51 protein-coding genes, 1 tRNA gene and 1 pseudogene (1 of these 53 only partly in view) are annotated in these 46,142 nt (G+C 67.9%); 19 read left to right on the top strand and 34 right to left on the bottom strand.

From position 1 onward, the window contains the following. Positions 1 to 29 precede the first annotated feature (29 nt). Positions 30 to 422, top strand: a complete 393-nt coding sequence (locus ACPUER_RS12820; RefSeq protein ID WP_425131281.1) for a hypothetical protein — start codon at positions 30 to 32, stop codon at positions 420 to 422. 133 nt (positions 423 to 555) lie between these two features. On the opposite strand, the gene ACPUER_RS12815 is transcribed toward ACPUER_RS12820, so the two are convergent. From ACPUER_RS12815 to ACPUER_RS12795, 5 genes are read right to left on the bottom strand one after another with little or no spacing between them, the layout of a single operon-like run. Then, positions 556 to 1,662 (bottom strand): MraY family glycosyltransferase, encoded by a 1,107-nt coding sequence (locus ACPUER_RS12815; protein ID WP_425131280.1) that lies wholly within the window; start codon positions 1,660 to 1,662, stop codon positions 556 to 558. Positions 1,663 to 1,689: 27 nt separating this feature from the next. Further along, entirely contained in the window at positions 1,690 to 2,712 is a 1,023-nt protein-coding gene (gene galE, locus ACPUER_RS12810; protein WP_175962569.1) for a UDP-glucose 4-epimerase GalE, read from the bottom strand. Positions 2,713 to 2,726: 14 nt separating this feature from the next. Beyond that, positions 2,727 to 3,863, bottom strand: a complete 1,137-nt coding sequence (locus ACPUER_RS12805) for a glycosyltransferase family 4 protein (protein WP_425131279.1) — start codon at positions 3,861 to 3,863, stop codon at positions 2,727 to 2,729. A gap of 52 nt (positions 3,864 to 3,915) precedes the next feature. Then, positions 3,916 to 4,740: a glycosyltransferase gene (locus ACPUER_RS12800; protein ID WP_425131278.1), complete on the bottom strand. Its 825-nt coding sequence runs from the start codon at positions 4,738 to 4,740 to the stop codon at positions 3,916 to 3,918. After that, a complete protein-coding gene (locus ACPUER_RS12795) occupies positions 4,737 to 5,993 on the bottom strand; it encodes an oligosaccharide flippase family protein (RefSeq protein WP_425131277.1) in 1,257 nt (418 codons plus the stop codon). The genes ACPUER_RS12800 and ACPUER_RS12795 overlap by 4 nt, the downstream gene beginning before the upstream one ends. Positions 5,994 to 6,240: 247 nt before the next feature. Between ACPUER_RS12795 and ACPUER_RS12790 the strand changes: the two genes are divergently transcribed. The 4 genes from ACPUER_RS12790 to waaA all read left to right on the top strand — a co-directional run bounded on the left by ACPUER_RS12790 (position 6,241) and on the right by waaA (position 11,099). Next, positions 6,241 to 7,635, top strand: a complete 1,395-nt coding sequence (locus ACPUER_RS12790; protein ID WP_425131276.1) for a phosphomannomutase/phosphoglucomutase — start codon at positions 6,241 to 6,243, stop codon at positions 7,633 to 7,635. A 174-nt stretch (positions 7,636 to 7,809) separates the two neighbouring features. Further along, entirely contained in the window at positions 7,810 to 8,805 is a 996-nt protein-coding gene (gene waaC, locus ACPUER_RS12785; protein ID WP_175962574.1) for a lipopolysaccharide heptosyltransferase I, read from the top strand. Between the two features lie 25 nt (positions 8,806 to 8,830). Next, positions 8,831 to 9,715: a Kdo hydroxylase family protein gene (locus ACPUER_RS12780; RefSeq protein WP_425131275.1), complete on the top strand. Its 885-nt coding sequence runs from the start codon at positions 8,831 to 8,833 to the stop codon at positions 9,713 to 9,715. 37 nt (positions 9,716 to 9,752) lie between these two features. Then, on the top strand, positions 9,753 to 11,099 hold the full coding sequence (gene waaA, locus ACPUER_RS12775; protein ID WP_425131274.1) for a lipid IV(A) 3-deoxy-D-manno-octulosonic acid transferase: 1,347 nt from the start codon (positions 9,753 to 9,755) through the stop codon (positions 11,097 to 11,099). A 64-nt stretch (positions 11,100 to 11,163) separates the two neighbouring features. On the opposite strand, the gene ureG is transcribed toward waaA, so the two are convergent. The 12 genes from ureG to urtA form a co-directional block, all read right to left on the bottom strand. Beyond that, positions 11,164 to 11,811: an urease accessory protein UreG gene (gene ureG / locus ACPUER_RS12770; RefSeq protein ID WP_034182906.1), complete on the bottom strand. Its 648-nt coding sequence runs from the start codon at positions 11,809 to 11,811 to the stop codon at positions 11,164 to 11,166. A gap of 17 nt (positions 11,812 to 11,828) precedes the next feature. After that, positions 11,829 to 12,509, bottom strand: a complete 681-nt coding sequence (locus ACPUER_RS12765) for an urease accessory UreF family protein (RefSeq protein ID WP_310137232.1) — start codon at positions 12,507 to 12,509, stop codon at positions 11,829 to 11,831. Next, a complete protein-coding gene (ureE, locus tag ACPUER_RS12760) occupies positions 12,496 to 13,113 on the bottom strand; it encodes an urease accessory protein UreE (RefSeq protein WP_425131273.1) in 618 nt (205 codons plus the stop codon). Before ureE ends, ACPUER_RS12765 begins: the two co-directional genes overlap by 14 nt. Before the next feature lie 17 nt (positions 13,114 to 13,130). Continuing rightward, complete coding sequence (ureC, locus tag ACPUER_RS12755) at positions 13,131 to 14,837, bottom strand: urease subunit alpha (protein ID WP_204425932.1); 1,707 nt, start codon at positions 14,835 to 14,837, stop codon at positions 13,131 to 13,133. 38 nt (positions 14,838 to 14,875) lie between these two features. Further along, entirely contained in the window at positions 14,876 to 15,181 is a 306-nt protein-coding gene (locus ACPUER_RS12750) for an urease subunit beta (RefSeq protein ID WP_034182910.1), read from the bottom strand. A gap of 8 nt (positions 15,182 to 15,189) precedes the next feature. Beyond that, the gene (gene ureA / locus ACPUER_RS12745; RefSeq protein ID WP_006406310.1) at positions 15,190 to 15,492 is read right to left on the bottom strand and encodes an urease subunit gamma; all 303 of its coding nucleotides are present in this window, start codon (positions 15,490 to 15,492) and stop codon (positions 15,190 to 15,192) included. Between the two features lie 236 nt (positions 15,493 to 15,728). Further along, positions 15,729 to 16,604, bottom strand: coding sequence for an urease accessory protein UreD (locus tag ACPUER_RS12740; protein WP_425131272.1), 876 nt, complete (start codon positions 16,602 to 16,604; stop codon positions 15,729 to 15,731). A gap of 142 nt (positions 16,605 to 16,746) precedes the next feature. Further along, the gene (urtE, locus tag ACPUER_RS12735) at positions 16,747 to 17,439 is read right to left on the bottom strand and encodes an urea ABC transporter ATP-binding subunit UrtE (RefSeq protein ID WP_047900002.1); all 693 of its coding nucleotides are present in this window, start codon (positions 17,437 to 17,439) and stop codon (positions 16,747 to 16,749) included. A 4-nt stretch (positions 17,440 to 17,443) separates the two neighbouring features. Beyond that, positions 17,444 to 18,301 carry an urea ABC transporter ATP-binding protein UrtD gene (urtD, locus tag ACPUER_RS12730; protein ID WP_425131271.1) on the bottom strand — a complete coding sequence of 286 codons (858 nt, stop codon included), beginning with the start codon at positions 18,299 to 18,301 and terminating at the stop codon, positions 17,444 to 17,446. Then, positions 18,298 to 19,485, bottom strand: a complete 1,188-nt coding sequence (gene urtC, locus ACPUER_RS12725) for an urea ABC transporter permease subunit UrtC (protein ID WP_175947563.1) — start codon at positions 19,483 to 19,485, stop codon at positions 18,298 to 18,300. Before urtC ends, urtD begins: the two co-directional genes overlap by 4 nt. 1 nt (position 19,486) lies before the next feature. Continuing rightward, on the bottom strand, positions 19,487 to 21,106 hold the full coding sequence (gene urtB / locus ACPUER_RS12720; RefSeq protein ID WP_425131270.1) for an urea ABC transporter permease subunit UrtB: 1,620 nt from the start codon (positions 21,104 to 21,106) through the stop codon (positions 19,487 to 19,489). Between the two features lie 142 nt (positions 21,107 to 21,248). Then, positions 21,249 to 22,556: an urea ABC transporter substrate-binding protein gene (urtA, locus tag ACPUER_RS12715; RefSeq protein ID WP_175962584.1), complete on the bottom strand. Its 1,308-nt coding sequence runs from the start codon at positions 22,554 to 22,556 to the stop codon at positions 21,249 to 21,251. 239 nt (positions 22,557 to 22,795) lie between these two features. On the opposite strand from urtA, the gene ACPUER_RS12710 reads away from it, so the two are divergent. Beyond that, positions 22,796 to 22,918 (top strand): hypothetical protein, encoded by a 123-nt coding sequence (locus ACPUER_RS12710; protein WP_425131269.1) that lies wholly within the window; start codon positions 22,796 to 22,798, stop codon positions 22,916 to 22,918. 106 nt (positions 22,919 to 23,024) lie between these two features. Here ACPUER_RS12710 and ACPUER_RS12705 read toward each other — a convergent pair whose 3' ends face one another. From ACPUER_RS12705 to hemN, 4 genes are all read right to left on the bottom strand, one after another. Further along, positions 23,025 to 23,348, bottom strand: a complete 324-nt coding sequence (locus ACPUER_RS12705; protein WP_175962585.1) for a rhodanese-like domain-containing protein — start codon at positions 23,346 to 23,348, stop codon at positions 23,025 to 23,027. 14 nt (positions 23,349 to 23,362) lie between these two features. Continuing rightward, complete coding sequence (locus ACPUER_RS12700; RefSeq protein WP_175962586.1) at positions 23,363 to 24,019, bottom strand: protein-L-isoaspartate O-methyltransferase family protein; 657 nt, start codon at positions 24,017 to 24,019, stop codon at positions 23,363 to 23,365. A gap of 104 nt (positions 24,020 to 24,123) precedes the next feature. Continuing rightward, positions 24,124 to 24,381, bottom strand: a complete 258-nt coding sequence (locus ACPUER_RS12695; protein WP_425131268.1) for a hypothetical protein — start codon at positions 24,379 to 24,381, stop codon at positions 24,124 to 24,126. Positions 24,382 to 24,465: 84 nt separating this feature from the next. Further along, positions 24,466 to 25,857 (bottom strand): oxygen-independent coproporphyrinogen III oxidase, encoded by a 1,392-nt coding sequence (hemN, locus tag ACPUER_RS12690; protein ID WP_425131267.1) that lies wholly within the window; start codon positions 25,855 to 25,857, stop codon positions 24,466 to 24,468. A 173-nt stretch (positions 25,858 to 26,030) separates the two neighbouring features. On the opposite strand from hemN, the gene ACPUER_RS12685 reads away from it, so the two are divergent. The 3 genes from ACPUER_RS12685 to ACPUER_RS12675 all read left to right on the top strand — a co-directional run bounded on the left by ACPUER_RS12685 (position 26,031) and on the right by ACPUER_RS12675 (position 27,980). Beyond that, complete coding sequence (locus ACPUER_RS12685; RefSeq protein ID WP_425131283.1) at positions 26,031 to 26,348, top strand: YkgJ family cysteine cluster protein; 318 nt, start codon at positions 26,031 to 26,033, stop codon at positions 26,346 to 26,348. Positions 26,349 to 26,492: 144 nt separating this feature from the next. Continuing rightward, the gene (locus ACPUER_RS12680) at positions 26,493 to 27,074 is read left to right on the top strand and encodes a DUF1439 domain-containing protein (protein ID WP_310137197.1); all 582 of its coding nucleotides are present in this window, start codon (positions 26,493 to 26,495) and stop codon (positions 27,072 to 27,074) included. Positions 27,075 to 27,149: 75 nt separating this feature from the next. Next, entirely contained in the window at positions 27,150 to 27,980 is an 831-nt protein-coding gene (locus tag ACPUER_RS12675) for an undecaprenyl-diphosphate phosphatase (RefSeq protein ID WP_175962590.1), read from the top strand. A 113-nt stretch (positions 27,981 to 28,093) separates the two neighbouring features. On the opposite strand, the gene trmB is transcribed toward ACPUER_RS12675, so the two are convergent. Both trmB and ACPUER_RS12665 read right to left on the bottom strand, forming a co-directional pair. Further along, complete coding sequence (gene trmB, locus ACPUER_RS12670) at positions 28,094 to 28,861, bottom strand: tRNA (guanosine(46)-N7)-methyltransferase TrmB (protein ID WP_072436148.1); 768 nt, start codon at positions 28,859 to 28,861, stop codon at positions 28,094 to 28,096. A gap of 132 nt (positions 28,862 to 28,993) precedes the next feature. Beyond that, a tRNA-Gly gene (locus ACPUER_RS12665) sits at positions 28,994 to 29,068 on the bottom strand. A 326-nt stretch (positions 29,069 to 29,394) separates the two neighbouring features. On the opposite strand from ACPUER_RS12665, the gene ACPUER_RS12660 reads away from it, so the two are divergent. Both ACPUER_RS12660 and ACPUER_RS12655 read left to right on the top strand, forming a co-directional pair. Next, positions 29,395 to 29,739, top strand: a complete 345-nt coding sequence (locus ACPUER_RS12660) for a cupin domain-containing protein (RefSeq protein ID WP_047900015.1) — start codon at positions 29,395 to 29,397, stop codon at positions 29,737 to 29,739. Between the two features lie 406 nt (positions 29,740 to 30,145). Next, on the top strand, positions 30,146 to 31,306 hold the full coding sequence (locus ACPUER_RS12655; RefSeq protein ID WP_425131266.1) for an enolase C-terminal domain-like protein: 1,161 nt from the start codon (positions 30,146 to 30,148) through the stop codon (positions 31,304 to 31,306). On the opposite strand, the gene ACPUER_RS12650 is transcribed toward ACPUER_RS12655, so the two are convergent. Continuing rightward, entirely contained in the window at positions 31,292 to 31,465 is a 174-nt protein-coding gene (locus ACPUER_RS12650) for a LysE family transporter (protein ID WP_310137180.1), read from the bottom strand. The genes ACPUER_RS12655 and ACPUER_RS12650 overlap by 15 nt on opposite strands. A 12-nt stretch (positions 31,466 to 31,477) precedes the next feature. Here ACPUER_RS12650 and ACPUER_RS12645 point away from each other — a divergent pair. Then, a pseudogene (locus ACPUER_RS12645) lies at positions 31,478 to 31,570 on the top strand (methylmalonyl-CoA decarboxylase); the annotation flags it as partial. Between the two features lie 50 nt (positions 31,571 to 31,620). Here ACPUER_RS12645 and ACPUER_RS12640 read toward each other — a convergent pair. The 3 genes from ACPUER_RS12640 to ACPUER_RS12630 all read right to left on the bottom strand — a co-directional run bounded on the left by ACPUER_RS12640 (position 31,621) and on the right by ACPUER_RS12630 (position 33,683). Continuing rightward, positions 31,621 to 32,163, bottom strand: coding sequence for a chromate transporter (locus tag ACPUER_RS12640; protein ID WP_425131265.1), 543 nt, complete (start codon positions 32,161 to 32,163; stop codon positions 31,621 to 31,623). Then, positions 32,160 to 32,771, bottom strand: a complete 612-nt coding sequence (locus ACPUER_RS12635) for a chromate transporter (protein ID WP_175962596.1) — start codon at positions 32,769 to 32,771, stop codon at positions 32,160 to 32,162. Before ACPUER_RS12635 ends, ACPUER_RS12640 begins: the two co-directional genes overlap by 4 nt. Before the next feature lie 156 nt (positions 32,772 to 32,927). Beyond that, a complete protein-coding gene (locus ACPUER_RS12630; protein ID WP_425131264.1) occupies positions 32,928 to 33,683 on the bottom strand; it encodes a DeoR/GlpR family DNA-binding transcription regulator in 756 nt (251 codons plus the stop codon). An 81-nt stretch (positions 33,684 to 33,764) separates the two neighbouring features. Here ACPUER_RS12630 and ACPUER_RS12625 point away from each other — a divergent pair, with 81 nt between their 5' ends. From ACPUER_RS12625 to ACPUER_RS12615, 3 genes are all read left to right on the top strand, one after another. After that, positions 33,765 to 34,364 (top strand): NUDIX domain-containing protein, encoded by a 600-nt coding sequence (locus ACPUER_RS12625; RefSeq protein WP_175962598.1) that lies wholly within the window; start codon positions 33,765 to 33,767, stop codon positions 34,362 to 34,364. Next, a complete protein-coding gene (locus ACPUER_RS12620; RefSeq protein WP_425131263.1) occupies positions 34,361 to 34,741 on the top strand; it encodes a DUF4406 domain-containing protein in 381 nt (126 codons plus the stop codon). The genes ACPUER_RS12625 and ACPUER_RS12620 overlap by 4 nt, the downstream gene beginning before the upstream one ends. Before the next feature lie 196 nt (positions 34,742 to 34,937). After that, complete coding sequence (locus ACPUER_RS12615) at positions 34,938 to 35,804, top strand: SIR2 family NAD-dependent protein deacylase (protein WP_425131262.1); 867 nt, start codon at positions 34,938 to 34,940, stop codon at positions 35,802 to 35,804. Between the two features lie 36 nt (positions 35,805 to 35,840). Here ACPUER_RS12615 and ACPUER_RS12610 read toward each other — a convergent pair whose 3' ends face one another. Continuing rightward, a complete protein-coding gene (locus tag ACPUER_RS12610; protein ID WP_425131282.1) occupies positions 35,841 to 37,028 on the bottom strand; it encodes a S53 family peptidase in 1,188 nt (395 codons plus the stop codon). 439 nt (positions 37,029 to 37,467) lie between these two features. On the opposite strand from ACPUER_RS12610, the gene crcB reads away from it, so the two are divergent. Both crcB and ACPUER_RS12600 read left to right on the top strand, forming a co-directional pair. Beyond that, positions 37,468 to 37,854 carry a fluoride efflux transporter CrcB gene (gene crcB / locus ACPUER_RS12605; RefSeq protein WP_034182940.1) on the top strand — a complete coding sequence of 129 codons (387 nt, stop codon included), beginning with the start codon at positions 37,468 to 37,470 and terminating at the stop codon, positions 37,852 to 37,854. A gap of 23 nt (positions 37,855 to 37,877) precedes the next feature. Further along, on the top strand, positions 37,878 to 38,228 hold the full coding sequence (locus ACPUER_RS12600) for a DUF190 domain-containing protein (protein ID WP_425131261.1): 351 nt from the start codon (positions 37,878 to 37,880) through the stop codon (positions 38,226 to 38,228). Between the two features lie 12 nt (positions 38,229 to 38,240). On the opposite strand, the gene ACPUER_RS12595 is transcribed toward ACPUER_RS12600, so the two are convergent. Together ACPUER_RS12595 and ACPUER_RS12590 are read right to left on the bottom strand one after the other, a co-directional pair. Next, the gene (locus ACPUER_RS12595) at positions 38,241 to 38,804 is read right to left on the bottom strand and encodes a YggT family protein (protein WP_072436135.1); all 564 of its coding nucleotides are present in this window, start codon (positions 38,802 to 38,804) and stop codon (positions 38,241 to 38,243) included. A gap of 76 nt (positions 38,805 to 38,880) precedes the next feature. Further along, on the bottom strand, positions 38,881 to 39,810 hold the full coding sequence (locus ACPUER_RS12590) for a Rossmann-like and DUF2520 domain-containing protein (protein ID WP_425131260.1): 930 nt from the start codon (positions 39,808 to 39,810) through the stop codon (positions 38,881 to 38,883). Between the two features lie 514 nt (positions 39,811 to 40,324). Here ACPUER_RS12590 and ACPUER_RS12585 point away from each other — a divergent pair. Next, positions 40,325 to 40,630, top strand: coding sequence for a hypothetical protein (locus tag ACPUER_RS12585; protein ID WP_027783774.1), 306 nt, complete (start codon positions 40,325 to 40,327; stop codon positions 40,628 to 40,630). Positions 40,631 to 40,748: 118 nt separating this feature from the next. On the opposite strand, the gene ACPUER_RS12580 is transcribed toward ACPUER_RS12585, so the two are convergent. Next, positions 40,749 to 41,417: a LysE family transporter gene (locus ACPUER_RS12580; RefSeq protein ID WP_310137159.1), complete on the bottom strand. Its 669-nt coding sequence runs from the start codon at positions 41,415 to 41,417 to the stop codon at positions 40,749 to 40,751. A gap of 56 nt (positions 41,418 to 41,473) precedes the next feature. Next, positions 41,474 to 43,030: a UbiD family decarboxylase gene (locus ACPUER_RS12575; RefSeq protein WP_065500534.1), complete on the bottom strand. Its 1,557-nt coding sequence runs from the start codon at positions 43,028 to 43,030 to the stop codon at positions 41,474 to 41,476. 595 nt (positions 43,031 to 43,625) lie between these two features. Between ACPUER_RS12575 and ACPUER_RS12570 the strand changes: the two genes are divergently transcribed. After that, positions 43,626 to 44,738: a transglycosylase SLT domain-containing protein gene (locus ACPUER_RS12570; RefSeq protein WP_425131259.1), complete on the top strand. Its 1,113-nt coding sequence runs from the start codon at positions 43,626 to 43,628 to the stop codon at positions 44,736 to 44,738. A gap of 110 nt (positions 44,739 to 44,848) precedes the next feature. Here ACPUER_RS12570 and ACPUER_RS12565 read toward each other — a convergent pair whose 3' ends face one another. Both ACPUER_RS12565 and nusB read right to left on the bottom strand, forming a co-directional pair. Next, positions 44,849 to 46,045: a pyridoxal phosphate-dependent aminotransferase gene (locus ACPUER_RS12565; RefSeq protein ID WP_310137153.1), complete on the bottom strand. Its 1,197-nt coding sequence runs from the start codon at positions 46,043 to 46,045 to the stop codon at positions 44,849 to 44,851. 67 nt (positions 46,046 to 46,112) lie between these two features. Continuing rightward, a protein-coding gene (gene nusB / locus ACPUER_RS12560; protein ID WP_310137150.1) for a transcription antitermination factor NusB crosses the window boundary here: on the bottom strand, positions 46,113 to 46,142 show its 3' end. The gene runs 408 nt beyond the window's last position; only the last 30 of its 438 coding nucleotides appear in the window; its start codon lies beyond the right edge, outside the window; it ends in the stop codon at positions 46,113 to 46,115.

Genomic DNA, 46,142 nt, shown 5'->3' with positions numbered 1-46,142 from the left:
CTTCATCAATCTGATTCCCATTACATCTGATGGGAATCAGATTGCCGGTGCCGCGCCCTCATGAACAGACGGTACGTGTCGAGCGCTTACCTGCGGTCTGGAATGGTGGTGTCACGATCAGCAACGGTCAAAATTTTACGTCAGGCAACGGCGCGAATGTTTTGGTCATGCAGGGCGACGGTAATCTGGTGCTGCTTCGCCAAGGCGTTCCGCAATGGAATTCCGGTACTTTCGGTCATGCGGGCGCCTATGCCACGATGCAGACGGATGGCAATCTGGTGGTCTACAGTTCGACGCACACACCGCTCTGGTATTCCAACACCAGTGGAAATCCGGGGGCAGCCACTTACGTTCAGGACGACGGCAACGTTGTAATCTATGCGCAGGTGCCGCACTGGAGCACCAATACCACGGGAAGCTAGGGTTTCCGCGTCGATTCCCGTCAGCGCCTTTACGCCCTTCGTCGGCGATAGCGGCTTGCCGCCATCGGAGGGCGTGCGCAGAACCGGGCGCACAATGCACTGGTCGACGAAAAATCGTAGCCGCCAGTTCCCGTCAATGCCCGCGCTTCTCCTTCCTCACTACCATCCACCTCGGCGCCCTGAACCGCACGATGCTGAGATAAAGCCACACATACGTCAGCGCGAACAACACAACGAACACGAACAGATGCACGGTATGCCGCCAGAACAGCGTCGCGGGAATCACCGCGACGAGGCACAGCAGCCAAAGGTACGGGGACGTCAACGAATTCCGCCGCGTCAGATCATGCGCGTGCTTGGTCCCCACCGCCCACCGCATCAACCGCTTGTACACGAGCATATGCAGGTGCACGCCGTCCGGAATCCCCGGCGACATCCCGCGAATGAATTTCTTCCGGTAGATCGAGAAGCACGTCTCGAAGATCGGGTACATAAAAAGCAGCACCGGATACCAAGCTGACACTTCGCGATTGCGCATCACCAGCATGATCGCGAGCTCCGCGAGCATGAACCCGATGAAATACGCGCCGCCGTCACCGAGAAAGATCAGCCCCGCCGGAAAATTCCACAGAAAGAACCCGAGCACGGCCCCCATCATGATGATCGACGCGGACATGACGACCGGGTCGCCGACATGGAACGCAACATACGCGAGCGACGCGAACATCATGAAGCTGACCATCGACGCGAGCCCGTTGAAGCCGTCGATGATGTTGATCGCATTGGCGAGCGCCGCGACCGCGAGCACGGTCACGAACGCGGAAATCGCAACGTAGCGGAGCAGAAAATCAAGCGGTGGCACGCTGATGCGCGTGACGTGGATGTCCAGCAGCCAGAACGCGAGCGCGGCCGCGCCCATCGTGCACAGCAGCCGCGCGCGCGGCGACACGCGCTTGGTCAGGTCCTCGACGAGCCCCGACAGGAAAGCGGGCATCCCGCATGCAACGATCCCGAGAATGCTGCCGGAGATCGTCGGGTAGTGCCGGGACAGCACCAGCGCGGCAATGACGACCCCGGCGAGGATCCCGATGCCCCCAACGCGCGGCACGGGCCGCACGTGGAATTTCTGCACGCCGGCCAGATCGCTGTCGACCGAGAATTTCTCGTGAAGGTGCGCGTAGCGCACGATGAACAGCGTGACGAGCAGGGAGACGATGAAGCCGGACGCGAAGCTGAGCATGGGATCGCTCGAAAAATGGACAGCGGATTATACAAAACCGCGCGGGTTGCCCTCCTGCCATCGCCAGTGGTCGGCACACATTTCTTCAATGCCGAGCGTCGCGCGCCAGCCGATGATGTCGGCCGCGGCCTGCGGGTTCGCGTAGCACTCGGCGATGTCGCCCGGGCGGCGCGCGACGAGCTCGTACGGCACGGGGCGGCCCGATGCCTTCTCGAACGCGCGCACGACTTCCAGCACGCTGTAGCCCTGGCCCGTGCCGAGGTTCACGACGAAGCTCGCGTCGCGCTTCGCCAGCGCGTCGAGCGCGGCGATGTGCCCCTTCGCGAGATCGACGACGTGGATGTAGTCGCGCACGCCCGTGCCGTCCGGCGTCGGGTAGTCGGAGCCGAACACGCGCAGCTTCTCCAGCTTGCCGACGGCGACCTGCGCGACATACGGCATCAGGTTGTTCGGGATGCCGGCCGGATCCTCGCCGATCAGCCCGCTCGCATGCGCGCCGACCGGGTTGAAGTAGCGCAGCGTCGCGATGCGCCACGACGGGTCGGACACCTCGAGATCGCGCAGGATCTGCTCGGCGATCAGCTTCGACTGGCCGTACGGGTTCGTCGCCGACAACGGGAACGACTCGTCGATCGGCGAGCGCTCGGGCACGCCGTACACGGTTGCCGACGAGCTGAACACGAACTGCCTGACGTTGCGCTCGCGCATGACCTTGAGCACGGCGAGCAGGCCGCCGATGTTGTTCTGGTAATACTCGAGCGGTTTCGCGACCGATTCGCCGACGGCCTTGAGCGCCGCGAAATGGATCGTGCCGGTGATCGGGTGCTCGTCGAACACCTTCGCGAGCGCGGCTTCGTCGCACACGTCGACCTGGTGGAACGCGGGCGTCCTGCCCGTGATCTGCTCGATGCGCCGCACGGACTCGGCCTTGCTGTTGACGAGGTTGTCGACGATCACGACATCGTAGCCGTTGTCGAGCAGCTCGACGGCCGTGTGCGAGCCGATGTAGCCCGCACCGCCGGTAACGAGGATGGTGCCTTTAGCGGTCATGCTGATGCGCTCCTTCAGAGGGTGATGCCTGTCAACGAATGAATGGTCTGCCGGTAACGTTCGACGACCTGCTGCTCGTCGAATTCCGCGGTGACCTTCTGCCGGCCGCGCGCGCCCATCGCGTCGCGTCCGGCCGTTCCGAGGTCGATCATGCGGAGCAGTTGCTCCGCGAGGCTCGCGCTGTCGCGCACGCGGCACAGGAAACCCGTTTCGCCGTCGGCGACGACGTCGCGGCAGCCCGGCACGTCGGTCGCGACGATCGGGCGGCCCATCGCCGAGGCTTCCATCAGCGTGCGCGGCACGCCTTCGCGGTACGACGGCAGCACGACGCAGTCGGCGGCCGCGATATGCGGGCGCACGTCGTGCGCTTCGCCGAGATACTCGACGATGCCTTCGCCGACCCACGCGTCGACATCCGCGCGGCCGATCGCGCTCGGATTGTCGACGCCGAGCGGCCCGAGCAACTGGAAGCGCGCGTTCGGGTAGCGGGCCCGCACGATGCGCGCGGCCTCGACGTATTCGCGCACGCCCTTGTCCCACAGCAGCCGGCCGATCAGGATGAAGACGGGCGCGTCGCCGGCGGGCAGCGGCACGGGCGCGAACTGTTCGAGGTCGACGCCTTCGCCGTGCAGCAGCCGCGCGCGGTCGGGATGCGCGAGCAGTTGCTCGTCGGTGAACGTTGCGAGATCGTCGCGGTTCAGGAACCAGACTTCACGCGGGAAGCGGAACGCGAAGCGGTACAGGCGTTTCGCGACGCTGGCCGCGCGGCTTTTCTGGATGAAGACATAACCGAGCCCCGTCGTCACCGCGATCGACGGCACGCGCGCGAGCCATGCGGCGATCGAGCCGTAGATGTTCGGCTTGATCGTGTAATGGAACACGAGATCGGGCTTCAGTGCGCGGTAGTGACGCACCAGCGCGGCGAGCGTGCCGAGATCCTCGCGCGGGCTCGTGCCTTTCGACGCGACCGCGAGCGCCACGTAGCGGCAGCCCATCTGCTCGAGCAGCGGCACCGTGCGGTCGTGCGGCGCGATCACGATCACCTCGGCGCCGCGCGCGACGAGCGCACGGATCAAACCGTGGCGGTACGTGTAGATCGCCCAGGCCGTGTTGCAGACGAGCGCGATGCGCAGCGGGGAGGTGGCGGACATGAAAAAAGAAAAAAATAAAGCGTCGAAAATGCCGAAGGGGCCGGATCCGCGCTCAAGCGGACGGCCGCGCGGCGAACAGCGTCTGCTTGATCCGCTGCAGCGTGCGGTACGGCGTCACGAAATGCAGCAGGTTCTTGGCGAGGCCGGCCCAGTCGTACGGGTTCAGCGCGTTGAAGTGGCGCAGCAGCAGCGACAGCGTCGACACCAGCTGGCGCCGGCGCTTGGTCGCGCTGATCCCGCCCTCGTTGAGTTCGTAATAAAGGCCGAGTTCCGGCAGGTTCGCGCAATCGTAGCGTTGCATTAACCGTAAAAAAAGATCGAGATCCTCGGCCGCGCGGTATTTCGCGCGATAGTTGCCGACTTCCAGCACGGCGTCGATGCGCAGCATCACCGACGGATGCACGAGCGGCGAGCGCAGGAAGCGCGTGCGGCGCAGCGTGCGCGGATCGGCGGGCGGCGTCAGCATGAAGCGCGGCTCGCCGGCGCGCGATACGACCTGCGTCCACATGCCGACGCAGGCCACGCGCGGCTGGGCGCCGAGATACGCACGCTCCTTCGCGAGGCGCTGCGGCGCGGCGAGATCGCCGGCGTCGATGCGCGCCGCATAACGAAAGCCGCGCGCCGCGAGCGCGTCGATGCCGGCCGCGAGCGCGCGCTCGATGCCGCCGTTGCGCGGCATGCGCAGCACCTCGATCGCGAGGCCGGGCAGGTCGGGCGCGACGATCGGCGGCGTGCTGCCGTCGTCGACGATCAGCACGTGCACGGGCGCGTCCTCGCGAAACGACGCGAGGGTCCGGACGACGTCGTCGTGCCCGTTGTAGGCCGGCATCAGCACGGCCACGTCGTCGAGCGGGGGCGGGCAATCGGATGACGTCATGTTTGCAGCTTGAAACGGATGTAATAAAAATTGACGGCGGCCGCGGCCAGGTAGCCGGCGGCCAGCCCGACGAGCGCGCCGTACAGGCCGAGCCGCGGGATCGCGAACAGGTTGACGAGTGCGGCGATCGCGAGCGCGAGCAGCCATTTCGACAGTAATACGAATTTTGCTTGATATTTGAGAACGATAAGATTGCCTATCGCCTCGATGCCGGCCGGCACGGACAGCCAGACGGCCCAGCGGAAGATGTCGACCGATGCTTCGTAGCCGCGGCCGAACACCTTGCCGACGATCAGCGGGGCGGCCGCGTCGAGCACGAGCGCGCCGGCCGTCATCAGGCAGGCCGTCATCGCGATCAGCCGGACGATGTTGCGGCGCAGCCGCGCGACGTCCTGCACGCGGTAGACGAATGCGGGCGCGATGGTCTGCGCGAGCATCAGCGCGAGCGTGATCCAGTTCTCGTTGAGCTGCTGCGCGGCCGAGTAGCGGCCGAGATCGGCGAACGACACGTGGCGCTCGAGCATCAGGCGGTCGAGCTTCAGGAACAGGTACATGCAGATGAGGCCGAGCCAGAACACGGTGCCGGCCGTCGCAAAGTGCCTGAACAGCGGTTTATCGAACGTCCAGCCGAGCGCGCCGTCGTTACGATGCCGGTAGTAGAGCAGCAGCGCGAAGCCGATCGCGGCGGCCTCGAGCGCCCACAGCCACCCGAAGCGCGCGGGGCCGGCGGCCGCGCGGACCAGCAGCCAGACGAGCAGCGCCTTCGCCAGCGCGGTGATCATGCTGGTGACGAGCTGCGGCTTGCTGTAGGTCATGCTCTGCAGCCACGCGTTGATCACGCCGACGAACGGCTCGCGGAACACCATCGTGACGGCCAGGCCGGCGAGCATCGCGCCGACCAGCGGATCGAAGGCGCCCGCGGCGATCGCGATCCAGGTCGCGACGAGCGCGGCGGCCGAGACGGCGATGCGCAGCACGAACGCGCTGCCGAGCACCGCGCCGAGCTGGGCAGGCGGGCGCTGGACGATGGTCGGAACGAGGATTTCCGCGCCGCACACCCAGGTGAGCGGCGCCAGTACCAGGAGGAGCGTATTCGCATACTGCCATTTGCCGAACACATCCGGCCCGAAATAACGGGCCAGAAGACCGCTGATCGCGATCGCGACGCCGATCTGCGTGAGCCGTTCGAGCCCCAGCCAGACGAGGTTCGCGACGGCCTTCGCGACATCCGGGTTGCCGAAGCGCTTCAGCATGCGCGGCGGCCGCATGTACGCGGGGCGGCCGGCGGGGCGCCCGGAGGCTGCGGGTTGGCGGCGGCGGGTCGGCTAGGCATTAAAATGGGCGACATGCGCGTCATCAAAACCCGCGATTATAAGTGGGATCGGGGCCGCTCCAGCCGTTCCGTTCCTTGTTTCGCCGGGCCCGCATGTATCATGCGCGGCACCGGCGAGACGCGGCCAGACAATTTTCCATGCACGCAACCGAGAGAGAAGAGAATCGATGATCTCCCAATCCATCTTCAAGGCATATGACATTCGTGGCGTGGTCGGCAAGACGCTCGACGTCGACACGGCGCGCGGGATCGGCCGGGCATTCGGCAGCGAAGTGCGCGCCCAGGGCGGCGACGCAGTCGTCGTCGCGCGCGACGGCCGCCTGTCCGGGCCCGAACTCGTCGGCGCGCTCGCCGACGGCCTGCGTGCGGCGGGCGTCGACGTCGTCGACGTCGGCATGGTGCCCACGCCGGTCGGTTATTTCGCGGCGAGCGTGCCGCTTGCGCTGAAGGGCGGCGAGCGCCGCGTCGATTCGTGCATCGTCGTCACGGGCAGCCACAACCCGCCCGACTACAACGGCTTCAAGATGGTGCTGCGCGGCGCCGCGATCTACGGCGAGCAGATCCAGGCGCTGTACCGCCGCATCGTCGACGAGCGCTTCGAGACGGGCAGCGGCAGCTACGAGCAGGTCGACGTCGCCGATCAGTACATCGCGCGCATCGTCGGCGACGTGAAGCTCGCGCGGCCGCTGAAGCTCGTCGTCGACGCCGGCAACGGCGTCGCGGGCCCGCTCGCGACGCGCCTGTTCAAGGCGCTCGGCTGCGAACTCGTCGAGCGCTTCACCGACATCGACGGCACGTTCCCGAACCACCACCCCGATCCCGCACACCCGGAAAACCTGCAGGACGTGATCCAGGCGCTGAAGGACACCGATGCCGAGCTCGGCTTTGCGTTCGACGGCGACGGCGACCGCCTCGGCGTCGTCACGAAGGACGGCCAGATCATCTATCCGGACCGCCAGCTGATGCTGTTCGCGGAAGAAGTGCTGTCGCGCAACCCGGGCGCGCAGATCATCTACGACGTGAAGTGCACGCGCCACCTCGCGCAGTGGGTGAAGTCGAAGGGCGGCGAGCCGCTGATGTGGAAGACGGGCCACTCGCTCGTGAAGGCGAAGCTGCGCGAGACGGGTGCGCCGCTCGCCGGCGAAATGAGCGGCCACGTGTTCTTCAAGGATCGCTGGTACGGCTTCGACGACGGCCTCTACACGGGCGCGCGCCTGCTCGAGATCCTCGCGAAGACGGCCGATCCGAGCGCGCTGCTCAACGGTCTGCCGGACGCGATGAGCACGCCCGAATTGCAGCTGTGGCTCGAAGAGGGCGAGAACTTCCGCCTGATCGACAAGCTGCAGAAAGAGGCGAAGTTCGACGGCGCCGAGGAAGTCGTGACGATCGACGGCCTGCGCGTCGAGTACCCGGACGGCTTCGGCCTCGCGCGTTCGTCGAACACGACGCCGGTCGTCGTGATGCGTTTCGAGTCGGAGACGCAGGAAGGGCTCAAGCGCATCCAGGAGGACTTCCGCCGCGTGCTGACGGCCGCGAAGCCGGACGTCAAGCTGCCGTTCTGAGTGTCGGCGGCCTGTGGGCCGCCAACGGTACGACGACCGATTCATCGGTCGCGCCATCCCCGAAAAGCGGCGCACGCCACAGCGTGCGGCCGCTTTTTGTCTGTCTGCTCCCCCGGGCGAGATAAAATCGCTCCTTTATGTCTGTCGCCGGCTGCCAGCCGGCGTTTTTTCAGCGTGCAAAAGATCCTGATCGTGCGCGTGTCGTCGCTGGGCGACGTCGTGCACAACATGCCGGTGATCGCCGATATCCGGCGCCGCCACCCCGATGCGCAGATCGACTGGCTCGTCGAGGAAAGCTTCGTCGACCTCGTGCGGCTCGTCGACGGCGTGCGCGAGGTGCTGCCGTTCTCGCTGCGCCGCTGGCGCAAGAAGCCGTTCTCGGGCGCCACGTGGCGCGAGATCCGCGCATTCCGCCGGCGCCTCGCGGCCGAGCAGTACGACCTCGTGATCGACTGCCAGGGCCTGATCAAGACGGCCTGGGTCGCGAGCTGGGCGCGCGGCCCGCTCGTCGGGCTCGGCAACCGCACCGACGGCGCCGGCTACGAATGGCCCGTGCGCTTCTTCTACCGCAAGCGTGTGCCGATCGCGCCGCGCACGCACGTCGTCGAGCGCTCGCGGCAACTCGTCGCGGCCGCGCTGGGCGACCCGGTGCCGACGCCGGCCGATCCGGTCGACTTCGGCCTCGACACGCGTGCGGCGGCGCTCGCGGTGGCCGCGCTCGGCCTGAACCTGCCGGTGCCGTACGTGATGTTCGTCCATGCGACGTCGCGCGCCGACAAGCAGTGGCCGGACGCCGCGTGGATCGAGCTCGGCCAGGCGCTCGTGCGGCGCGGCGCGTCGCTCGTGCTGCCGTGGGGCAACGACGCGGAGCGCGCGACGAGCGAGCGGCTCGCGAAGGAGTTCGGCGCGGCGGCGATCGTGCCGCCGAAGCTGTCGCTGCCGGCCGTGGTCGGGTTGATCGACGGCGCGGCCGCGACCGTCGGGGTTGATACAGGTCTGGTTCACATCGCGGCCGCGCTGAAGCGTCCGACAGTCGAACTGTACAATTTCGCGACGGCCTGGCGAACCGGCGGCTACTGGTCGCCGAACGTCGTCAATCTCGGCACGGCGGGGCAACCCCCGTCGATCGCGCAGGTGAAGTCGGCGCTCGCGGGCTTCGGTCTCCTGTAACGCCTGTCAATTACGCGAACCGATCATGAGCGAATCCCAGATCATCGAAGTCCCGTCCGCCGACTGGAGCGGACACAACCTGTCGGCGCCGCGCGAGCAACTGCTGGCCGCGGTCGAGGAAGGCAAGGTGCTGTATTTCCCGCACCTGCGCTTTGCGATCGAAGGCGGCGAGGAAGCGCTGCTCGATCCGGCGCTCGCCGATCCGAAACGCAAGAACATCAGCCTCGCGCCGAACGGCGGCGCGCTCGCCGGCGTGCTCGGCGACAGCGTCACGCAGTCGGCCGTGCGCGCGCTCGTCGCGCGCTTCCAGCAGCAGGCCGGCACGCTCGTCGACGGCCTGTTCCCCGAATACCGCGGCAAGCTGCGCGTCGCGCCGACGAGCCTGCGGCTGATGCGGGTCGAGACGCGCCAGACGTCGTGGCGCAAGGACGACAGCCGGCTGCACGTCGACGCGTTCCCGTCGCGGCCGAACTACGGCGAGCGCATCCTGCGCGTGTTCACGAACGTGAACCCGGCCGGCGCACCGCGCGTGTGGCGCGTGGGCGAGCCGTTCGAGGACGTCGCGAAGCGTTTCCTGCCGCGCATCAGGCCGCAGTTCCCCGGTTCCGCGTGGCTGCTGAACCTGCTGCACGTGACGAAGTCGCCGCGCAGCGCGTACGACCACCTGATGCTGAACCTGCACGACAGCATGAAGGCCGATCTCGACTACCAGAAGACGAGCCCGCAGCAGACGATGCCGTTCCCGCCGGGCAGCGTGTGGATATGTTTCTCGGATCAGACTTCGCACGCTGTGATGTCCGGCCAGTTCATGCTCGAGCAGACGTTCTTCCTGCCGGTCGACGCGATGGTCCGCCGCGAATGCGCGCCGCTCGGCATTCTCGAGCGCCTGACGGGCAGGGCGCTGGTTTGAGCGCGCACCTGCTTCGGAGCAATACGGGGGCCGCCGCATGCTGAGGGCGATCTATCGCGCGCTGTGGTGGCTCGTCGCACCCGCTGCGGTCATCCGGCTTTATGTGCGCTCGCGCAAGGAGCGCGGCTATCGCGAGCACATCGGCGAACGTTTCGGCCGCGTGGCGGGCCGCTCGCGCGACGACCGTGCGCCGCTGATCTGGGTGCATGCGGTATCGGTCGGCGAAACGCGCGCCGCGCAGCCGCTGATCGATGCGCTGATGCATGCGCGCCCCGATGCGCGGATCCTGCTCACGCACATGACGCCGAGCGGCCGCGCGACCGGCGAACAGATCTTCGGCGATCGCGTGCTGCGCTGCTACCTGCCGTACGACATGCCGGGCCTGGTGCGGCGCTTCCTGCACGCATGGCGGCCGACGCTCGGCCTCGTGATGGAAACCGAGGTGTGGCCGACGCTGATCGACGAGTGCCGCCGCGCGGACGTGCCGCTCGTACTGACCAATGCGCGGATGTCGGCGCGTTCGTTCCGGCGTGCGGCGAAGTTCGGCGCGGCGACGCGCGACGTGTTCGGCGGCTTCTCGCGCGTGCTCGCGCAGAGCCCGGCCGATGCGGAGCGGCTGACGTCGCTCGGCGCACGCAACGTGACCGTGCTCGGCAACCTGAAGTTCGACATGGCGACGCCGCCGGAACTCGCGGCGCGCGGCCATGCGTGGCGCGACGCGATCGGCGCGCGGCCCGTGTGGGTCGCCGCCAGCACGCGCGAGAACGAGGAGGCGCTGGTGCTGCAGGCGTTCGCCGCGATGCGCACGCCCGGCGCGCTGCTGGTGCTCGTGCCGCGCCACCCGCAGCGTTTCGCCGAGGTCGAGGCGCTCGTCGGGCGCAGCGGGCTCAAGTGCGTGCGACGCTCGGCATGGGCCGCCGACACGGCCGCGCTCGCGGCCGGCCACCCGGCTGCCGAACCGCTGCCGGGCGACGTGACGGTGCTGCTCGGCGATTCGATGGGCGAACTCGGCGCGTATTACGCGGCCGCGGACGTTGCGTTCATCGGCGGCAGCCTGCTGCCGCTCGGCGGACAGAACCTGATCGAGGCGTGCGCGGTCGGCGTGCCGGTGCTGATCGGCCCGCACGTGTTCAACTTCACGCAGGCGACCGCCGATGCGGTCGCGGCCGGCGCGGCGATGCAGGTCGAGGATCCGCTCGATCTCGCGCACGTGCTCGACGCGCTGTTCGCCGACAAGGCGCGGCGCATCGCGATGGGCGCGGCCGGCGCCGCCTTCGCGGCGCGTCACCGCGGCGCGACCGCGCGCACGGTCGACCTGCTCGCGGCACTGCTGCCGCCCGCCGAACGCGGCGAGCGTGAGCAGCAGGACGCTTCCGACGAATAGGCGAGGGCGGCGCGATGCCGCCCCGGGCACGCGTGGCGGGCGTCGTGTGCCGCCGCCGCGCTGTTCAGACCGTCAGCAAGCCCTTCTTCTCGATGAACGCGATCACGTCCGCTACGCCGTCGAGCGCCTTCAGGTTCGTCATCACGTAAGGCCGCTCGCCGCGCATCTTCTTCGTGTCGGACGCCATCACGTCGAGGTTCGCGCCGACCAGCGGTGCGAGATCGGTCTTGTTGATCACGAGCAGGTCGGACTTCGTGATGCCGGGGCCGCCCTTGCGCGGAATCTTCTCGCCGCCCGCGACGTCGATCACGTAGATCGTCAGGTCCGACAGCTCGGGGCTGAACGTCGCCGCGAGATTGTCGCCGCCCGATTCGATGAACACGATGTCGGCGTCGGGAAAGCGCGACAGCATCCGGTCGACGGCTTCGAGGTTGATCGACGCATCCTCGCGGATCGCCGTGTGCGGGCAGCCGCCCGTCTCGACGCCCATGATGCGTTCCTCGGGCAGCGCGCCCGCAACCGTCAGCAGCCGCTGGTCTTCCTTCGTATAGATGTCGTTGGTGATCGCGACGAGGTCGTAGCGGTCGCGCATCGCCTTGCACAGCATTTCGAGCAGCGTGGTCTTGCCGGAGCCGACGGGGCCGCCGATGCCGACGCGCAGCGGCGGCAGTTTCTTCGTGCGGCGGGCGGAGGAGGGAGCAGGTGCGTTCATGGCGGGTAGCGTCGTGTTCAGGAGCGGAACAACCGCGAGTACTGGGTTTCGTGCCGCGCGGACAGGATGCCGAGCTGCGGCGCGAACGTGTTGACGGCGTCGGGCGGCGTCGCGAGCGCGCGGCGCACGGCCGCGTCGATCGCGCCGCGCAGCGCGACGATGATGCGTTGCCCGGCGAGCTGGCCGAGCGGCACGGCCTTCAGCGCGGCGGACGTCTGGTTCTCGACCCAGCCGAATGCGTATGCGGCGAGCGTCGCGTCGGCGCCGGCATCGTGCGCGGCGGCCGCGTATGCGAATGCGGTCGGCAGCGCGATAGGCGACATCGACGCGAGCGTCGCGCGGCGCGCGGCATCGCCCCATTCGAGCGATGCGCAGAGCTGCGCGAGCGACCAGCCCATCTGTTCGGTCTCGCGGCGCAGTTCCGCCGATTCGCGGCTCGCGACGAACCATGCATTTTCGGCGGCGAGCGCGTGTACGTCATGCGCATGCCAGCGCGCGAGCTGGTGTGCGAGGAACGGCAGCTCACCGTGCGCGAGCACGTCGGTCAGGCCGCTCGCGATCCAGTCGCGCGCGGAATCGGCGTCGTGGATCACGTTTGCGTCGAGCGCGGCTTCGAGGCCCTGCGAATAGCTGTACGCGCCGATCGGCAGCGCCGGCGACGCGAGGTGCAGCAGCGCGACGAGTTCAGTGGTGATCATGGCCGTGGCCGTGCGTGCATCCGGGACCATGTTGATGATCGTGATCGTGATCGTGATCGTGATCGTGCGAATGCGAATGCGAGTGTCCGTGGTGTTCGCCGAACACCTGTTGCGCGAGCGCGTAGTCCTCGGCGAACGTCGCGTCGTGCCCGTGCTTGTGGCCGCCGCCGTATGCACCGGCTTCCGGCTGGAACGGCGCGTTCGCTGCTTCGACCTGCGTGCCGAGCCGGCGCAGCATGTCCGCGAGCACCGGATCGGCTTCGAGCTTCAGGTAGCCGTCGCCGATCTCGACCGGCGTGTGACGGTTGCCGAGGTGGTACGCGGCGCGCATCAGCGTGAGCGGATCGGCCGCGCGCACGAGCAGCACGGCTTCGGGCGCCGCGGCGACGCGCACGAGCGCGCCGTCGTCGGCGACGAGCACGTCGCCGTCGCGCAGCACGGTGCCGCGCGGCAGCAGCACCGCGACGTCCTCGCCGGTGTCGAGCGTCGCCGCGAGGCGGCTCTTGCAGCGGGCGTCATACGCGAGCGTGAGCGTCGGCGCGCGCGCGACGAGCGACGCGGCGAGTTTCACGTTCGGGGCAATGCGTTTGTCGAGGGTGCGCATAAAACGAAAACCGGAAATCAGAACAGGAAATAGCGCTGCGCCATCGGCAGCACCGTCGCCGGCTCGCAGGTGAGCAACTGGCCGTCGGCGATCACGTCGTAGGTTTCGGGATCGACGCTGATCGACGGGCGCCATGCGTTGTGGATCATGTCGGCCTTCGTCACGTTGCGGCAGTTGCGCACCGGCACGATCCGCTTCGCGAGGCCGTAGCGTTCCGCGATGCCCGCATCGGCCGCCATCTGCGACACGAAGGTCAGCGACGTGCGCGCGAGCGCACCGCCGCGCGTCGCGAACATCTCGCGATAGTGGACGGGCTGCGGCGTCGGGATCGACGCGTTCGGGTCGCCCATCTGCGCGACCGCGATCATCCCGCCCTTCAAGATCATCGACGGCTTGATCCCGAAGAACGCGGGTTCCCACAGCACGAGGTCGGCCCACTTGCCGGGCTCGATCGAACCGACTTCGTGCGCGATCCCGTGCGTGATCGCCGGGTTGATCGTGTACTTCGCGACATAGCGCTTCGCGCGGAAGTTGTCGTTGCGCGCGCCGTCTTCGGGCAGCGCGCCGCGCTGCACCTTCATCTTGTGCGCGGTCTGCCAGGTGCGGATGATCACTTCGCCGACGCGGCCCATCGCCTGCGAATCGGATGACAGCATCGACAGTGCGCCGAGATCGTGCAGGATGTCCTCGGCCGCGATCGTCTCGCGGCGAATGCGCGATTCGGCGAACGCGAGATCCTCGGCGATCGACGGATCGAGGTGATGGCACACCATCAGCATGTCGAGATGCTCGTCGAGCGTGTTGATCGTGTACGGGCGCGTCGGGTTGGTCGACGACGGCAGCACGTTCGCCTCGCCGCACACCTTCAGGATGTCCGGCGCATGGCCGCCGCCCGCGCCTTCGGTGTGGTACGTGTGGATCGTGCGGCCCTTGAACGCGGCGACCGTCGATTCGACGAAACCGGCTTCGTTCAGCGTGTCGGTGTGGATCGCGACCTGCGTGTCGGTGTCGTCCGCAACCGACAGGCAGTTGTCGATCGCGGCGGGCGTCGTGCCCCAGTCCTCGTGCAGCTTCAGCCCGATCGCGCCGGCCGCGATCTGCTCGACGAGCGGCTGCGGCAGGCTCGCGTTGCCCTTGCCGAGAAAGCCGAGGTTGATCGGCCAGCCGTCGGCGGCCTGCAGCATCCGCTCCATGTGCCACGGGCCCGGCGTGCAGGTCGTCGCGTTGGTGCCGGTGGCCGGCCCCGTGCCGCCGCCGAGCATCGTCGTGACGCCCGATGCGAGCGCCTCGTCGATCTGTTGCGGGCTGATGAAGTGGATGTGCGTGTCGATGCCGCCCGCGGTCACGATCAGCCCTTCGCCGGCGATCACTTCGGTCGCCGCGCCAATGGCGATCGTCACGCCCGGCTGGATGTCCGGATTGCCGGCCTTGCCGATCGCGGCGATGCGGCCGTGCTTGATCGCGATGTCGGCCTTCACGATGCCCCAGTGATCGAGGATCACCGCGTTCGTGATGACCGTGTCGGGCACGTCGGCGGCCACGCGCTGCGACTGGCCCATCCCGTCGCGGATCACTTTCCCGCCGCCGAATTTCACTTCCTCGCCGTAGGTCGTGAAGTCGCGTTCGATCTCGATCAGCAGTTCGGTATCGGCGAGCCGGACGCGGTCGCCCGTCGTCGGCCCGAACATTTCCGCGTACGCGCGGCGGCTCAAGCGTAGTGTCATGTCGTGCTGTTCCTGAAGAGACGGGCGTGAGGCGTCGCTCAGAGCGGCCCCATCACCTTGCCCTGAAAACCGTAGACGGCCCGATCGCCCGCGAGCGCGACGAGCTCGACGGTGCGCGTCTGGCCCGGCTCGAAGCGCACGGCCGTGCCGGCCGCGATGTTGAGCCGGAAGCCGCGCGCGGCCGCGCGGTCGAACGACAGTGCGTCGTTGACTTCGAAGAAGTGATAGTGCGAGCCGACCTGCACCGGGCGGTCGCCGGTGTTCGCGACGACGAGCGTCAGCGTTTCGCGGCCCGCGTTCAGTTCGTGCTCGCCGTCGTCGGTGAGGATTTCGCCGGGGATCATGCGTTGCCTCACGGAATCGGGTGATGGACGGTCACGAGCTTCGTGCCGTCGGGGAAGGTCGCCTCGACCTGGATGTCGGGAATCATTTCGGGCACGCCATCCATCACGTCGTCGCGCGTGAGCAGCGTCGTGCCGTAGTGCATCACCTCGGCAACCGTCTTGCCGTCGCGCGCGGCTTCCATCAGCGCGGCGGTGATGAAGGCGACCGCCTCCGGATAGTTGAGCTTCAGGCCGCGCGCGCGACGGCGTTCGGCCAGCAGCGCCGCCGTGAAGATCAGCAGCTTGTCCTTTTCTCGGGGAGTCAGTTTCATGAAGGCAAACGTTCAGGAAAACGTAATTTTTATCGGTGCGCGCGCAACCGGGCGGACGTGCGGGTCATCGTAGCACCGCGCTATTTTGCGCGCGCCGTGTATCGGTTATGTAAGCAGCAAGGCGCGTGCCATGTGCATGGAACGCAGCGCGATGCGCGTTCGTGGTGCGCGGTGCATGGGTAACGTGCAGCGCCTGATGCGGGAATGCGCCGAAACGGTGCGTGGCGCGAGCACGCTCAGGTTTGCCAGAGGCGCAGCGGCCGTGCGTCGACGCCGTGCACGATCGGCCGCAACTGCAGCCAGCAATCGGTGAAGTGGCGCTGCAGCGCTTCCATCGACGTCGACAGCGCGCGCATGAGCACGACGCCGGGCGTTACGCAGGTTGCGCCCGCGCGCAGCGTATCGTCGAACGGCATCCGCGCGGCGAGCGATTCGGCCAGTGCGGCGTCGCACGCGGCGCCGGCGGCCCACAGCGTGCCGTAGGCGGGAAAACCTGCGAGGCCCTGTAGCGCGCCGCGCAGCGGATCGTGCGCGTCGAGCAGCGCGCGCTCGGTCCACAGCGGCCGGCCGTCGGCACCGACGAGCGCGGCGGTCGACGCGATGCGGCCCGCCGACCAGGTTTCGCCGGCCGCCTGCCGGCCGAGCTGCGTCGCATCCCAGCCGATCGCGCTCGCGCCCGCGCCGAGCGTCACGGTGAAGTCGAGCGCTGCGTGCGCTGAGTCGAAGAACAGGTTGTTCTGCGGCAGCCAGTCGAGCTTCGCGTTCTCGCCGACCGCGATGCCGATGTGCTGCGTCGCGTCGAGGCCGTTCGACTTGTACCACTTGGTCGCGCCGGGCGTTGTCAGCACCGCGTGCGTGCCGTCGCCGAGAGCGATGTCGATGTCGAGCCGGTCGCCGCCTGCGACGCCGCCCGGCGGGTGGACGAGCACCGCGTGGCAGATCGCGTCGCCTTCCGGATACAGCGGCCGCTGCACGCGCAGCGGGCCGTCGTGCAGCCGGTGCGCGAGCGTCGTGCGCGCGCCGTGCCGCTCGAAGCCGAGTTCGAGGCGGCCGCGCCACGACTTGGCGACGGCGGGGCGGGACAGCGGGGCGTGGGAATCGGGGGCGGACATCGGCAGCGAGCGGGAAACGAGAGAAACGGGCGCGAAGGACGTGGATGCTACCGGAACAATAATCCAGATGCCGCGTTCGTTGAAAGCGCCGCGTGCGGTTGCACCGCGAACCGGCCGGCCGTGCCCGCTGCCGTGCCGCGCGTCACACCGCGATCAGCTCGCGCACGCCGTTCGTTTCCATGTCGCGCGCGTCGCCGCCCGCGACGATCTCGCCGCGGCTCATCACCCAGTAGCGGTCCGCGATCGAGCGCGCGAAATCGTAATACTGTTCGACGAGCAGCACCGTCATGTTCGATTCGTCGACGAGCTGGCGCAGCGTGCGGCCGATGTCCTGGATGATCGACGGCTGGATGCCTTCGGTCGGCTCGTCGAGGATCAGCAGTTGCGGCTCGCTCATCAGCGCGCGGCCGATCGCGAGCTGCTGCTGCTGGCCGCCCGACAGGTCGCCGCCGCGCCGCGCGCGCATGTCCTTCAGCACCGGGAACAGGTCGTAGATGCGGTCGGGCACTTTCGACGGCGCCTTGCGGCTCGCCGCGCCGACGAGCAGGTTTTCCTCGACGGTCAGCCGCGGAAAGATGTCGCGGCCCTGCGGCACGTATGCGAGCCCGGCCGCGACGCGCGCATACGGCGGCAGCGCGCCGAGCGCCGTGCCGCGCCACGACACGGTGCCGCTTTTCGCGGCGACCACGCCCATCAGGCAGCGCAGCAGCGTGCTCTTGCCGACGCCGTTGCGGCCGAGCAGCACGGTGAGCTTGCCGTCGTCGGCGGCGAGGTTCACGTTGCGCAGGATATGGCTGCCGCCGTAGTACTGGTTCAGTGCTTCGATCTTCAGCATCGTTTCAACGTCCGAGATAAGACTCGATCACCGCGTCGTCGCGCTTGACCTGGTCGAGCGTGCCTTGCGCGAGCACCGCGCCTTCGGCCATCACCGTCACGCGGCCCGTGTCGCCCGCGAGCGCCGCGACGAATGCCATGTCGTGCTCGACGACCATCATCGAGCAGGTGCCGCGCAGCGTGTTCAGCAGCTCGGCGAGTTCCATCGTCTCGTGGTCGGTCATCCCGGCCGCCGGCTCGTCGAGCAGCAGCAGCGCGGGGCGCTGCATCAGCAGCATGCCGATCTCGAGCCGTTGCTTCTGCCCGTGCGACAGTTCGCCGGCTGCTCGATACGCGTGGCTTTCGAGGCCGATCAGCGCGAGCGTCTCCTCGATCTTCGCCTGCGCCGTACGGTCGAGCCGCGCGCGCAGCGATGCGAGCCAGCCCTTGTCGGTCTGCATCGCGAGCTCGAGGTTTTCCCACACCGGATGCTGCTCGAACACGGTCGGCTTCTGGAACTTGCGGCCGATGCCGGCGCGCGCGATCTCGGGCTCGCTCATCCGCGCGAGGTCGAGCGTCTGGCCGAGAAACACGTTGCCGGCATCGGGACGAGTCTTGCCGGTGATCACGTCCATCATCGTCGTCTTGCCGGCGCCGTTCGGGCCGATCACGCAGCGCAGCTCGCCCGCGTCGATCGCGAGCGACAGCTTCTTCAGCGCGCGGAAGCCGTCGAAGCTCACCTCGATATCCTCGAGGTAGAGGATCGTGCCGTGCGACGTGTCGATGCCGGGCGGCACGACGCGACCCATCGAAGCGGTGCCGCTGACCGCCAGCAGTTCGTCCTCGGGCGGTGGCGTGAATTGGTAGAGGGCCGTTCCGTTCATGCACGTTTTCCTTTCGCGAGCACGGTTTCGACGAGGCCCATGATCCCGCGCGGCAGCAGCAGCGGCACGAGCACGAAGATCAGGCCGAGGAAGAACAGCCAGTATTCGGCGAAGTACGCGGTAAACAGGCTCTTCGCGCCGTTCACCGCGAACGCGCCGACGATCGGCCCGATCAGCGTGCCGCGCCCGCCCACCGCAACCCAGATCGCCATTTCGATCGAGTTGCCGGGCGACATCTCGCCGGGATTGATGATGCCGACCTGCGGCACGTACAGCGCGCCTGCGATGCCGCACAGCACGGCCGACACGGTCCACACGAACAGCTTGTACGCGAGCGGGCTGTAGCCGAGGAACATCAGCCGCGTCTCGCCGTCGCGCACCGCGGTGACGACGCGCCCGAGCTTGCTCGTGACGATCGCGCGCGCGGCGATGAACGCGAGCACCAGCGTCGCGAACGTCAGCAGCAACAGCACCGTGCGCGTGCCGGGCGACGTGATCGCGAAACCCGCGATGCGCTTGAAGTCGGTGAAGCCGTTGTTGCCGCCGAAGCCCGTCTCGTTGCGATAGAACAGCAGCATCGCGGCGAACGTCAGCGCCTGCGTGATGATCGACAGGTACACGCCTTTCACGCGCGAACGGAACGTGAAGAAGCCGAACACCCACGCGAGCACGGCCGGCACGAGCACGACGAGCGCGAGCGCCCACGCGAGATGCTGCGTGCCGCTCCAGTACCACGGCAACTGGTGCCAGTCGAGGAACACCATGAAGTCGGGCAGGTCGCTGCCGTACTTGCCGTCGCGGCCGATCTCGCGCATCAGGTACATGCCGATCGCATAGCCGCCGAGCGCGAAGAACAGCCCGTGGCCGAGGCTAAGAATCCCGCAGTAGCCCCATACGAGATCGAGCGCGAGCGCGGCGATCGCGTAGCACATCAGCTTGCCGGCGAGTGTCATCGCGTAAGCGGACAGATGGAACGCGCTCGCTTCGGGCGCGACGAGCGCGGCGAGCGGCACGCCGATGCCGATCGCGATGCACAGCGCGACGAGCGCGAGCCATGCGCGGCGCGACAGCAGCGCAGGGCGCGGCGGCAGGCCGAGCGCGAAGCCGTCTGCTGTACGTGCGGCGGCAGCGGGCTTCGGTGCGCCGGCGACCGGGTTCGACATCGAATCGGTTATGAAGGTCACGTCACGCCTCCGCGCTGCGGCCCTTCGGGGCGAACATGCCCTGAGGACGTTTCTGGATGAACAGCACGATCATCACGAGCACCGCGATCTTCGCGAGCACGGCGCCCCAGAACGGCTCGATCGCCTTGCTCGCGAGGCCGAGCCCGAAGCCGCCGAGCACGGTGCCGGCGATCTGCCCGACGCCGCCGAGCACGACCGCCATGAACGAATCGATGATGTAGTTCTGGCCGAGATCGGGGCCCACGTTGCCGATCTGCGACAGCGCGCAGCCGCCGAGGCCGGCGATGCCCGCGCCGAACGCGAACGCATACGCATCGACGCGCGCGGTCTTCACGCCGACGCATGCGGCCATCCGGCGGTTCTGCGTGACCGCGCGCACGAACAGGCCGAGCCGCGTCTTCGTCAGCACGGCCCACGCGACGAATACCACCGCGAGCGCGAACGCGAGGATCGCGAGCCGGTTGTACGGCAGGATCAGGTTCTGCATCACGGTCACGCCGCCGCTCATCCACGACGGGTTCACGACCTGCACGTTCTGCGCGCCGAACAGCATGCGCGTCGCCTGGATCAGGATCAGGCTCACGCCGAAGGTCGCGAGCAATGTTTCGAGCGGGCGGCCGTACAGATGGCGCAGCACGAGCCGTTCGAGCACGATGCCGACGAGCGCGGCCGTCGCGAACGACGCGGGCACGGCGATGAGCGGATACCAGTCGAAAGCACCGGGTGCGTAGCGCTGGATCAGTGTCTGCACGACATAGGTTGCGTACGCACCGATCATCAGGAATTCGCCGTGCGCCATGTTGATCACGCCGATCAGCCCGTACGTGATCGCGAGACCGAGCGCGGCGAGCAGCAGCACGCTGCCGAGCGACAGGCCCGCGAACAGCGTGCCGACGATCTCGCCGCGGCGCTGCAGCGAGTGCAATGCGTCGAGCCCCTGCTGTGCGGCATCGCGCACGCGCGCGTCGGGCTCCGCGTAGCTGCCGTCCGCATTCTTCGCGACGAGCGGGCGCAGTTGTTCGATCATGTCGAGGTCGCGGCGCGCGGCCACCACCTGCACGGCTTCGAGGCGTTTCGCCGGATCGGCATCGTGCAGCGCGGCGATCGCCCACAGTGCATCGAGGCGGCGCTTCAGCGCGGGATCGGTTTCCTTCGCACGGGCGCGGTCGATCATCGGCTTGAGTGCCGGGTCCGGCGACTTCAGCAGCGCATCGATCGCGTCGCGTCGCGCGGCGACGTCGGGCGATGCGAGCGCGAGACCCGACAGCGCGCCCGCGATCTTCGTGCGCAGCAGGTTGTTCAGCATCACGGGCTGCGCGTCGCCGGCCGGCGTCGCGGCCTGCGTGAGCGCGTCGTGCGCCGTGTCGCCGGCCTGGATCAGCAGGCGGCCGTCGCCGGTCGCGAGCGCGTCGCCGGTCGACAGCGCGTTGAGCACGGCAACGGCGCGCGGATCGGCATCGGCGGCGAGCCGGTCGATCGCGGCCGTCTTCGCGTCGAAGTCGTCGCCGGCGAGCGCGGCGGTATCGGCGGCCGTCAGCGCGAACGCGGCGCGCGGCAGCGCGCCCGCGAGGGCGGCGCATGCGACGATCGCGACGGCGGCTCGGCGAAAGCGAATAGGCATCGGGAAATCCTGTCGGGCGTGGGGAAGCGGATTCATGCGGCGATGCGCCGGCGCGTGCGGTTCGTCGCCGCAAGCGCGGCCGGCGCATCCGCACCTGCATGCGAGCGGCACGTCACGCCGGTGCGCGACGCGCCGCACCGCGTCAGGCCAGCGCCGCGCGCTGCCGGCGCAGGAACGCGGGGATCGACGAGACGATATCCGGCTTGCCCTGGTTGCCTGCGATGAACGGGCTCCACGGCTGCGCGCGCACCGCGGTCTTCGTCTTCCACACGACGTTGAATTGCCCGTCGCCGCGGATTTCGCCGATCATCACCGGCTTGTGCAGATGATGGTTGCCGTCCATCGCGAGCGTGAAGCCCGATGGTGCGGCGACGGTCTGGCCGATCATCGCGACGCGCACCTTGTCGACGTCGGTGCTCTTCGCCTTTTCGACGGCCTGCTTCCACATATGGATGCCCACGTAGGTCGCTTCCATCGGGTCGTTGGTCACGCGCTTCGTGCCGCCCGGCAGGTTGTTCGCCTTCACCCATGCGGCGAACTGGTCCTTGAACTTCGTGTTGGTCGGGTTCTTCACCGACATGAAGTAGTTCCACGCGGCGAGATGGCCGACGAGCGGCTTCGTGTCGATCCCGCGCAGTTCCTCCTCGCCGACCGAGAACGCGACGACCGGCACGTCGGTCGCCTTGATGCCCTGGTTGCCGAGCTCCTTGTAGAACGGCACGTTCGAGTCGCCGTTGATCGTCGAGATCACGGTCGTCTTGCCGCCCTGCGAGAAGGTCTTGATGTTCGCGACGATGGTCTGGTAATCGCTGTGGCCGAACGGCGTGTAGACCTCCTGAATATCGGCGTCCTTCACGCCCTTCGATTTCAGGAACGCGCGCAGGATCTTGTTGGTCGTGCGCGGATACACATAGTCGGTGCCGAGCAAGAAGAAGCGTTTCGCGCCGCCGCCTTCCGCGCTCATCAGGTACTCGACGGCCGGAATTGCCTGCTGGTTCGGCGCGGCGCCCGTGTAGAACACGTTGCGCGACATTTCCTCGCCTTCGTACTGCACCGGGTAGTAGAGCAGCCCGTTCAGTTCCTCGAACACCGGCAGCACGGACTTGCGCGACACCGACGTCCAGCAGCCGAACACGCAAGCGACCTTGTCCTGCGTGAGCAACTGCCGCGCCTTCTCGGCGAACAGCGGCCAGTTCGACGCGGGATCGACCACCACGGGCTCGAGCTTGCGGCCCATCACGCCGCCGCTCTTGTTGATGTCGGCGATCGTCATCAGCGCGGTGTCCTTCAGCGACGTCTCCGAGATCGCCATCGTGCCCGACAGCGAGTGCAGGATGCCGACCTTGATCGGGCCGGTGCCCGCATCGGCCGCGTGCGCGAACGGGCTCTTGCCCGCCAGCGCGAGCGCGCCGGCCATCGAACCGAACTTCAACAGACTGCGACGTTTCATCGGGTTCCCCTTGACGTGTTGGATGTGCGTGCGCCGTGGCGGCGCCGGCCATCAGGTAACGCAAGGCATGTGCCAGTCCGCATGCATGCACGCCGGACGTGCCGGTGCGGGCGAACGCGCGGTGCGCGTGACGCTTCGTGCGGCATCAATGGGCCGTTGCGGTGCAGGTTCGCGGGCGCAAATGGTGCACGGACGCGCTTCACCGTTCCGGTGCCTGCACGCGCTACCGGAACGGCGCGATGGAGCGCCATACGGACGATACGGGCGACATCCCCGCGTTCTCGCCGCCGCTCGTCATCGGCGACGCGCAGATTGCCGGGCTGTTCGCGATCGTCGCCGATGCGCAGAGGGAAACGGGGTAGGGCGGGGAAAGCGAAACGGGCGCGCCATGCGCGCCCGTTCGGCGGATCGTGTGGCCGGCGCGGTGCCGGTCACCGTATGGCGGCGCGCGATGCGCCGCCGGAGAGATCAGTAACGCGGCACGGACGGATCGACGTCGCGCGACCACGCGTCGATCCCGCCTTGCAGGTTGTACAGCTTCGTGAAGCCGCGCGATTCGAGGAACATCGCGACCTGCGCGCTGCGCATTCCGTGATGGCACACGCAGACGATTTCCGTTTCGTCGTCGAGCTCTTCGCTGCGCGCGGGAATCTGCTGCATCGGGATCGATATGCTGCCGGCGATCTGCGCGGTCGCGATTTCCCACGGCTCGCGCACGTCGAGCACGACCGGCGCGGGGCGCGCCGTATCGCCGAGCCATTCCGCGAGCATTGCGGGCGTCAGGATCTGCATGGAGGCTCCGCCGCTCAGAACTTGAAGCGCGACGGCTCGATCGCGTTGACGAGGTGGTCGATGTAGGTTTCGAACACGTCGGCGACGCGGTATTGCGTGTCGTCGATGCGCGTGATGATCTGCGCCTTCATCACCGGACGGCCGCCGACGAATGCCGACAGGCGGCCGCCGACCTTCAGCTGTTCGAGCATTTCCTGCGGCACGACAGGCAGGCCGCCCGCGACGCAGATCACGTCGTACGGCGCCTTGCCGGCCCAGCCGCGCGAACCGTCGCCGAGCACGACTTCCGCGTTGGTCACGCCGTCGTTGCGAAGGTTGTCTTCCGCGAACTTCGCGATCGCCGGATCGATCTCGACGGCCGTCACCTGCTGCGCGCGATGCGCGAACAGCGCGGCCAGGTAGCCCGAGCCCGCGCCGATCAGCAGCACGTTTTCGTGCTTCTTGACCGTCAGCTCCTGCAGCACACGCGCTTCGACGCGCGGGAACAGCATCTTGCTGCGGCCGCCGGGCAGCGGCAGTTCGAGATCGGCGAACGCGAGATCGCGGTATTCGGGCTGAACGTAGTTTTCACGCTTGACGATCGACAGCAGGCCCAGGACGTCCAGATCCAGCACGTCCCACGGCCGGATCTGCTGTTCGATCATGTTGAAACGAGCGTTTTCGATATTCATGGTGTGGTCATGCAGCCTGGTCGGCCATCAGCGGGGGTAGATAAACTACGCGATTGTACCAAACAGGGCGGCGGTCAAGCCTTCAGGCAGCCTGCAACGGACCTTTACCCTTTGCTCTTCTTGATCTGCGCCTCGAAAGCGAGGTCGAGCTTGCTCGCCTTGCGCGGCTTTTTGGGGCCGAATTCGTCGACGAACTTGACGAACGCGTCGAGCGGCAGCGGCTCGCAGCGCTTCTCGGCGGTGCCGCCGGAGCGGTCGACGAGATAGAACAGGCCGCCCGCCATCGCGACGGCCGCGAATTGCGGGTTGCCGGAGCGGGTCTTCAGGCGTTCGACCGCGTGGGTCGCTTTGGTGGTGCGCATCGTGCGGGTTCTGGCGGAGCGGAAGCCTCACACTGTAGCAAACCGGCGGCACGCCCGCGTGCGGCCGCCGGTTTGGCGCCGGCGCTAGACCGTGCGCGAGTAGCGCTGTCGAGACGTCTGGCCGAGATACGCGTCGAACGCCATCGCGATGTTGCGCACGACCATCCGGCCGGCCGGATGGATCGTCAGGCGCTCGCGCGCGATCGTCAGCAGCCCGTCGCGCTCGAACGGGCGCAGTGCGTCGAGCTCGCGCGCGAAATGATCGGCGAAGCGGATGCCGTGCGCGGCCTCGACATGCGAAAACGGCAGTTCGAGGTTGCACATCAGTTGCGTGATCACGTCGCGGCGCAGCCGGTCGTCGGGCGTGAGCCGCACGCCGCGCACGATCGGCAGCCGGCCCGCGTCGAGCGCGGCGCCGTACGCGGGCAGATCCTTCGCGTTCTGCGCGTACACGTCGCCGACCTTGCCGATCGACGACACGCCGAAACCGACGAGGTCGGTATCCGCGCGCGTGCTGTAGCCCTGGAAATTGCGCTGCAGCGTGCCGTTCTGTTGTGCTCGCACGAGCTCGTCGGACGGCCGCGCGAAGTGGTCCATCCCGATGTACACGTAGCCGGCCGACGTCAGCATGTCGATCGCGAGGCCGAGCAGCGCGATGCGCGTTTCGGGCGGCGGCAGCGTCGCATCGTCGATCTGCCGCTGCATCTTGAACAGGTGCGGCATGTGCGCGTAGCCGAACACCGACAGCCGGTCGGGCGCGAGTTCGATGATCGTCTCGAGCGTGCGCGCGAACACGGCGACCGTCTGGTGCGGCAGCCCGTAGATCAGGTCGACGCTGACCGAATGGAAGCCCGTCGCGCGCGCGGCGGCGAGCAGGTCGGCCGTCATCGCGAGCGGCTGGATGCGGTTGATCGCCTGCTGCACGACCGGATCGAAATCCTGCACGCCGAGGCTCAGCCGGTTGAAGCCGATCGTGCGCAGGTGCACGAGCGTCGCGGGCGTGACCGTGCGCGGGTCGATCTCGATCGAGAACTCGGCGTCGGCGTCCGGCGCGAGCGCGAAGTGCTCGCGGGTGGCCGCCATCAGCTCGGCCGTTTCGTCGTCGGAAAGAAAGGTCGGCGTGCCGCCGCCCCAGTGCAGTTGCGTGACCGGGCGGGCCGGATCGAACAGCGCGGCCTGCAGCGCCATCTCGCGCTTGAGCTGGTCGAGATACGGGCGCGCGCGGCGGCGGTTGTTGGTCGCGATCTTGTTGCAGCCGCAGTAGAAGCACGCGGTGTTGCAGAACGGGATGTGGAAATACAGCGACAGCTCGCTCGACGACGCGCCGGGGTCGCCGGCCGCGCGCACGTAGTCGGCCGGGTCGAAATCGTCGCGGAACTGCAGCGCGGTGGGGTACGACGTATAGCGCGGCCCGTTCGCGCCATATTTCGTGAGCAAATCGGGACGGAACATTATGTCGGCAGAACCGGAGCTCATGATGGTCTCGCGCTTTTTAGATGCTTTCGAGTATATAAACGCGCGATTCGGCTGCATTGCGTAATAACGTCGCAGCCGGCGATGGCACAATGCGGGGTGGGCTGCCGGACGCCGCGTCCGGTTGCCGCACCGTTTTTTTGTTGTTCGTTCGAGAGAGCCGAGTGTCCGTCGAAATGCCTGTCCGCCCGGCACCCGCCGATGTCCTGCCGCCGCACGCGTGCCGCGAGGGCTGCGGCGCGTGCTGCATCGCGCCGTCGATTTCCAGCCCGATTCCGGGCATGCCCGACGGCAAGCCGGCCGGCGTGCGCTGCGTGCAGCTCGGCGACGACCTGCGCTGCCGGATCTTCGGCCGGCCCGAGCGTCCCGCGTGCTGCTCGGGGCTGCAGCCGTCCGCCGACATGTGCGGCGCATCGCGCGACGACGCGCTCGCGTGGCTTACGCGCCTCGAGGTCGCGACGCAGCCGTCGCCGCGTGGCGGCATGGGGCGGTAGCGGATTGCCGGCCGCGTTCGACGCGAATACGACGCATGGAACCCGCGGCGCGGGTTGAAGCACTAACTCCGGTCGATTGCCCGGCATGGGCGCAGCGCCGACAGCCCGATCGCCGCTGCGCCGGATACAGGAGATTGTTCAAGCATGACCGCACCTCGCGCGCCCGGCCGGCGCCGTTTTCTCGCCGCAACCGTCGGCGCCATCGGCGTGACGCTGTCGCTCGCCGCGTGCGCGTCGACATTCCCGTTCATCCCCGATCACTACACGTTCTCGCGCGGCGACGTGCAGAAAGCCGTCGCACGCAAGTTCCCGTATCAGAAGACGGTCGCGCAGGTCGTCGACGTGTCGCTCGCGAACCCGGCCGTCAACCTGCTGCCGGACCAGAACCGCGTCGCCGTGCAGCTCGACGCGAATTTCGCGAGCCCGTTCCTGCGCGCGCCCGTCAGCGGCAAGTTCACCGTGTCGGGCCAGCTCGCGTACGACGCGCCGAGCCGCTCGGTCGTGCTGAAGGCGCCGGCCGTCGACAGCCTCGTGCTCGACGGCGACGCGCAGATGTATGCGCAGCAGGTCGGCGCGGCCGCCGGCCTGCTCGCGACGCAAGTGCTGACCAACTATCCGATCTACACGTTCAAGCCCGAACAACTGCAATTTGCCGGAGTGAACTACGAACCCGGTACAATTACGATTCTTACAAACGGCATACGCGTGGCGATCGTCGAAAAATGACGTCAAGCCGCGCGGCCGAGCGGGCCGCGCGGCAACCTGGCCCTTCCTTTCGACCATTTCGGAGTTGGGCCACGGATGGACTGGATCCTGATCTGCAAGGCATTGATCCTCGGCGTCGTCGAGGGGCTGACGGAATTCCTGCCGGTGTCGAGCACCGGTCACCTGATCGTCGCGGGCAGCTTCCTGAATTTCAACGATTCGCACGCGAAAACCTTCGACGTCGTGATCCAGTTCGGTGCGATCCTCGCGGTTTGCTGGGAGTACCGGCAACGGATCGTATCGATCGTCTCCGGGCTGCCGGGCCGGCCCGACGCGCGGCGCTTCACGCTGAACGTCGTGATCGCGACGATTCCCGCGATCGCGCTCGGCCTCCTGTTCGAGAAGAAGATCAAGGCCGTGCTGTTCTCGCCGGTGCCCGTCGCGTTCGCGCTCGTCGTGGGCGGCGCGATCATCCTGTGGGCCGAGGCGCGGCAGCGCGAGCGCGGCGAGCCGCCGCGCGTGATGTCGGTCGATGCGCTGACGCCGCTCGATGCGCTGAAGGTCGGCATCGCGCAGTGCTTCGCGTTGATTCCCGGCATGTCGCGGTCGGGCTCGACGATCATCGGCGGGATGCTGTTCGGCCTCGACCGGCGCGTCGCCACCGAATTCTCGTTCTTCCTCGCGATTCCGATCATCTTCGGCGCGACGCTCTACGAAACCGTCAAGGACTGGCAGGCGTTCACCGTCGATTCGCTCGGCCTGTTCGCACTCGGGCTCGTCGCCGCGTTCGTCAGCGCGTTCGTGTGCGTGCGCTGGCTGCTGCGCTACGTCGCGACGCACGATTTCACAGTGTTCGCGTGGTACCGGATCGCGTTCGGGCTGTTCGTGCTGCTGGTCGGGTACAGCGGCTGGCTGAACTGGGCGTGATGCAGATACGGAGGCGGGCGCGCTTCCGATAAAAAACGGCCCGATCGGCAGATGCCGGTCGGGCCGTTTTGTCGTCCGGGGCGGCGCGACGTGCGCCGCCTCAGTGGAATGGCTCAGCCTGCGCGCTTGCGGAACACCAGGTCCCACACGCCGTGGCCGAGCCGCAGCCCGCGCCGTTCGAACTTCGTCACCGGGCGATAGTCGGGGCGCGGCGCATAGTCGGCGGCCGTGTTTTCGAGCGTCGGCTCCGCGCCGAGCACTTCCAGCATCTGTTCCGCGTAGTTCTGCCAGTCGGTCGCACAGTGAATGTACGCACCGGGCTTCAGGCGCGACGCGAGATGCGCGACGAGCGGCGGCTGGATCAGCCGGCGCTTGTGGTGGCGCGCCTTGTGCCACGGATCGGGGAAGAAGATATGCACGCCGTCGAGGCTTTCCGGCGCGAGCATGTGCTCGAGCACTTCGACCGCGTCGTGCTGGATGATGCGGATGTTCGACAGGTTCTGCTCGCCGATCAGCTTCAGCAGCGCGCCGACTCCCGGCTCGTGCACCTCGACGCCGAGGAAGTCGTCGCCGGGGCGGTTCGCGGCGATTTCCGCGGTCGATGCGCCCATTCCGAAGCCGATCTCGAGGATGCGCGGCGCGCTGCGGCCGAACACCGCGTTCCAGTCGGGCATCTCCGGCGCATACGGGACGACGAAGCGCGGGCCGAGTTCGTCGAGCGCGCGGCGCTGGCCGGTCGACACGCGGCCGGCGCGCGTGACGAAGCTGCGGATGCGGCGGTGGTGCAGCGGATTGACTTCGTCGGCGCCGTCGGCGGCTTCGTCGGGAATGGCGTCGTCGTGCGGCGGCAGGCCGGCTTCGTTCGGATCGTCGTGCATCATCGGTACAGAGAAAGGCTTTGTTGCGGGCGAAGGCCCGTTGCGCTCAGCAGTGCGCCGGGGAACCGGCACATGGTACAAAAAAGCCGCCTTCGACGAGGCGGCTTTTGCGCAGGCTGCGATGCAGCCGGAAAGTGGAGCGGGCGATGGGAATCGAACCCACGTCATCAGCTTGGGAAGCTGAGGTAATGGCCATTATACGACGCCCGCAGAACGGCGGATTGTACAGGGTTTGGCGTGGGGATGGCAAGCGGGTGGTTTGGGGCGGTGGCAGCGAAACTGGCATGGCTGGATTGTGGGGCGGTGGCGCGTCGCCGAGAATGGTCGTCAACGATCGGCCAAAAACGGTCCGTCAACGCAATTTGCTCGATTGGTTGAAGCCGCAAATCTGGGGCCATTCCGCCGAGCCAGGGGGGAAGCACGCTTGCAGGCGAGTCGGTGTCGAAAATAGACGAGTCGGTGTCGGAAGCATACAAGCCCCGGTAACGCTTCCGAACTAACGTGACGGATCACTTACCCGATCGTTTGGAGCTGACATGTCCGATTTCATCACCGTTTTGCGCGAAACCTGCCCGACTCCGGTCCTTGACGCGACCAAGTGGAAGCGCATCGGCGGCGATCCGCACACCGTGAACCTCAACGCTTACGTCTCCAAGGACGGCAGCAAGATCATGGGCACCTGGATCTGCACCCCGGGCAAGTTCGAGGTGAACTACGAGAAATGGGAGTTCTGCCATTTCCTCGACGGCTACTGCATCATCACGCCGGAAGGCGAGGAGTCGGTGCACCTGAAAGCCGGCGATGTGTTCGTGATCGAACCCGGCATGAAAGGAACCTGGGAAGTGGTGGAGACGGTGCGCAAGTACTTCGTCTTCGCCTGAGCGGGTTTGTAGATTCGACCACGCATATCGTCGTCGTCCGGATACCTTCCCGGTTCGCGGCCTATGTCATCGCGGCCCTTGCATGTTGCAAGGGCCCATACACATTTAAAACAAGATGACGCCCGCAGAACACGTGATTCGATACGGAACCACACCGAAATGGCAACGGGACGATTCTGACCGGTTGAACGGCTGCCGTGTTCGCCATATCGGTTCGCGGCATCTTCACCGTGATCCAGGCCGACTTCTCGGCGACCGTACAGCCGCGGCGGCGCGATCGCCGACACCGGTAACGAACGCCCGCAACCGGCCGCGCCAGCGCCTATGATGCAGCAGTCCGCCCACCGTTCCAGCGACAGCGCGTGAGAACCATCCGCATGCGCCGGACGCCCACCGGAACCCGACCATGCGCATCACCGCCATCCGCGAGCAACCGATCCCAGTCTCTCGCTACGCCGACCCGGCCATTCCCTCCGGCGGCCTGACGACGAGTGTCGTCGCGGTCGTCACCGACGTCGTGCGCGACGGCCGCCCCGTGACGGGCTACGGCTACGCATCGGTCGGCCGTTTCGCGCAGGGCGGCCTGATTCGCGAACGGTTCGCGCCGCGCCTGCTGGCCGCGGCCGACACGCTCGCCGACGAAGCCGGCACCAACCTCGACCCGTTCCGCGCATGGCGCGCGATGATGGCTGGCGAAAAACCCGGCGGACACGGCGAACGATGCGTCGCGGTCGGCACGCTCGACATGGCGATCTGGGACGCCGCCGCGAAAATCGCCAACCTGCCGCTTCATCGCTTTCTCGCCGACCGGCTCGCACGCACGGCAGCGCCATGCGTGCGCGTGTACGCGGGCGGTGGCTACCGCTATCCGCATGACGATCTCGCGTGCCTGTCGGACGAGATGCGCCGCATCGCCGATCTCGGCTACACGCATGCGAAGATCAAGATCGGCGGCGCGGATCTCGATCAGGACCGACGACGCATCGAAGCCGCCGCTGCCCAACTCGCCGACAGTTCGCATCTCGCGGTCGATGCGATGAACACATACGACGCGACGACCGTGCAAGCCGCCGCGACGATGCTCGCGCCGTTCGACCTCTGGTGGTTCGAGGACATCTGCGACCCGCTCGACCTACCGCTCCAAGCGGAGCTTGCCGCGCGATACTCACCGCCGATCGCGGCCGGCGAAGCGCTGTTCTCACTCGCGGAAGCGAAGCTGCTCGACCGCTACGGCGGCCTGCGCAACGACCGCGACGTGCTCGTGTTCGATCCGGTGCATTGCTACGGGCTGCCGGGCTATCTGCAGATCGTCGACCACTTCGTGTCGCGCGGCTGGCGGCGCGACGCGTTCTGGCCGCACGGCGGCCACCTGTTTTCGCTGCACGTCGTTGCGGCGCTCGGGCTCGGCGGCGCGGAAGTCAATCCGTTCGCGTTCCATCCGTTCAGCGGACTGGCCGATGGCGAAACCGTCGACGTCGGCTACGCACGCGTACCGCAAGCACCCGGCATCGGCTTCGAACTGCATGCCGACGCGCACAACGCGTTTCGCAAGCTATCGGGCCGCTGACGCCTGAAGCGCATCAAGCGCGAAACGCACCGCGAAGCCGAGCATCATCGCCGCGACGAAGAAATCGAGCACACGCCACGCGAGCACGCGAGCGAACCACGCGCGGCACGCACGCGCGCCATAGGCGAGCATCAGGAACCACGCGAGCGAAGCCGTCATCGTGCCAATGGCGAACTGCGCCGGCATGCGTGCGAAGGCGCGGATTTCGACGAAGGGCTGCGTGCGTTTGCGGAGCGGCGCGCGCCGGTGTTTCGCGGCGTCTAGGCGTTCAGGTGTTCGCGTGGCGCGGCGTTGAGGTGCGACGGCGGTATGCGCTACACGCCGCCGATCGCGTGCACGCCGACGAGCAGCAGCGCGCCCGCCGCGATCAGCAGCAGCGCGTGAATGCGCGAGACCATCACACACAGCGTCGATGCGACCGCGATCGCGCGTGCTGGCCAGCCGCCGTCGAGCGACTGCAGCAGCACCCACACCGACGCGAGGATCATGCCGGCCGCGACCGGACGCAGGCCGGCTTCGAGCGCGATCTGCCAGCGCGCGCCCTGGTGTCGCCGCCACAGGTGCGCGACGCCGTAGATCAGGAACGCGGGCGGGCCGAACAGCGCGAGCGTCGCGATCACCGCGCCCCAGAAGCCGGCCACCTGCCAGCCGATCAGCGTTGCCAGCAGCGAGCCGGGGCCGGGCGCCATCCGCGCGATCGCGAAGTCGTTCACGAACTGCGTGGCGGTCATCCAGTGATGCACGTCGACGATCTGCCGCTGGAGGTCGGCGATGATCGTCTGTCCGCCGCCGATCGTCGCGATCGACAGCGGCGCGAACACGCCGAACAGCGCGGCGTAGCGTTGCGACGCGGTCATGGCTTGTCGCTCCGGGCGGGCGTGATGGCCGCGCGGCGGTATTCGAGCGCGACGCTCAGCGTGCCGCCGATCAGCACGGTCCATACGAGCGGCCAGTGCAGCACCGCAACCGACACGAAGGTGAGCGTCATCACCGCGAACGGCAATGCGCGGCGCGGCAGCCGGCGCACCGCCGTGATCGCCATCGAGATCGACAGCCCGATCGCCGCGGCCGCCGCGCCGGCGAGCGCGACATGCGTGAGCGGGAAGCGCGTGAGGGTCGAGAACGCGACGCCGAACAGCACGATCAGCACGGCCGGCGGCGCGATGATGCCGGTGAAGCCGGCCACCGCGCCGCGCCATCCGGCGAGCCGGTAGCCGATCCAGATCGCGAGGTTCTTCACGTTGACGCCCGGCAGCGCCTGCGACAGCGCGAGGCCGTTGAGGAACGCCTCTTCGTCGAGCCAGCGCCGCTCGTGCACGAAGTCGCGCATCATCCGCCCGCTGAGCCCGCCGCCGAAGCTGGTCAGGCCGATCTGCGCGAACGCGACGAACAGCGCGAGGACGCCGGGCGGCGGCGCATCGCCGGTGGGCGGCGCCGGCGGGGTGGTGGCGGAGGGAGAGGGCATCGTGCGAGCGGCGCGTGGCGATTGGGCGGGCGCCCATGTTAGCAAGCGGCGCCTGTCAGCACGCTGACATCGGTGCGGCGTTGGCGCGACGAAAACCCGTAACCGATCCGATGAGCACGATGCGGCGCGCAACCGCACGGATTCGAACCGGCGCCGCTATGCTCGCACGACCGTCACGCCCGCGGCCTCGATCGGCTTCGTCAGCGCGGCTTCGGTTTCCTTCTCGACCACGACGGTTTGCGCGAGCGTGATGTCGCCGATCACGAACTGCGACGCCGCGCGCAGTTTCGACTGCGACGCGAGCACGACCGTCTCGGCCGCGCGTTCGGCCAGCGCGCGCTTGATCGCCGCTTCCTCGAAATCGCCGGTGCTGAGCCCCGCGACCGGATGCACGCCCGTGACGCCCATGAAGTACAGGTCCGCATGGATGCGCGCGATGCCTTCCATCGCTGCGGCGCCGACCGCGACGATCGAATGCTTGTAGAGCCGCCCGCCGATCAGGATCACGTCGATCGACGGATGCGCGGCCAGCGCGACGGCGACGCTCGGGCTGTGCGTGACGATCGTCGCGCGCAGGTCGGCCGGCAGCTGGCTGACGAGCAGCGCCGACGTCGTGCCGCCGTCGACGATCGCCACTTGCCCGGGCGCGATCATCTGCGCGGCCCGCCTTGCGATGCGCCGCTTTTCCGCCGTTTCGAGCGCCTCGCGCTGCGCGAACGGCGCGACGGCCGGCGACGCCGGCAGCGCGCCGCCATGCACGCGCTGCAGCAGGCCTTCGGCCGCCAGCTCGCGCAGGTCGCGGCGGATCGTGTCTTCGGACACGCCGAATTGCGCGCTCAATTCGACGGCCAGCACCTGGCCGTCGTGCGCGAGCGCGTCGAGGATCGCTTTCTTGCGTTGCGTCGTCAGCATCGTGTTTGCACGAAATTTCTTGAAGTTGCACGAATTTGCACGTTACCATGGGCGCCGTCCTTTGTCGAATGGGAGGCTGCGATGGCTGCAACGCGGGACCGCGTGCGCATCGTCGATACGACGGTGCTGTCCGATGACTGGTATGTGCTGAAGAAGGTGACGTTCGACTTCCTGCGCCGCGACGGAACGTGGCAGCGCCTGAGCCGCGAGACCTACGACCGCGGCAACGGCGCGACCATCCTGCTGCGCAATGCCGGCACGGGCGACGTGCTGCTGACGCGGCAGTTCCGGATGCCGGCGTTCGTCAGCGGGCACGACGGGATGCTGCTCGAGGCCGCTGCCGGCCTGCTCGACGACGCGACGCCCGAAGCACGCATCCGCGCGGAGGCCGAGGAGGAGACCGGCTATCGCGTGCGCGGCGTGCGCAAGGTGTTCGAGGCGTTCATGAGCCCTGGGTCCGTGACGGAGAAGCTGCATTTCTTCGTCGGCGAATACGATGCGTCGCTGCGCACCGGCGACGGCGGCGGCGTCGCGGAAGAGGGCGAGGATCTCGAGGTCGTCGAGATGCCGCTGCAGGCGGCGCTGGACGCGGTCGAGCGCGGCGAGATCGTCGACGCGAAGACGATCATGCTGTTGCAGTACGTCGCGCTGCGGGAAGCCGCCGGCGCGCGTACGGCATGACGCCGCTGCTCGTGCTGGTCGCCGGCCCCTATCGCAGCGGCACGGACGGCGACCCCGCGCGCATCGCCGCGAACCTGCACCGGCTGGAAGCGGCGGCGCTCGCCGTGTATCGCCGCGGGCATGTGCCGATGATCGGCGAGTGGGTGTCGCTGCCGCTCGCGGTCGCGGCCGGGTCGCGGCAGGTCGGCGACGAGATCAGCGAGGCGTTCCTGTATCCGGCCGCGCACCGGCTGCTGCGGCGCTGCGATGCCGTATGGCGGATCGACGGCGTGTCGCGCGGGGCCGACGCGGATGTCAACCTCGCGCGGCGACTCGGCAAGCCGGTCTATTTCGCGATCGACGAGATTCCGGTCGCGCGAGACGATTCGGATCGCTGAGCAGGTGGGGAGGCGGGCGGATCGCGACGTCGCCCGGGCTTCGCTGCGTCGGCTGCAGCGGGAAAAGCCCGGCGCCACGCGGAATCACGACGTTGCGATCGCGTCGTGCCTTTGTATCGCGCATGCTGCTCGGCACCCGAACCGGCGTATGATCGCGACGCCGCCCGCGCACCGTTCGACGTTACCGCCGCCCATCATGCCGTTCCCCGATTCCGACGACTCCACCGCTGCCGCCGCGCAGCTTCCCGCCGATCTCGTCGCTGCCGCCGTTGACGCGCTCGCGCGCGCCGACGCGTTGCTCGTGACGGCCGGCGCGGGCATCGGCGTCGATTCCGGGTTGCCCGATTTTCGCGGCACGGACGGCTTCTGGCGCGCGTATCCGGCGCTGCGCCACGAGCGTTTCGAATTCCACGAGATCGCATCGCCGCACGCGTTCCGTGCGCGTGCGCAACTCGCGTGGGGGTTCTACGGGCACCGTCTCGCGCTTTACCGCGCGACGGTGCCGCATGCGGGATTCGCGATCCTGCGTCGCTGGATCGACGCGATGCCGAATGGCGGCTTCGTGCTGACGAGCAACGTCGACGGCCAGTTCCAGAAAGCCGGCTTCGATCCGACTCGGATCGTCGAGATCCATGGCTCGATTCACGCGATGCAGTGTCTGCGGCCCTGTTCGGACGACACGTGGGACGCGGCGCCGTTCGTGCCGGACGTCGACGAAGCCACCTGCCGGCTGGTCGGCGAAGCGCCGCGCTGCCCGTACTGCGGGGGGCTCGCGAGGCCGAACATCCTGATGTTCGGCGACACCGGCTGGCTCGGCGCGCGCTACGACGCGCAGGAACATGCGCTGGAAGACTGGATTGCGCGGGCCGGGCGCGTCGCCGTGGTCGAGATCGGCGCGGGCACCGCGATTCCGACCGTGCGCCTGTTGAGCGAACGGCTCGGCGCCGACGTGATCCGCATCAACGCGCGCGAAGCGCATGCGCGCCGTGCGGACGTGATCGGGTTGAAGGGCGGTGCGCTGGCGACGCTGACCGCGCTCGACCGCGCATGGCGCGGCGGCTGAACGCCGCGCCGCGGACCGACCGGCGACGGTCGGGGGTTACGGCCGGGCGACGAGCGCCTGCACGAGCGACGGCGCTTGCGGCGAACCGAGACCCGTCACGTAGTCATAGCCGCCCGCTGCGTTGCAGACGCTGCCGCAATTGCCGTTGGACCCGGTCGTCACGTCGTGAAAGTCGCTGCCATATGCGGTTTTCCCGACCATATAGAGCGAGTCGTAGGTGCCGCTCAACCGGCTCTTGCCGGCCGCCGCGCGCAGCGAATTCGCGATCGCGACGAGCGCCGACCATTGCGGCGCGCCCGCGCTCGTGCCGCCGACCTGGAACCAGCCCGCCTGCCCCTGGTAGGTGACCGAGTCGTACACCGCGAAACCGCTGGACGGATTCGCGTCGTAGCTGACGTCGGGCACGCCGCGCTTGCCGGCGACCGGAACCGGCCACGCGGTCTGGCCGGCCGGCTCGGCCTCGACGGTGCTCACGCCGCCGCCGCTGCCGCTCCACGCCGCCTCGCCGACGTAGTTGCCGTACGTATCGATGGACAACGTCGTGCCGCCCACCGCCACCACGTACGGCGACGCGGCCGGGTATTCGGTCCCGGTGCCGCTGTCGCCGGACGACGCGACGAACGTGACGCCCGCGACGTTGAAGTGGCTGTCGAAGCCGGTCTCGCTGCCGAACTCGCTGCCGCCGAAACTCATCGACACGACCGACGCGCCGCGCTTGACCGCGACGTCGACCGCGGCCAGCAGGTCGGTGAAGCTGGCCGACGCGGCCTCGACGAGCATGATCTTGGCCTTCGGCGCGATCGCATGCACCCATTCGACGTCGAGCGACATCTCGAGCGCCCAGCCCGAATCGGTCCTGGGCCGTGTCCCGCGTGCGTACACCTTGGTGAAACAACCGTTCGACGACGTGCAGGCCGGCAGCGAGAACGCGTTGCTGAACACGCCGAGATCGGCCTCGATCTTCGGGTCGTCGTACGCGTCGACGATCGCGACGACCATCCCGTCGCCCTGGTTGGCGATCGTGTCGAACCCGTACGCGTGTCGGGCGAGCGCGGGCGTGAGGCCGGATATCGAAGCCGTGCTCGCGCGCGGCTTCGTGTGGAACGGCGGGCGCGCGTATCCTTTCGGCGCGCGGTTGCCTTCGACGTAGGACGGCGGTCCGTTGCCGTCGGCGAGCGCGACGCTCGATGCGAGCAGCGACGCACACAGCGCCGGAATCAACATGAATGACGGGCGGATATTGTTCATTTTTCGAGTCTCCATGTCGATGGAGTGGGTTGGCGGAACAAGTCTACAAAATCGGCGAAGTCAATTGCATGGAATATCGGCCGCATACGGGAATGTCTGATAAGGGAAACTACGCGGAAGCCCCGTGAAATATGGGATTTTCAAGGTTGGCGCGCAGCGGACGAAGCGGCTTTGCCGATTTTGAAAATGCGGATAGATAATCAATCTGTTTTTAATTGATTTGTAATGTCCTGCGTAATGCATCGGAAAATATCGAGTGCGGCGGATTCGCGGGAATAATGAAATGCATCGTGCCCGTGCGACACGATCCGGCGTACGACGGCCCGCTCCGCCGGCGTTGCCGCCGCGGCGCGATTCCGCATACAGTTCAGCGTAGGCCGCATCCGCCACGCGGCGTCGTCAGCGAGGAGTGCCCTTGTTCTATTCGATCGTCGCGATCTTCGTCGGCGCCGGGCTCGGCGCGTTGCTGCGCTGGTTCCTGAGCCTCGCGCTCAACGAATTCTTTCCCGAGGTGCCGCTCGGCACGCTCGCCGCGAACCTGATCGGCGGCTACGTGATCGGCATCGCCGCCGTCGTGTTCACGACCCGCGTCGGGCTGCCGCCCGAGTGGCGGCTGTTCGTGATCACGGGCTTCCTCGGCGGGCTCACGACGTTCTCGACCTATTCGGTCGAAGTGATGACGCATGCGTTGCAGGGCGAATTCGGATGGGCGTTTGCGGTGGCTGCCCTACACTTGACTGGATCGTTCGCGCTGACGGCGCTCGGCATGTGGACCGCGCGCGCGTGGCTCGCGGCGGCCTGAGCGTGCCGCCATCGGAGGGAGCGATGGACAGGGTGTTCTTGCGTTTCTATGTGCACGAGCAGCACCGGCTGCACTGGAAGCCGCTGTGGGAATGGCTGCTGGAGGAGGCGAACCGGATGGGCGTCGCGGGCGGTTCCGCGTTTCGCGCGATGGCCGGCTTCGGTCAGCATCGCGTGCTGCACGAGGACCGCTTCTTCGAGCTGCAGGGTTCGCTCGCGATCGAGGTCGAATTCGTCGTCACCGAGGACGAAGCGCAGCGTTTGCTCGAACGGTTGTCGCGCGAGAAAGTGCGCGTGTGCTACGCGATGATTCCGGCGCGCTTCGGCGTGATCGACACGCTCGTCGCGCCGCCGGCGCAGGGGCCGGCGGCGTAGGGGCAGCGTCGGTCAGATGCCGAAGATCGTCAGCGACACGGCGGCGCGCGTGACGATCATCAGCAGCACCTGCACGATCACGAACAGCAGGATCGGCGACAGGTCGATGCCGCCGAGGTTCGGGATGATGCGGCGCAGCGGGTTCAGGAACGGCGCGGTGAGCTGGTAGAGGATCGGCATCGCCGGCGAGCGCGGATTGAGCCACGACAGCAGCGCCATCAGGATCGTCATCCAGATCACGAGGTTGAGTGCCCACTTCACGACGGTGAGCAGCGCGACCACGACGAGCGTCGGGATCACCGCGGCCGGATCGAAGCCGGCCATCACGACCATCAGCACGACGTAGACGAGCGCGGTCAGCAGCGCGGCGACGACGCTGGCCCAGTCGATGCCGCGTACGCCCGCAATCACGCGGCGCAGCGGCAGCACGAGCCAGTTGGTCGCCTGCAGCACGGCCTGCGTGACGGGGTTGTACGGCGGCACGCGGACGGCCTGCATCCAGACGCGCAGGATCAGCGCGGCGCCGAACAGCGTGAAGACGGTATTGAGCAGAAAACGGGCGATCTCGCCGAACATCGTTGGCATCCTTTTTATACAGTCGAGTAGCGTGCGGCCGCCAACGCCGGATGGCGGCGCATCGGCCGACACCTTATCACGCCTCGTCTTGCGACGGGGAGGGGTGCGCGGCCGTGCGCGCGAGCGACGTTTCGACGGCTTCGGCGAGCGCCGGCAGCGACGCCGGCGGCGCGGCACGCTTCGCGGCGAGCGCGACCGCACGGCGCGTCATCAGCGCGTACAGCGTCGCGTGATCGCCGCCACGCGCTTCGAGCAGCGCGAGCTGGCGTTCGACGATGCCCGTATCGCCGCGCGACACCGGGCCGGCGAGCGCGTTCGCGAGCCCCTTGTCGCGCGCGGTTTCGATCGTGCCGGCGAGCATCGGCAGCAGTGCGCGCAGCGCGGCTTCCTCGTCGAAACCGAGGCCGCGCCACAGCTCGACCGCTTCCGACAACCCGCACAGCGCGAAGCTCGCCGCGTAATGCGCGGCCGCGTGATAGAGCATCCGGCCGCCGGCCGGAATCGACAGCGGATGGCAGCCGAGTGTGGCAGCAAGTCGCATCAGCGTCGCGTGCAGCGCGCCGTCGGCTTCGATCGTGACCGAGCAGCCGTCGATGCGTGCGAGGTCGGCGTCGGTGCCGCCGAACAGGTAGAGCGGATGGAAGCCGCCGGTGGCCGCGCCTTGCCGTTTCGCCGGATCGAGCAGCGCGACCGCCGACGCGCCGCTGCAGTGGACGACTGCCTGACTGGCGGCGCGCGATGCATCGAAGCGGAGCGCCGCGGCGGTCGACGCGAGATGGTCGTCGGGAACCGTCAGGAAGATGAGGTCGGCGGCGTCGGCGACCTGCTGCGGCGTGTCGACGGCCCGGCAGCCGGAGACGCGCGCGGCGAGCGCCGCGGCCGATTCGGGCGTGCGGCTCGCGATCGCGACAACGGGAAAGCCGGCCTGCGCGAAGCGCTGCGCAACACAGCGCGCGAGGCGGCCGGCGCCGATGAAGCCGAGACGGGGTGTGTCGGGAAGAGGCATGGCGGCGGACGTAAGCGAAAACGAAGCAGCCGCCAGTATCGCAGGAATGAAGGTGTGGTCGTGGAAGGTCGATTGCCGCGCGGACGCATGTGTTCATTACCGGCGTGCGGCACGATTCGCACGCGTATTTGTGTCCGCGTTACGGTTGAATTCCGATCGATGAATCCGACCCCGAAACATGTTGCGCGCGCGTTCCTCTTGAATTGTCGGCGTCCTGTTTCAAATTTGTAATCGTTCATTACGTGCGCGTGCCCGCCGCGCGTGCCGTATCCGGTAAGACTGACCGGCCGTCGCGTCGCGTCCCGACTCGTCGGACGGATTCGCGCGACCTGCAAGGGTCGCCGCAGGCCGCGGAAGCCACGCCGCACGGCGGCTCCGGCCGCCTGCAATTGCAATTTGCAACAAATGCGAAACACGCGAGAGGCGGGTTTTCGCTACATTGCTTGCATGCGACGTGCATGCCCGCCGTTGCCGACAGGAGCGCATAAAATACCGCTCCAGCAGGAGAATCGAAGTGAAAAAGCTCATTCCGTTCATCGCCGCCGCCGCGCTGGGTCTGGGTGCCGCAAGCGCCGCGCAGGCTCACGTGTCGATCGGGGTCGGCATCGGTATCCCGGTCGCGCCCGCGTATCCCGTTTATGCGCCGCCGCCGCCCGTGTACTACGCGCCGCCGCCTCCGCCCGTGTACTACGCACCGGCACCGGCCTACTATGCGCCGCCGCCCGCCGTGGTCGTCGGCGGCTACGGCGGTTACTACGGTCGTCCGTACTGGCGTCATGGCTACGGCGGCTGGGGCCATCACGGCTACTGGCGTCGCTGATCCGTCCCGCGCGGCCTGACCGCGCGTGGCAAAACGGCGCAACGTCCCGCGAGGGGCGCTGCGCCGTTTTTTTATTGGTGCCGCCGCTCGACGCGCGGCTCGTGCAGGCCGGCTTCGCTTACGCCGCGTGCGCGATCAGGTCGCGGTAGCCGCCGACGATCACGCTGTACGAGAAATACGCGAACAGCAGCGCCGACGCGACGTGGCACGCGCGCATCAGCCCGGCGCCCGCGCGCTTGCGGCCCTGGCTCGCGAGCGTGCACATGAAGAGCGTCCACGCGAGGCCGCCGAGGAAGAAGCCCGACAGGAACACCGACGCGGTGACCGGCGTGGTCGCACCGGCTTTCGCGATCAGCGCGCCGCCGACCGCCGCGAACCACAGGATCGCGCTCGGCGACGACATCGCGAGCAGCATCCCGCGCAGGAAACTGCGCCGCGCGCTTGCGCGCGGCGGCGGTGCTTCGTCCGCGTCGTCGTCGGCCGCCCTGGCCGGCGCCAACGCTTCGCGCGTCATCTTCCACGTGAGGAACAGCAGCACGGCGCCGCCGCCGATCCAGACGATCCAGCGCACGGCCTCGAACTGCAGCAGCACGGCCATCCCGGCGAGCGCGAGCGCCGCGTAGAGGAGATCGCCGACGCACGAGCCGACGCCGAGCCAGAAGCCCGGCCGGAAGCCGTGCGACAGCGTCAGCGACAGCATCGCGACGTTCACGAGGCCGATGTCGAGACACAGTGACAGCGACAGGAAGAAACCGTCGGACAGCATCGAGGCGGGAGGAAAGCTCATCTTCGTCGTTCTTGTGGTGGGTGCGATGCACGGGCCGGCGGGCGCCGGCTACGGCCTCAGAGTCCGATCTCCTGCCAGAGCCGGTCGACGCGCGCCTTCACGGCCGCGTCCATCTCGATCGGACGGCCCCATTCCCGGTTCGTCTCGCCGGGCCACTTGTTGGTCGCGTCGAGCCCCATCTTCGAGCCGAGGCCGGCAACCGGCGACGCGAAGTCGAGATAGTCGATCGGCGTGCTGTCGACCATCACCGTGTCGCGCACGGGGTCGACGCGCGTCGTGATCGCCCAGATCACTTCCTTCCAGTCGCGGATGTTCACGTCCTCGTCGACGACCACGATGAACTTCGTATACATGAACTGCCGCAGGAAGCTCCACACGCCGAACATCACGCGCTTCGCGTGGCCCGCGTAGCTCTTCTTCATCTGGACGATGGCCATCCGGTAGCTGCAGCCTTCGGGCGGCAGGTAGAAGTCGGTGATCTCCGTGAACTGCTTCTGCAGCAGCGGCACGAATACCTCGTTGAGCGCGACGCCGAGCACCGCGGGCTCGTCGGGCGGTTTGCCCGTGTAGGTCGAGTGGTAGATCGCGTCGCGGCGCATCGTGATGCGCTCGACGGTGAACACAGGGAACCACTCCTGCTCGTTGTAATACCCGGTGTGGTCGCCGTACGGCCCTTCGAGTGCGTGTTCGTACGCGGCGGACGCGTTGCCGGCCGGCCGCGGCGGCGCGCCGGCCGGAGCGGGAGCAGGGGTGCCGTCCTGCGGATGGATGAAGCCTTCGAGCACGATCTCCGCGCGTGCGGGCACCTGCAGCGTGTCGACGCCGGGCGTCAGGCACTTCGCGAGCTCGGTGCGGCTGCCGCGCAGCAGGCCGGCGAACTGATATTCGGACAGCGAATCGGGCACGGGCGTCACCGCGCCGAGCGTCGTGGCCGGATCGGCGCCGAGCACGACCGCGACCGGATACGGCTTGCCGGGGTTCTGCAGCGCGAATTCGCGGAAGTCGAGCGCGCCGCCGCGATGCGCAAGCCAGCGCATGATCAGCTTGTTGCGGCCAATCAGCTGCTGGCGGTAGATGCCGAGGTTCTGGCGCGACTTGTTCGGACCGCGCGTGACCGTCAGGCCCCACGTGACGAGCGGCCCCGCGTCGCCGGGCCAGCAGGTCTGGATCGGCAGCTTGTTCAGGTCGACGTCCGCGCCTTCCCAGACGATCTCCTGGCACGGCGGCGACGACACCGACTTCGGCGCCATGTCCCAAACGGCCTTCGCGAGCGACAGCAGCTTGCCGGCGTCCTTCAGGCTTTTCGGCGGGTCGGGCTCCTTCAGCGCGGACAGCAGGCGCCCGAGATCGCGCAGCGAGCCGAGCGCGGCATCGTCGCCTGCATCGACGCCCATCCCGAGCGCGACGCGGCGCGGCGTGCCGAACAGGTTGCCGAGCACGGGAAACGCATGGCCGGGCGGCGCGTTGAACAGCAGCGCAGGGCCGCCGGCGCGCAGCACGCGGTCGCACAGCTCGGTCATTTCGAGCACGGGCGACACGGGTTGCGTGACGCGCCGCAGTTCGCCGAGCGCCTCGAGGCGCTGGATGAAATCGCGTAAGTCTTTGTATTTCATGAAGAAGGTCCGGGCCGCCCGGATGGCGGGCGACGGTGGGCGGGCGCAGCGGCCGGCTGCGGCCCCGAATCGACCGACGATTTTACCCGGGCCGCCGCGTGGATGCCCGGCCGAGAAAAAAGTCGATCGCGCGCAAACCCTCTACGGCACGGGGTTCCCGATCTGAAGGGCGGCTTTAAATTACTTTTTGTTATGATTTTGAGATTTTATAGTGTTGACGATCTATAAAACCCTGCTAGAATCCGCTCACATTGGTTGCAGGGTAAAAGGCTTCGAGCCGCCAATCACCGATCTTTGACGCAGCGCGTCACCGTCCGCCGAATCCTGCACGGCGTATTCGACGGCCTTAGTCGTAGTCCCAGCCAGCGCTACCAGACGCTGGTTTTTTGCGTGGGTGCCACCGCGTATGCCCGTCTCGCCCAGTGTGCGAAGGCGTCGGCCTTCTTACACCGTGGCCTCGAACGGTACTTATACCGTTTCCCCGATGCTTGCACGTCCCAACCAAGGCGTGCGGCGTCGTGATTCCGCGGCGCGTTTCTGTCTCGCCATCGAGTTGAGCGAGCCGCACGAGTCATGTTCATGGGAGATGATCTGAATGAACGCTTGGTTATCGTGGCGTCCCACTGAGCAGCATGCGCAAATCGTGCGCAACATGCTGCGTCGCGGGACGCGTGTCAGTCACCATCTATTCAGCGTTGTCGGCTGTCTCGCTGTCGCGGTTGCACTTGCACTGTGGCTGCTGCCAACCGTGCGCGGCACGCTTGCCGCGAAGCTGATGCCGGTCGTATCCGCGGCCGTGCAGGCCGGGCCTGCCCGTTTGCTGTCCGGCCATCCGCTGCCGAACTTCGCGCCTGCCGGCGCGCAGCCGCAGCAGGAAGAGAGTCCCGAAACGGACGCGCTTGCGGTCGGCCTCGATGTCGCACCGGAAGCCGCCGCGCAGGGCGACGCGTCCGATCCGGCCCGCAACGGCCCGTCGCCCGTCGCGCTCGCGAAACTGATCCCGACCCAGCGGGTGCCGGCCGACGCGCGCGACGATCGTGCGCTCGCGTCGAACCGCGAACAGGCGCTCGTCGCGACCTATCTGTCGCGCCGTTACCGCATCGCTCAGGAGCCGCTCGGCCAGCTCGTCAAGGCCGCGTTCCAGACCGGCCGTGACGTCGGCCTCGATCCGCTGCTGCTGCTGTCCGTGATGGCGATCGAGTCGGGCTTCAACCCTTACGCCGAAAGCGGCGTCGGCGCGAAGGGCCTGATGCAGGTCATGTCGAAGGTCCATTCCGACAAGTTCGAGTATTTCGGCGGCACCGATACCGCACTGCAGCCGCTCGCGAACCTCCAGGTCGGCGCGCTCGTGCTGAAGGACTGCATCGCCCGCGGCGGCTCGCTCGCGAACGGCCTGCGGCTGTACAACGGCTCGACGAACCCCGACGACAACGCATACGGCGCGAAGGTGATGGCCGAGCGCGGCCGGCTGCGCGACGTGTCGCGCGGCCGCAGCGTGCCGGTCAATGCACCGCAGGCGCCGGCGAAGCCGATCGTCACGGCCGCTGCCGTAACGGCATCGGCAGGCGGCGCGAAGCGCGTGCGTGCGACGCTCGAAACCGCGACGTCAGCGAAGACGACGGCGTCGAAGGACACGTCGCCGCAGGACGACGCGAGCGTCGATACCGCGAAGCAGGCGCACGGCGACCATTCGGAGCTCGGCGCGTAACCTAACGCTACCGCGCGGTTCCGGCCGGCAGGAAATGAGAAAGGCACCCGATGATCCGGGTGCCTTTTCCTTTTGTGGCGTGTGTAGCGGCCGGTGTGCCGGCTGCGGCGTCAGTGCTGCCCGAACAGCGTCGCGAGCCGATCGACCGCCTCTTCGAGCCGCGTATAGGCGGTCGCATAGGACAGTCGGATATAGTCGCGCGGCGCGTGGACGCCGAAGTCCATGCCGGGCACCAGCACGACGCCGGCGTCGTGCAGCATCGCCTGCGTGAGCGCGGCGCTGTCGCCGGCTGCCGGGTGGGCGACGCCGCCGCAATGCGCATACACGTAGAACGCACCGTCCGGCATCACGGGAACCGTGAAGCCGAGCCGTTCGAGCGCCGGTGCGATGAAATCGCGGCGGCGCTTGAATTCGAGCCGGCGCGCCTCGTAGATGTCGAGCGTGGCCGGTTCGAAGCACGCGAGTGCCGCGTGCTGCGCGAGTGCGGACGGGCAGATGAACAGGTTCTGCGCAAGCTTTTCGAACGTGCCGACCAGCGCGGGCGGCACGACGAGCCAGCCGAGCCGCCAGCCGGTCATGCTGAAATACTTCGAGAAGCTGTTCACGGTGACGACGTCGTCGCCGAACGACAGCGCCGACACGGGCGCCGCGTCGTAGCTGAGCCCCTGGTAGATCTCGTCGACGATCGTGAAACCGCCGCGTGCGCGCACGGCTGCGACGATCCGCTTCAGTTCGTCAGGCTCGAGCGACGTGCCGGTCGGGTTCGACGGCGACGCGAGCAGCACGCCGCGCGTGCGGTCGCCCCAGCGTGTGCGGACGTCGTCCTCGGTGAGCTGGAAGCGCGCGTCCGGGCCGCTCGGCACGAGCACCGCGCGGCCTTCGGCCGCCGCGACGAAGTGCCGGTTGCACGGATACGACGGGTCGGGCATCAGCACCTCGTCGTCGCGGCCGACGAGTGCGAGGCACGCGAGCAGCAGCGCGGCCGACGCGCCGGCCGTCACGACGATCCGTTCGGGGCTGATCGTGAGGCCATACGCGCGCGCGTAGTGCGCGGCGATCGCCTCGCGCAGCGGCGCAATGCCGAGCGCGCTCGTGTACTGCGTGACGCCGCGGCGCAGCGCGGCCGCGGCCGCTTCGACGACAGGCTCCGGCGCGGTGAAGTCCGGTTCGCCGATGCCCATGTGGATAACATCGCGCCCGGAGGACTCGAGCCGCTGTGCCTCCTTCATCAGTTCCATCACGTAGAAGGGCTGGATCGCGTCGACGCGTGCGGCGAGCGTGACAAGCGAATCGGCGGTGGTATTCATCGGTCGGGCGGGGCGGGGGAGAGAATGAAAAACGGGCGCTTGCGCGCCCGTGGACAAACAAACGGTATCAGCCGTTGCGGCGCGCCTGCGTTTCGGC

It is taken from the genome of Burkholderia sp. DN3021, assembly GCF_049805555.1.
Classification (GTDB): domain Bacteria; phylum Pseudomonadota; class Gammaproteobacteria; order Burkholderiales; family Burkholderiaceae; genus Burkholderia; species Burkholderia pyrrocinia_C.
The sequence above is the reverse complement of the archived record's forward strand: the minus strand, read 5'-3'. Positions and strand labels throughout refer to the sequence as shown.

Coding starts and splice junctions, on each gene's coding strand:
- ACPUER_RS12630 (WP_425131264.1), bottom strand. CDS start 33,683: ATGCTGACGACGCAACGCAAGAAAGCGATCCTCGACGCGCTCGCGCAC.
- ACPUER_RS12680 (WP_310137197.1), top strand. CDS start 26,493: ATGACCGCACCTCGCGCGCCCGGCCGGCGCCGTTTTCTCGCCGCAACC.
- ACPUER_RS12795 (WP_425131277.1), bottom strand. CDS start 5,993: ATGCTGAAGCGCTTCGGCAACCCGGATGTCGCGAAGGCCGTCGCGAAC.
- ACPUER_RS12790 (WP_425131276.1), top strand. CDS start 6,241: ATGATCTCCCAATCCATCTTCAAGGCATATGACATTCGTGGCGTGGTC.
- ACPUER_RS12575 (WP_065500534.1), bottom strand. CDS start 43,030: ATGAAATACAAAGACTTACGCGATTTCATCCAGCGCCTCGAGGCGCTC.
- ACPUER_RS12800 (WP_425131278.1), bottom strand. CDS start 4,740: ATGACGTCATCCGATTGCCCGCCCCCGCTCGACGACGTGGCCGTGCTG.
- ureE (WP_425131273.1), bottom strand. CDS start 13,113: ATGCGCACCCTCGACAAACGCATTGCCCCGAACGTGAAACTCGCCGCG.
- ACPUER_RS12765 (WP_310137232.1), bottom strand. CDS start 12,509: ATGATCACCACTGAACTCGTCGCGCTGCTGCACCTCGCGTCGCCGGCG.
- trmB (WP_072436148.1), bottom strand. CDS start 28,861: ATGATGCACGACGATCCGAACGAAGCCGGCCTGCCGCCGCACGACGAC.
- ACPUER_RS12610 (WP_425131282.1), bottom strand. CDS start 37,028: ATGTTGATTCCGGCGCTGTGTGCGTCGCTGCTCGCATCGAGCGTCGCG.
- ACPUER_RS12700 (WP_175962586.1), bottom strand. CDS start 24,019: ATGAATATCGAAAACGCTCGTTTCAACATGATCGAACAGCAGATCCGG.
- ACPUER_RS12640 (WP_425131265.1), bottom strand. CDS start 32,163: ATGACCGCGTCGCAACGCTACGCCGCGCTGTTCGGCGTGTTCGCGCCG.
- ACPUER_RS12675 (WP_175962590.1), top strand. CDS start 27,150: ATGGACTGGATCCTGATCTGCAAGGCATTGATCCTCGGCGTCGTCGAG.
- ACPUER_RS12820 (WP_425131281.1), top strand. CDS start 30: ATGGGAATCAGATTGCCGGTGCCGCGCCCTCATGAACAGACGGTACGT.
- ACPUER_RS12805 (WP_425131279.1), bottom strand. CDS start 3,863: ATGTCCGCCACCTCCCCGCTGCGCATCGCGCTCGTCTGCAACACGGCC.
- ACPUER_RS12595 (WP_072436135.1), bottom strand. CDS start 38,804: ATGTTCGGCGAGATCGCCCGTTTTCTGCTCAATACCGTCTTCACGCTG.
- ACPUER_RS12705 (WP_175962585.1), bottom strand. CDS start 23,348: ATGCAGATCCTGACGCCCGCAATGCTCGCGGAATGGCTCGGCGATACG.
- ACPUER_RS12570 (WP_425131259.1), top strand. CDS start 43,626: ATGAACGCTTGGTTATCGTGGCGTCCCACTGAGCAGCATGCGCAAATC.
- ACPUER_RS12780 (WP_425131275.1), top strand. CDS start 8,831: ATGAGCGAATCCCAGATCATCGAAGTCCCGTCCGCCGACTGGAGCGGA.
- ACPUER_RS12600 (WP_425131261.1), top strand. CDS start 37,878: ATGGACAGGGTGTTCTTGCGTTTCTATGTGCACGAGCAGCACCGGCTG.
- urtA (WP_175962584.1), bottom strand. CDS start 22,556: ATGAAACGTCGCAGTCTGTTGAAGTTCGGTTCGATGGCCGGCGCGCTC.
- ACPUER_RS12685 (WP_425131283.1), top strand. CDS start 26,031: ATGCCTGTCCGCCCGGCACCCGCCGATGTCCTGCCGCCGCACGCGTGC.
- ACPUER_RS12590 (WP_425131260.1), bottom strand. CDS start 39,810: ATGCCTCTTCCCGACACACCCCGTCTCGGCTTCATCGGCGCCGGCCGC.
- ACPUER_RS12740 (WP_425131272.1), bottom strand. CDS start 16,604: ATGTCCGCCCCCGATTCCCACGCCCCGCTGTCCCGCCCCGCCGTCGCC.
- urtD (WP_425131271.1), bottom strand. CDS start 18,301: ATGAACGGAACGGCCCTCTACCAATTCACGCCACCGCCCGAGGACGAA.
- ACPUER_RS12615 (WP_425131262.1), top strand. CDS start 34,938: ATGCCGTTCCCCGATTCCGACGACTCCACCGCTGCCGCCGCGCAGCTT.
- waaA (WP_425131274.1), top strand. CDS start 9,753: ATGCTGAGGGCGATCTATCGCGCGCTGTGGTGGCTCGTCGCACCCGCT.
- ACPUER_RS12710 (WP_425131269.1), top strand. CDS start 22,796: ATGGAGCGCCATACGGACGATACGGGCGACATCCCCGCGTTCTCGCCG.
- ACPUER_RS12650 (WP_310137180.1), bottom strand. CDS start 31,465: ATGACGGCTTCGCTCGCGTGGTTCCTGATGCTCGCCTATGGCGCGCGT.
- ACPUER_RS12655 (WP_425131266.1), top strand. CDS start 30,146: ATGCGCATCACCGCCATCCGCGAGCAACCGATCCCAGTCTCTCGCTAC.
- ACPUER_RS12695 (WP_425131268.1), bottom strand. CDS start 24,381: ATGCGCACCACCAAAGCGACCCACGCGGTCGAACGCCTGAAGACCCGC.
- urtE (WP_047900002.1), bottom strand. CDS start 17,439: ATGCTGAAGATCGAAGCACTGAACCAGTACTACGGCGGCAGCCATATC.
- urtB (WP_425131270.1), bottom strand. CDS start 21,106: ATGCCTATTCGCTTTCGCCGAGCCGCCGTCGCGATCGTCGCATGCGCC.
- ACPUER_RS12580 (WP_310137159.1), bottom strand. CDS start 41,417: ATGAGCTTTCCTCCCGCCTCGATGCTGTCCGACGGTTTCTTCCTGTCG.
- galE (WP_175962569.1), bottom strand. CDS start 2,712: ATGACCGCTAAAGGCACCATCCTCGTTACCGGCGGTGCGGGCTACATC.
- ureA (WP_006406310.1), bottom strand. CDS start 15,492: ATGAAACTGACTCCCCGAGAAAAGGACAAGCTGCTGATCTTCACGGCG.
- ACPUER_RS12620 (WP_425131263.1), top strand. CDS start 34,361: ATGACGCCGCTGCTCGTGCTGGTCGCCGGCCCCTATCGCAGCGGCACG.
- ureG (WP_034182906.1), bottom strand. CDS start 11,811: ATGAACGCACCTGCTCCCTCCTCCGCCCGCCGCACGAAGAAACTGCCG.
- ureC (WP_204425932.1), bottom strand. CDS start 14,837: ATGACACTACGCTTGAGCCGCCGCGCGTACGCGGAAATGTTCGGGCCG.
- ACPUER_RS12565 (WP_310137153.1), bottom strand. CDS start 46,045: ATGAATACCACCGCCGATTCGCTTGTCACGCTCGCCGCACGCGTCGAC.
- hemN (WP_425131267.1), bottom strand. CDS start 25,857: ATGAGCTCCGGTTCTGCCGACATAATGTTCCGTCCCGATTTGCTCACG.
- ACPUER_RS12625 (WP_175962598.1), top strand. CDS start 33,765: ATGGCTGCAACGCGGGACCGCGTGCGCATCGTCGATACGACGGTGCTG.
- ACPUER_RS12750 (WP_034182910.1), bottom strand. CDS start 15,181: ATGATCCCCGGCGAAATCCTCACCGACGACGGCGAGCACGAACTGAAC.
- ACPUER_RS12635 (WP_175962596.1), bottom strand. CDS start 32,771: ATGCCCTCTCCCTCCGCCACCACCCCGCCGGCGCCGCCCACCGGCGAT.
- ACPUER_RS12815 (WP_425131280.1), bottom strand. CDS start 1,662: ATGCTCAGCTTCGCGTCCGGCTTCATCGTCTCCCTGCTCGTCACGCTG.
- ACPUER_RS12660 (WP_047900015.1), top strand. CDS start 29,395: ATGTCCGATTTCATCACCGTTTTGCGCGAAACCTGCCCGACTCCGGTC.